37 protein-coding genes and 2 tRNA genes are annotated in these 40,436 nt (G+C 75.6%); 24 read left to right on the top strand and 15 right to left on the bottom strand.

Going from position 1 to position 40,436, the window contains the following annotated elements; translation table 11 throughout:
* Positions 1 to 105: 105 nt before the first annotated feature.
* The 3 genes from ACI79D_RS22725 to ACI79D_RS22715 form a co-directional block, all read right to left on the bottom strand.
* Positions 106 to 1,185 carry a hypothetical protein gene (locus ACI79D_RS22725; protein ID WP_456920786.1) on the bottom strand — a complete coding sequence of 360 codons (1,080 nt, stop codon included), beginning with the start codon at positions 1,183 to 1,185 and terminating at the stop codon, positions 106 to 108.
* Positions 1,186 to 1,247: 62 nt separating this feature from the next.
* Positions 1,248 to 2,966: a right-handed parallel beta-helix repeat-containing protein gene (locus ACI79D_RS22720; protein ID WP_456920785.1), complete on the bottom strand. Its 1,719-nt coding sequence runs from the start codon at positions 2,964 to 2,966 to the stop codon at positions 1,248 to 1,250.
* Positions 2,963 to 4,288 carry a glycosyltransferase gene (locus tag ACI79D_RS22715; RefSeq protein WP_456920784.1) on the bottom strand — a complete coding sequence of 442 codons (1,326 nt, stop codon included), beginning with the start codon at positions 4,286 to 4,288 and terminating at the stop codon, positions 2,963 to 2,965. Before ACI79D_RS22715 ends, ACI79D_RS22720 begins: the two co-directional genes overlap by 4 nt.
* A 480-nt stretch (positions 4,289 to 4,768) precedes the next feature.
* Here ACI79D_RS22715 and ACI79D_RS22710 point away from each other — a divergent pair, with 480 nt between their 5' ends.
* From ACI79D_RS22710 to ACI79D_RS22680, 7 genes are all read left to right on the top strand, one after another.
* Positions 4,769 to 6,088, top strand: a complete 1,320-nt coding sequence (locus tag ACI79D_RS22710; RefSeq protein WP_456920783.1) for a UDP-glucose dehydrogenase family protein — start codon at positions 4,769 to 4,771, stop codon at positions 6,086 to 6,088.
* Positions 6,089 to 6,184: 96 nt separating this feature from the next.
* Positions 6,185 to 6,337 (top strand): hypothetical protein, encoded by a 153-nt coding sequence (locus ACI79D_RS22705; protein WP_456920782.1) that lies wholly within the window; start codon positions 6,185 to 6,187, stop codon positions 6,335 to 6,337.
* A gap of 83 nt (positions 6,338 to 6,420) precedes the next feature.
* Positions 6,421 to 7,260, top strand: a complete 840-nt coding sequence (locus ACI79D_RS22700) for a hypothetical protein (RefSeq protein WP_456920788.1) — start codon at positions 6,421 to 6,423, stop codon at positions 7,258 to 7,260.
* Positions 7,261 to 7,639: 379 nt separating this feature from the next.
* Positions 7,640 to 9,136 carry a hypothetical protein gene (locus ACI79D_RS22695; protein WP_456920781.1) on the top strand — a complete coding sequence of 499 codons (1,497 nt, stop codon included), beginning with the start codon at positions 7,640 to 7,642 and terminating at the stop codon, positions 9,134 to 9,136.
* A 216-nt stretch (positions 9,137 to 9,352) separates the two neighbouring features.
* Positions 9,353 to 11,686, top strand: a complete 2,334-nt coding sequence (locus ACI79D_RS22690) for a bifunctional polysaccharide deacetylase/glycosyltransferase family 2 protein (protein WP_456920780.1) — start codon at positions 9,353 to 9,355, stop codon at positions 11,684 to 11,686.
* A complete protein-coding gene (locus tag ACI79D_RS22685) occupies positions 11,686 to 12,750 on the top strand; it encodes a glycosyl hydrolase family 18 protein (protein WP_456920779.1) in 1,065 nt (354 codons plus the stop codon). The genes ACI79D_RS22690 and ACI79D_RS22685 overlap by 1 nt, the downstream gene beginning before the upstream one ends.
* Positions 12,750 to 14,126, top strand: a complete 1,377-nt coding sequence (locus ACI79D_RS22680; protein ID WP_456920778.1) for an acyltransferase family protein — start codon at positions 12,750 to 12,752, stop codon at positions 14,124 to 14,126. The genes ACI79D_RS22685 and ACI79D_RS22680 overlap by 1 nt, the downstream gene beginning before the upstream one ends.
* Positions 14,127 to 14,181: 55 nt before the next feature.
* Here ACI79D_RS22680 and ACI79D_RS22675 read toward each other — a convergent pair whose 3' ends face one another.
* On the bottom strand, positions 14,182 to 15,222 hold the full coding sequence (locus ACI79D_RS22675; protein WP_456920787.1) for a PHP domain-containing protein: 1,041 nt from the start codon (positions 15,220 to 15,222) through the stop codon (positions 14,182 to 14,184).
* 8 nt (positions 15,223 to 15,230) lie between these two features.
* Positions 15,231 to 15,797, bottom strand: coding sequence for a DoxX family protein (locus tag ACI79D_RS22670; RefSeq protein WP_456920777.1), 567 nt, complete (start codon positions 15,795 to 15,797; stop codon positions 15,231 to 15,233).
* Between the two features lie 145 nt (positions 15,798 to 15,942).
* On the opposite strand from ACI79D_RS22670, the gene ACI79D_RS22665 reads away from it, so the two are divergent.
* Positions 15,943 to 16,569 (top strand): hypothetical protein, encoded by a 627-nt coding sequence (locus tag ACI79D_RS22665; RefSeq protein ID WP_456920776.1) that lies wholly within the window; start codon positions 15,943 to 15,945, stop codon positions 16,567 to 16,569.
* Here ACI79D_RS22665 and ACI79D_RS22660 read toward each other — a convergent pair.
* Both ACI79D_RS22660 and ACI79D_RS22655 read right to left on the bottom strand, forming a co-directional pair.
* A complete protein-coding gene (locus tag ACI79D_RS22660; RefSeq protein WP_456920775.1) occupies positions 16,548 to 17,984 on the bottom strand; it encodes a phosphatase PAP2 family protein in 1,437 nt (478 codons plus the stop codon). The genes ACI79D_RS22665 and ACI79D_RS22660 overlap by 22 nt on opposite strands.
* A gap of 61 nt (positions 17,985 to 18,045) precedes the next feature.
* Positions 18,046 to 18,576: a CGNR zinc finger domain-containing protein gene (locus ACI79D_RS22655; RefSeq protein ID WP_456920774.1), complete on the bottom strand. Its 531-nt coding sequence runs from the start codon at positions 18,574 to 18,576 to the stop codon at positions 18,046 to 18,048.
* A gap of 138 nt (positions 18,577 to 18,714) precedes the next feature.
* Between ACI79D_RS22655 and ACI79D_RS22650 the strand changes: the two genes are divergently transcribed.
* The 3 genes from ACI79D_RS22650 to ACI79D_RS22640 all read left to right on the top strand — a co-directional run bounded on the left by ACI79D_RS22650 (position 18,715) and on the right by ACI79D_RS22640 (position 20,194).
* Positions 18,715 to 19,917 (top strand): MFS transporter, encoded by a 1,203-nt coding sequence (locus tag ACI79D_RS22650; RefSeq protein ID WP_456920773.1) that lies wholly within the window; start codon positions 18,715 to 18,717, stop codon positions 19,915 to 19,917.
* 95 nt (positions 19,918 to 20,012) lie between these two features.
* Positions 20,013 to 20,101 (top strand) — tRNA-Ser (locus ACI79D_RS22645).
* A 20-nt stretch (positions 20,102 to 20,121) separates the two neighbouring features.
* Positions 20,122 to 20,194: transfer RNA gene (locus ACI79D_RS22640), tRNA-Arg, on the top strand.
* 60 nt (positions 20,195 to 20,254) lie between these two features.
* Here the strand turns inward: ACI79D_RS22640 and ACI79D_RS22635 are convergent.
* Positions 20,255 to 20,770, bottom strand: coding sequence for a hypothetical protein (locus ACI79D_RS22635; RefSeq protein WP_456920772.1), 516 nt, complete (start codon positions 20,768 to 20,770; stop codon positions 20,255 to 20,257).
* Between the two features lie 108 nt (positions 20,771 to 20,878).
* On the opposite strand from ACI79D_RS22635, the gene ACI79D_RS22630 reads away from it, so the two are divergent.
* On the top strand, positions 20,879 to 21,313 hold the full coding sequence (locus ACI79D_RS22630) for a MarR family winged helix-turn-helix transcriptional regulator (RefSeq protein WP_456920771.1): 435 nt from the start codon (positions 20,879 to 20,881) through the stop codon (positions 21,311 to 21,313).
* Between the two features lie 26 nt (positions 21,314 to 21,339).
* Here ACI79D_RS22630 and ACI79D_RS22625 read toward each other — a convergent pair whose 3' ends face one another.
* Both ACI79D_RS22625 and ACI79D_RS22620 read right to left on the bottom strand, forming a co-directional pair.
* Positions 21,340 to 22,839 (bottom strand): CHASE3 domain-containing protein, encoded by a 1,500-nt coding sequence (locus ACI79D_RS22625; protein ID WP_456920770.1) that lies wholly within the window; start codon positions 22,837 to 22,839, stop codon positions 21,340 to 21,342.
* Positions 22,840 to 23,145: 306 nt separating this feature from the next.
* Positions 23,146 to 24,453, bottom strand: coding sequence for an alpha-hydroxy-acid oxidizing protein (locus tag ACI79D_RS22620; protein WP_456920769.1), 1,308 nt, complete (start codon positions 24,451 to 24,453; stop codon positions 23,146 to 23,148).
* A gap of 273 nt (positions 24,454 to 24,726) precedes the next feature.
* Here ACI79D_RS22620 and ACI79D_RS22615 point away from each other — a divergent pair, with 273 nt between their 5' ends.
* The 9 genes from ACI79D_RS22615 (at position 24,727) to ACI79D_RS22575 (ending at position 33,756) form a co-directional block, all read left to right on the top strand.
* Positions 24,727 to 25,371 (top strand): hypothetical protein, encoded by a 645-nt coding sequence (locus ACI79D_RS22615; RefSeq protein ID WP_456920767.1) that lies wholly within the window; start codon positions 24,727 to 24,729, stop codon positions 25,369 to 25,371.
* A 25-nt stretch (positions 25,372 to 25,396) separates the two neighbouring features.
* Complete coding sequence (locus ACI79D_RS22610) at positions 25,397 to 25,912, top strand: MarR family winged helix-turn-helix transcriptional regulator (RefSeq protein WP_456920766.1); 516 nt, start codon at positions 25,397 to 25,399, stop codon at positions 25,910 to 25,912.
* Between the two features lie 101 nt (positions 25,913 to 26,013).
* Complete coding sequence (locus ACI79D_RS22605) at positions 26,014 to 27,513, top strand: HAD-IIIA family hydrolase (protein WP_456920765.1); 1,500 nt, start codon at positions 26,014 to 26,016, stop codon at positions 27,511 to 27,513.
* Entirely contained in the window at positions 27,510 to 28,511 is a 1,002-nt protein-coding gene (locus tag ACI79D_RS22600) for a glycosyltransferase family 9 protein (protein WP_456920764.1), read from the top strand. Before ACI79D_RS22605 ends, ACI79D_RS22600 begins: the two co-directional genes overlap by 4 nt.
* On the top strand, positions 28,508 to 29,488 hold the full coding sequence (locus ACI79D_RS22595; protein WP_456920763.1) for a glycosyltransferase: 981 nt from the start codon (positions 28,508 to 28,510) through the stop codon (positions 29,486 to 29,488). The genes ACI79D_RS22600 and ACI79D_RS22595 overlap by 4 nt, the downstream gene beginning before the upstream one ends.
* Positions 29,485 to 30,726 (top strand): glycosyltransferase, encoded by a 1,242-nt coding sequence (locus ACI79D_RS22590; protein WP_456920762.1) that lies wholly within the window; start codon positions 29,485 to 29,487, stop codon positions 30,724 to 30,726. Before ACI79D_RS22595 ends, ACI79D_RS22590 begins: the two co-directional genes overlap by 4 nt.
* Positions 30,723 to 31,388 carry a D-sedoheptulose-7-phosphate isomerase gene (locus ACI79D_RS22585; protein WP_456920761.1) on the top strand — a complete coding sequence of 222 codons (666 nt, stop codon included), beginning with the start codon at positions 30,723 to 30,725 and terminating at the stop codon, positions 31,386 to 31,388. The genes ACI79D_RS22590 and ACI79D_RS22585 overlap by 4 nt, the downstream gene beginning before the upstream one ends.
* A complete protein-coding gene (gene rfaE2, locus ACI79D_RS22580) occupies positions 31,385 to 32,755 on the top strand; it encodes a D-glycero-beta-D-manno-heptose 1-phosphate adenylyltransferase (protein WP_456920760.1) in 1,371 nt (456 codons plus the stop codon). Before ACI79D_RS22585 ends, rfaE2 begins: the two co-directional genes overlap by 4 nt.
* A gap of 50 nt (positions 32,756 to 32,805) precedes the next feature.
* Entirely contained in the window at positions 32,806 to 33,756 is a 951-nt protein-coding gene (locus ACI79D_RS22575) for a glycosyltransferase family 9 protein (protein ID WP_456920759.1), read from the top strand.
* 149 nt (positions 33,757 to 33,905) lie between these two features.
* Here ACI79D_RS22575 and ACI79D_RS22570 read toward each other — a convergent pair whose 3' ends face one another.
* The 5 genes from ACI79D_RS22570 to ACI79D_RS22550 all read right to left on the bottom strand — a co-directional run bounded on the left by ACI79D_RS22570 (position 33,906) and on the right by ACI79D_RS22550 (position 38,452).
* Positions 33,906 to 35,549 carry a VWA domain-containing protein gene (locus tag ACI79D_RS22570; protein ID WP_456920758.1) on the bottom strand — a complete coding sequence of 548 codons (1,644 nt, stop codon included), beginning with the start codon at positions 35,547 to 35,549 and terminating at the stop codon, positions 33,906 to 33,908.
* Positions 35,550 to 35,660: 111 nt separating this feature from the next.
* Entirely contained in the window at positions 35,661 to 36,638 is a 978-nt protein-coding gene (locus ACI79D_RS22565) for a UDP-glucuronic acid decarboxylase family protein (protein ID WP_456920756.1), read from the bottom strand.
* Between the two features lie 180 nt (positions 36,639 to 36,818).
* On the bottom strand, positions 36,819 to 37,052 hold the full coding sequence (locus ACI79D_RS22560) for a DUF2630 family protein (protein WP_456920755.1): 234 nt from the start codon (positions 37,050 to 37,052) through the stop codon (positions 36,819 to 36,821).
* Between the two features lie 39 nt (positions 37,053 to 37,091).
* Positions 37,092 to 38,015, bottom strand: coding sequence for a prephenate dehydrogenase/arogenate dehydrogenase family protein (locus tag ACI79D_RS22555; protein WP_456920753.1), 924 nt, complete (start codon positions 38,013 to 38,015; stop codon positions 37,092 to 37,094).
* On the bottom strand, positions 38,012 to 38,452 hold the full coding sequence (locus ACI79D_RS22550) for a PaaI family thioesterase (RefSeq protein ID WP_456920751.1): 441 nt from the start codon (positions 38,450 to 38,452) through the stop codon (positions 38,012 to 38,014). Before ACI79D_RS22550 ends, ACI79D_RS22555 begins: the two co-directional genes overlap by 4 nt.
* 43 nt (positions 38,453 to 38,495) lie before the next feature.
* On the opposite strand from ACI79D_RS22550, the gene ACI79D_RS22545 reads away from it, so the two are divergent.
* From ACI79D_RS22545 to ACI79D_RS22535, 3 genes are read left to right on the top strand one after another with little or no spacing between them, the layout of a single operon-like run.
* Entirely contained in the window at positions 38,496 to 39,158 is a 663-nt protein-coding gene (locus ACI79D_RS22545; protein ID WP_456920750.1) for an O-methyltransferase, read from the top strand.
* On the top strand, positions 39,155 to 39,649 hold the full coding sequence (locus ACI79D_RS22540; protein WP_456920749.1) for a tRNA adenosine deaminase-associated protein: 495 nt from the start codon (positions 39,155 to 39,157) through the stop codon (positions 39,647 to 39,649). Before ACI79D_RS22545 ends, ACI79D_RS22540 begins: the two co-directional genes overlap by 4 nt.
* Positions 39,646 to 40,305, top strand: coding sequence for an HAD-IA family hydrolase (locus tag ACI79D_RS22535; RefSeq protein WP_456920748.1), 660 nt, complete (start codon positions 39,646 to 39,648; stop codon positions 40,303 to 40,305). The genes ACI79D_RS22540 and ACI79D_RS22535 overlap by 4 nt, the downstream gene beginning before the upstream one ends.
* The last annotated feature ends 131 nt before the right edge of the window (positions 40,306 to 40,436 follow it).

Below are 40,436 nucleotides of genomic sequence, written 5' to 3'. Positions count from 1 at the left end.
GGGGGCGCCCCGGGGTGTGAGCCTCCCGCGCGGGGGGGGGGGGGGCGGGTGGACGCCGGGGCGGCGCGGGGGCCCCCGCGGGTGGCCGGGGGGGCCCCAGGCCGCTCAGCCGGCGCCGCAGGCCACGTTGCTCAGCCCGCCGCCGGCGTCCCCGGCGTCGTTGTCGCACGTCACCGTCGTGGCGTTCCGGATCGCCCGCGGCCCGGCCACGTTGATCGCGTAGCCGGGGACGCCGCCGGCGGTGTTGCCGGCGAACACCGTGTCGCGGCCCCAGCCGTCGACGACCTCGTGCACCTGGAAGCCGTCCTCGGACGCCGACGTCCCGACGTTGCCCTCGATCGTCCAGCCGTTGCCCTTTACGTCGACCCAGGAGTCGGCCTCCACCATCGCAGCGCCGTCGAAGGTGTTGTTCCGCAGGACCCCGCCGGTCGTGCCCTCCTTGATGTCGACCGCCTCGGCCGTCGTCCCGGCGATGTCGTTGCCCTCGACGACGTTGCGGTCGCTGCGGTCGGGCTCGCACCCGGTGAGCTGGCACCAGTTGCTCTCGGCGCTGCCCACGTAGACCCCCTCGCCGAACTTCGGCTTGCGCAGCCCGGTGTCGCGGATCGTGTTGCCGACGACCACGTTGTCGGTGCTGTTGGTCCGCAGGTGGATCGCCTCGTCGCCCATCGACGTCACCAGCAGGCCCTCGAGACGGATGCCGACGCCGGCGTCGACCATCACGCCCTTCTGCCCGCCGGTGACGGTCAGCCCGCTGACGTGCCAGTACGCGGCGCCGGACAGGTGCAGGGTGTAGTCGCTGTCGATCTCGCCGCCGTCCAGCACCGCACCCCGGCCGCCGCACAGCCCGATCGGGGCGTCCGCGCTCCCCTTCGCCGTCGCGACGAAGTGGCCCTCGTACCGCCCGTCGGCCAGCCGGATCGTCTGCCCGGGCTGGGCGGCGTCCAGCGCCTGCTGCAGGTCCCGCGTGGTGCTGACGTCCACGACGTTCCCCTCGTCGCACCCGGCCGTGACGGCGGGGGCAGGAGCCGGCGCCGCGGACGGCGACGGGGGGGGGCCGGCGGACGACGACGGCGCGGCCGACGAGCTCTCCGCCGCCGTCCCCCCGTCGGACGACGGCTCGCTGGTGCACGCCGCGAGCAGCGCGGTGCCGACCAGGACGGGCAGGACGGCGGCTCGTCTCATCCGCCCACGGTAGGCGAGACCGGCTGTCCGGGCGGTGGCCTCCACGGGCCAAGGGCTGGTGTTCACGCGGGCCTCCCCGAGGCGGTAGCACGACGTCCGACGTCCACGCGCAGCGCCGGTGATCGCTCGCGGCGCAGGTCGTCCCCGTAGGGAGCCGTCCCCGGGGCCACCCGGTGCCGGCGGGCCCGCAGGGTCAGGCCCAGCGGCAGGCCTAGGACGACCACCCAGAGCAGCAGCATCGGGTGGTTCGGGATGAACGTCGACCAGTAGGTCCAGTTGTCGCGGTCGGTCTCCCAGCCCTCGACGTCGTTCTCCGTGACATCGACGGTCACGCTCTCGGGCACCCGGAAGGTGTCCAGGCCGCTGGGTCCCCGGCCGCCGATCGTGTTGTCCTGCACCGAGGTGCCCGCGGACCGGCCGACGACCGAGATGCCGTGGGCGGTGGCTGCGGCGACGGTGTTGCCGCTGACCTCGGCTGCGGCGTCCCGCACCCGGATCGCCGTCCCGCCGCCGGTCACCTCGTTGCCCTCGACCGTGGCCGCGCCGCCCTCGACGGAGATGCCGAAGCGGTGGTCGCCACGGAGGGTGACCCCTTCGACGGTGGTCGGCGCGGCGGTGTCCACCAGGACGATGCCGTCGCGGTTGTCCACGAGGTTGGTGTCACGGATGACGACGTGGTCCCCGTCGACGACCCGTGCACCGGCCTTGCCGTTCTCCCAGAGCTCCCCACCCTCGATCGTCACGTGGCCGTACCCCTCCAGCGACGCCCCGCCTGCGGACATCCCCTCGGCCAGCGGGGTGCCGCTGAAGAAGATGCCGTAGGCCCCGTTCCGGGCCGCGGTCGCCGACGTGTAGGTCACCGACTTCGAGGCGTGGTCGGTGGAGAAGCCGTGCCGGCCGTTGCCCCGGGCGGCCGAGGCCCGGATCGTCGTCTCCGCCGTGCTGCGGTGCAGGGACAGGCCGTCGACGGTGTTGTCGACGAACGTGGTCCGGGTGAACTCGAGGTCCTCGCCCTGGGAGGCGAAGGCGCCGTAGTGGCTGTCCCGGAAGGTCGCGTCGACCACCGACCCGGTGGCCACCGTGCTGGAGTTCCCCGTCCAGGCGACCCCGCCCGTCCGGCCGGCCCAGAACCCGAGGTGGGCGAAGCCGGCGTCGCGGATGGTCATGTCGCCGCTGACCTCACGGACGTAGGCGCGGCCGTCCTCGACCTCCTCGTCGGGGGCCTCGCTCTCCGGGTCCCAGCTGGTCACCCTGAGCCGGCCGGCGTCGTTCCCGGCGAGGAGCAGGTCGGCCTTCCACGACACCAGCGTCGCGAACCCGGACTCCTCGCTGCGCAGCCGCAGGGTCGTGCCGGGCGCGTCGATCACCAGTCGAGCGTCGGGTGCGACGAAGACGTGCTTGGTGAGCAGCACGGTGTCGTTCGACTCGACCTCCGCGGCCCCCAGCTCCACCAGGTCGTCCAGGTCGTAGGCCAGACCGCCCGCGGTCAGCACCAGCGTCTCCTCGTCGTCCAGGGTCACCGTGTACGGGGCCGACCCAGGGCGCACGGAGGCGACGAGGGTGAGCAGCCGCTGGTCCTCCGCGGCCAGGATCGCGCTCTGCCGTTCCGCGCTCGTCCGGTCGAAGTTCGTCAGCGCGGCAGCCGGCCGGGGGAGCGGCACCTCGGCGGTCACCCGCTGCCCGCCCAGCGGCCCCGTGAGCAGGGGGACGGCGAGCACAGTGGTGGTCAGCAGGAAGGCGGCGACCAGGCGCGGGCCGGTCACCAGCCGCCGGCGGGTCACGCCGTCACCGCCGCGGGGCTCAGGCTGGCCTCGTCCTGCCCCTCGCCGCCGGTGAGGTCGGTGCGGCGGGTGAGCCAGCCCTGCTTGTTCATCGTGAACAGCGCGTAGGTCTTGATCGGCAGCGCCACCATGGCGATCACCAGGGCGACCAGCGGCAGGATCAGCAGGTCCGACGGCCGGCGCCGCAGGTGGCTGACGCTGCGGATGGCCCGCCCGACGAAGACCCAGGCCAGGCCCAGCGCCAGTGCCAGCCAGCCGCGGTCGGAGAAGCCCGAGGCGACGACGTAGTAGACGGCGGCGAACATCGTCACCGGTGTGAACAGGATCTGCAGCACGGTCACCTGGCTGACCAGGGGGACCTTCCACAGCCAGCCCTTCCACGCCGCGGTCAGGTAGCAGCGGTAGGAGTTGCGGCTCCAGCGCACCCGCTGCTTGCAGAAGGCCCGGAAGGTGCTGGGGAACATCGACAGCGCCCGGGCGCCGTCCTGGTACACGGTCCGGTAGCCGCTGGCCAGCACGAGCCAGGTCAGCCGGCCGTCGTCGCCGGCGATGCAGCGCCGGCCGAGGAAGAACTCGTGCTCGAGGTGCTCGAGGACCGGCAGGACGGCGCTGCGCCGGTAGGCCGCCGTCCGTCCCGAGACGCAGACCACCGCCCCGGCGCGGCCGGTGGCCGGCACGTAGTCGAGGTAGCGCAGGTCGATGATCCAGTCGGCGACCCGCCGCCAGATGCTCGACGTCGGCAGGTAGACGTTCTGCCGGGTGCTGACCGCGCCCACTCCGGGGTCGGCGAACGGCATCTGCACGAAGCTCAGCAGGCCCGGCCGCCACTGGGTGTCGGAGTCGCACAGGACCAGGACCTCACCCGTGGCCGCGCGGATGCCGACGCCGAGCGCCGAGCGCTTCCCCTGGTGCGCGAACGAGATGACGGTCAGGCGGGTGTCGTCGCGGGCGGTGAGCCTCCGGAAGGCCTCGGTGTCCTCGACGTCGAGCACGACGATGACCTCGGTGGGGTCCTGGGCCAGCCAGGTGTCCAGGCACCGTTCGAGCACGTCGGGGTCCTCGCGGAACGACGGCACGATCACCGAGGTCGTCGTCCGGAAGTCGTTGATGGTCGGCCGGTAGCGGGCGGACAGGACCTTGCGGATCAGCCAGATGGACCAGGACAGCGCACCCACGACACCGATCGGCAGGAACAGGTGCCAGTCGCGGGCGATCACGGACAACAGGTCGGACACGGTGGTTTCCCCCATGAAGGCGTTGGCGGCGAGCGCGCAGCGCAGCACCGCCGGGATCGACCGCCGTTCAGAGGCGGCCGAGGGCAATGGCTCACGGCGGTGTGGAGTGCCGGGTTTCTGCGTCGGAAAATGCGCACGCCTCGGGTTCTCGGGCGCCTGCACATCGGCAGGTACCGAGACTCGACTCGGCGGCCGGACGGCCGTTCACAGACCCCCGGGAAGAATCCGCACAGTGCGGACGGGGGGCGTCCGCACGAGGGTGCGGACTCGGGCCCGACCCCCGCATCGGGACGGTCCCCCAGTTCAGCCGGTCGCGAGGCCTCGCGGCCCGGCCGACGTGATCATGCACATCTCGTCACTCTCTGCGCACCTCGAACTGCGTGAACAATCCGTGTCGTGACGATACTCATCCGTCCGATGACTCACGGTAATGGTGGTGATGCGCATTACCGGCGCTCTCCCACTGGCGTCGCGCACTTCTGCCGCCCTACGGTGCGCACCTGGCCGCACATTCCTCGCGGCATTTCCGGCGCGTCGCGTCGACGACATTCTCAGGACGGGGACGGCATGCAGATCGCGGTGATCGGTTGCGGCTACCTGGGCGCGGTGCACGCGGCGTCGATGGCGGAGTTGGGTCACGAGGTGGTCGGCATCGACGTCGACGGGCGCAAGATCGCGGCGCTGCGTGAGGCGCGGGCGCCGTTCTACGAGCCGGGGTTCGAGGAGTTGCTGGCGAAGACGCTGGCGACCGGCCGGCTGCGGTTCAGCACCGACATCGCCGAGGCCGCGGGGTCCGCGGTGCACTTCGTCTGCGTGGGGACGCCGCAGAAGCGCGGGGAGTACGCCGCGGACCTGCGGTTCGTGCAGGACGCCACGGAGACGCTGCTGGGCGTCCTGCGGCCCGGCGACCTCGTGGTGGGCAAGTCGACGGTGCCCGTGGGCACGGCCGGACGGCTGGCCGAGCTGGTGGCGAGCAAGGTGCCCGGTGCGTTGCTGGCGTGGAATCCGGAGTTCCTGCGGGAGGGGTTCGCCGTGCAGGACACCCTGCACCCCGACCGGCTGGTCTACGGCCTGCCCGACGGCCCGGACGGCGCGGCCGCCGAGCGGATGCTCGACGAGGTCTACGCGCCGATCGTGGAGCGCGGCACGCCGAAGGTGACCACCGACTACGCGACCGCGGAGATGGTGAAGACCGCGGCCAACAGCTTCCTGGCCACCAAGATCAGCTTCATCAACGCGATGGCCGAGCTGTGCGAGGCCACCGGGGCGGATGTGAAGCTGCTGGCCGACGCGATCGGCTACGACGACCGGATCGGGCGGAAGTTCCTCAACGCCGGGCTGGGTTTCGGCGGGGGCTGTCTGCCCAAGGACATCCGGGCGTTCATGGCCCGCGCCGGAGAGCTGGGCGCCGATCAGGCGCTGACGTTCCTGCGCGAGGTGGACAACATCAACATGCGCCGCCGGATCCGGATGGTGGAGCTGGCCCGGGAGGTCTGCGACGGATCGCTGCTGGGCAAGCGGGTGGCGGTGCTGGGCGCGGCGTTCAAGCCCGATTCCGACGACATCCGCGACAGCCCGGCGCTGAACGTCGCCGCGCAGCTGCAGCTGCAGGGCGCGGTGGTGCGGGTCACCGATCCGGCGGCGGTGGAGAACTCGATGCGGCAGTGGCCGCAGCTGGACTACGCGGCCACCGCCGAGGAGGCCGCCGAGCGCGCCGACGCCGTCCTGGTGCTCACCGAGTGGCGTGAGTACCGGGAGCTCGACCCGGTCGCGTTCGGCAAGGTCGTGGCGCAGAAGCGGGTGCTGGATGGCCGCAACGCCCTCGACCGCGAGGCCTGGACCGCCGCCGGCTGGACCTACCGCGCACTGGGCCGCCGCGCCGGTTGAGATCACCTCAGGACCATCCGCACCACGCGGCTCAGGTTTCGCATCGCGGTACCGGTGGGCAGGAGCCCTGCCGATACCGACGGCGTGGAGGCACTCGTGGGCGTACTGGTCATCTGGGCACTGCTCGCCCTGGCGCTGGCCGTGGTCGTCGGCCGCGGCATCCGGATCGCCGACGAGCGTTCCTCGACCCTGACCACCGCCGACCTGCCGGCCGGTTTCACGCCCGGGGTCGGCACCGCGCGTCGCTGACGCCTCCTCCGTCCCACCTCACCCTCTGGTGTGACCGCACGGTCACGAACCCCCGGTGACCTGCCGATGACCCCGGCGTGTGGATGTGGATCATCGGTGGGCTGCTCGCCTGGGTCCTGTTCGGGCTCGTCACTGCCGTCGTCATGGGTCGGGGCATCCGGCTCGCCGACCACCGGGCCGGTGCCGACCCGCTGACCCCCGCGGAGGCCCCCGCCGCCCTGCGGTCGCGCACGCGCCGTCGCCGCATCCCCCTCCCGCCCGTCGGGGTCGCCCTGGCCGCCACGGCGGTCCTGCTGGAGACGGTCGGCTACGTCGGCCGGCTGGCCGGCGCCTCCGGGCCCACCGCGCGCGCCCTCTCGATGGACGCCCCGTTCTCCGCGCCGCGCCTGTTCGTCGCGGCGCTGTTCGCCGTCGCGGCCGTGGCCGCGGTCACCGGTGCCGCCCGCACGCCGGGACGGCGCACCTGGTGGCTGGCCGTGGGCCTGGTCGCCGCGTTCATCGCGGTCGTGAAGGCCGGCAGCACCCTGCACGCCCAGGGCATGGCCGCGCTCACCGACCTGATCGGCGAGCCGGGGGCCGTCGTGGTCAGCGTGCTGCTCGTCTCCGCCGTCCTGGCCGCGCTCGCCTTCGTCAGCCGGGCCGAGCGCCGCGACCGGCGCCGCGTCCTGGGCTGCCTCGCCGCGTACGGGGTCGCCGCGGTCGGCCTGTCGGCGGTGTCGGCGTCGGCGACCGGACACTGGGCGATCACCGCCACCTACCTCGAGGAGTCCGGGGAGGCGCTGGCCGGTGTGGCGGTGCTCATCGCGGTACTCGTCGGTGTCGCCCCGCGGCTGGTGCTGCCCGCCTCGTGGGTCCTGCGTCGCGCCTCGGACGCCGAGTCGTGGGAGGCCGCGAGGACGCGGCCGGACACTGCTCGCGGCTGACCGCTCACTGAGCGTCTCAGCTCTGAGCGCGAGTCACCCGATCGCATGATCGACTTGCGGGAGCACCAGGGCCCAAGTATGGAATTCGGCGGTTTCGATGCTCTCCCGGCTCGCTTGGTGACTCTCCGTGATACAGCGCCGAAAGTTGCTGTGAGTCACACCCCAACTGGTTGACCGTCACACCGAAGAGTCGAACAGTCGCCTACGGGTGACTGCGGGCCGGATGCCTGCTCACCAGCCACATCGCCGCGTGCGTGGATGTGGAGCGGGGGGTTTGTCCGTGCTGAACGCAGGAACCAGTGAGGAAGGGACCGGTCACACCGGGTCACCTTCCGTCACCGGTACCGGCGCTCCGGACCGCCCCACGTGGCTCCGCAGGGTGCTCCTCGCCGTCGTGTTCGTCGTCGGCACGTGGGGGCTCCTGGCCGCCGCGGCAGGCTCCGCGCAGGCCAGCCCCGGGCACGGCCCGGACAGCTGGCACGAGCACGGCTCCGAGGGCTGGCACGAGCCCGGCTCCGACGACTGGTGGGACTGCCCCGACCCGGACGACCCCTGGTGGGACGACGTCGACTGGGACGCGGTCGACTGGGACGACCCCTGGTGGCAGGAGTGCGCACCGGAGTGGCCGTCGACGGACGACGAGGCCTTGGCTGCCGAGGACGACCTGCCGGCGCTGGCCGAGGGCGCGGTCGCCCAGGAGGTCGTCCCGGCTGCGGCGACGACCCCGGCCGCGGACACCGGCACGTCGGTCGTCGTCGACGCTCTCGCCGGTGACGAGCCGGCGCCTGCCCCCGCTCCCGTGCCGACTCCCGCTCCGGCACCTGCGCCTGCCCCCGCTCCGACTCCTGCGCCCGCTCCGGCACCTGCGCCCGAGCCGGCGCCGGCCCCCGCACCGGCACCCGACCCCGCTCCGGTCCAGCGGCCCGAGCCCGCGCCGCAGCCGGACCCCCTCCCGATCCCCGTCGAGGACTTCCCCGGCCCGATCGTCCCGGGCAGCGGTTCCGTCGGCGGGAGCGTCGGCGGCGGCACGGACACCGGTGCCCCGGCCGGTGACGGCTCCCAGGCCCCCGGCCACGGCTCCCAGGCCCCCGGCCACGGCTCCGGCGGCTCGGACGGCGCGTCGTCCGGCAACGGGTCCACCGGCGGGACGTCGGGCGACGGCGCGGCCGGGCCCACTCCGCCGACGACCTCGGACGGCACGACCACCGGCGGTTCGACGACCGCCGACCCGGCCGCGCCCGTCACCGACCCCGCGGCCACCCCGGTCACCGAGCCGGCCGCCACCCCCGTCACCGACCCCGTGGCCACGCCCGTCACCGAGCCGGCTGCTGCGCCGGTCACCGACCGGGTCACCGTCCCGGCGCCGACGGTCGTCCCCGTGGTCCCCGTCGTGACCGTCGGGCCGGTCCCCGCACCGGCGACCGGCCCCGAGGTCGTGGCGGTCACGGCGAGCCCCCCACTGCTCCAGGCCGGCACCCTGCCGACCGGTGACCACGTCGACATCCGCGGCAGCGCCGCGGTGACCGGCGGCGGCCTCGGCTCCTCGCCCCGCGCTGCCCGCGCGCCCGCGGCGACCGCGCCCGTGGTCGCGAGCGACGCCGACGAGGTCCCCGTCGCGCCTCCGGCGGCCCCGGCGCCGGTCCCGGTGTCGCCGGCCCCGCCCGCACCGGTCGCCCCGAGCGCGCCGTCCGCCGGTGCACACGGGTCGTCCTCGGCCTCCGGCTCCAGCGGCCAGGACGACCACGGCCTGCCCGCGGCCGTCCTGCCCGGCGGATCGTGGACCGCGCTGCCCGCCGGCCACGCCGTCCTGCTTCTCTCCGGCGTCGCCGGCCCGGTGGTGGCCGTCGCCGAGGACCCGGGTTCCAGGCCCGACTGACCCCCAGCTGACCGGCTGACCCGGCCCGCCCCGCGTTCGGGCGTGTCGACCAGCTGCCGGTCCTCCGCGCGTGTCCGCCGCATCCGGGCACGCACCCCTGGGCGTCCCGCCGCATCCGGGCGCGCCCTCCTGGGGCGTCGTCGTGTCCGCCGCATCCGGACACGACGCCCCACCCCCCTCCTCGCCCGCACGCACACGCATCGAGAACCGAGGACCATGAGGCGATCCACCCGCTCCGGGCCCCCTGCCCGCAGCACGACCACGACACCCGTCTTCGCCAACCCCTCCGGGCGGCGCTGGCGGCGCCTGCGCGCCGTCCTGCTCACGCTGCTCGTGCTCGCCGTGGGCTTCGGCGTCGTCGCCGTGCCCAAGGTGCTGACGCCCCCGGCGCTGGCCGGCGCGCCCACGCCCGACGGCCCCACGCCCGAGGAGGTCGGGGAGGACCTCCCCGTCATCGGCGAGGGTCCGCTGGTGCGCGTCGTCGACCTGCTGCGCACCGCCGGCACCGTGTACGCGCAGGAGCCGTTCACCGGTCAGGTGGTCTCCGAGGTCAGCGACGAGGACCGCGCGACCGCGGGCGACGCGGAGTACGCGCTGCAGCGCTACGGCTACGGCCCGACCGTCCACCGGACGATCTCGCTGACCTTCGACGACGGCCCCGACCCGGTCTGGACGCCGCGGCTGCTGGACCTCCTCAGCAAGTACGGCGTCCCGGCGACGTTCTTCGTGACCGGCGAGCAGACCGCCAAGAACCCCGAGATCATGCAGCGGATCGTCCGCGAGGGGCACGCGCTCGGGAACCACACGCTGACCCACATCGACGTCAGCGACACCACGGCCTTCCGCGAGCAGCTCGAGGTCTCGATGGCCGACCGCATCATGCGGGCGCAGGCCGGCCAGGCCGCCACGTTCTTCCGCCTGCCCTACGAGAGCGACGACGAGGAGGTCCTGCGCGAGGACACCACCGGGATCCTCCGCGCGCAGCAGCTGGGCTACGTCATCGCCTCGCACGACTTCGACACCCTCGACTGGGCACACGCCGCGGGCTTCATCGACGGCCCGATCCCGCTGCCGGACCTCGGCGAGCAGGACAACATCACGATGCTCCTGCACGACGCCGGTGGTGACCGGTCGATGACCCTCGCCTACGTCGAGGAGCTCGTCGCCGCCGCCCGGGACGCCGGCTACACGTTCACGACGATGCCGCAGTCCCAGCCGCAGGTCGACGAGTCGGCGGCGGGCCTGGTGACCCCCACGCTCTGGGACCACCTGGCCCTGTGGACGGCGGACGTCCTGTACGTGCTGCCGCCCGAGCTGCTCTACGGCCTGTTCATCCTCGCGATGGTCACGATGCTGGGCTTCGGCCTGTTCAACGCGATCCTCGCGGTGGCCCGCGCCAAGCGGAAGATCCGGCCGGTCAACATGCAGCGCCCGCCGGTCACGGTGCTCATCGCCGCGTACAACGAGGAGAAGGTCATCGCCCGGACCCTCGAGTACCTGCTGCGCTCGACCCATCCGATCGGCGAGATCATCGTGGTCGACGACGGCAGCACCGACGGCACGGCGGTCGCGGTGCGCGCGGTGGCCGACCGGGACGAGCGGGTGCGGCTGCTGCGGCAGCCCAACTCCGGCAAGTGGGCGGCGCTCAACAACGGGTTCGCCGCCAGCCGGCACGAGCTGGTGGTCACCCTCGACGCCGACACGCTGTTCACCCCGGACACCGTCGCCCGGCTCGTGGAGCAGTTCCACTCGCCGCAGGTCGGCGCCGTGGCCGGCGTCATCAAGGTCGGGAACTACTCGACCAACGTGGTCACCCGCTGGCAGGCGCTGGAGTACGTCACCCAGATCGGGCTGGAGCGGGCCGCCGGCGCGCTGCTGAACGCGGTGATGATCGTGCCCGGCGCGTGCGCGGCGTGGCGGCGCACGGCGGTCCTCGAGGCCGGCGGCTACACCAACGCCACGATGGCCGAGGACTGCGAGCTGACCCTCGCGCTGCACCGGCACGGCTGGCGGGTCGAGCAGGCCGACCGGGCGGTGGCCTGGACCGAGGCCCCGGAGACCGTCGACGCCCTGCTCAAGCAGCGGGTGCGCTGGATGTACGGGACGATCCAGGCCGTCTGGCGGCACCGGGCGATGCTGTTCCGCCCGCGCTACGGCTGGCTCGGCCTGCTGGTCATGCCGATGACGGTGCTGACCATCCTCGTCCCGCTGGTCTTCACCCCGCTGATCCTGCTGGGCATCCTCCAGACGCTGTTCTCGCAGGGCCCGCTCGCGCTCGGCCTGTACTTCGTCGTCTTCGCCGTGGTGTACGGGGTGCTGGCGGCGATCGCCGTCCGGCTGCTCGACGAGCGCGCCGAGCACCTGCTGATGGTGCCGCTCTACCGGCTGATCTACGAGCCGATGCGGATCTACCTGCTCTACGCCTCGCTGGGGACGGCGATCCGCGGCGTGCGGCTGGGGTGGAACAAGCTGGCCCGGACCGCGCGCATGGACGAGGTCGCCACGAGCAGTGGCACCCCGGCGGCGCAGACCGCGGGGGTGGGGTCGTGATGACCCGCCACCGCAAGGACCCGCTGCTCTGGCTCGGGGTCGCCGCCGCGGTGGTCGCGCTCGTCGTCGGCGCCCTGGTCCTGCGGCCCCGGCTGTTCCCGGCCACGCAGCCGCTGGTCACCGCCGCGTGGTTCCCGGTGTGGGACCAGCGGGCCCCCGCGTCGCTGCAGGCCGCGCTCGACGACGGCGGGGTCACCGAGATCAGCCCCACGTGGGCGGCGGTGGCCGTCGACGGGACGCTGACCCTCACCCCGCCGCCGGCGGAGGTCATCGACGCGCTGACCGGGGACGACGTCGACCTGCTGCCGACCGTGCAGAACTTCGCCGACGGGCAGTGGCAGGGCCAGGCCATGGCCGACCTGCTCGCCGACCCGAAGCGGGCCGCCGACCACCGCGCGCAGCTGGTCGAGCTCGCGACGCGCAACAGCTGGGAGGGGATCGACCTGGACTACGAGGCGCTGCCGCCGACGGCGGGCCCGCAGTACACCGAGTTCCTCGAGGCGCTGCGCGACGACCTGCACGCCCAGGGCCTGCGGCTCACCGTCGCGGTGCCCGCACGGGTCGGCGACGACGACCCCAACGGGCTGGCCTACAGCTACCAGCTGATCGGCCGGATCGTCGACGAGGTGCGGGTGATGGCCTACGACCACTCGTACAGCACCAGCGAGGCCGGGCCGGTCGCGCCGGTCGACTGGGTCCGCGACGTGGTCGACCACGCCGTCGCCGAGGTTCCCCGGGAGAAGCTGATGCTCGGGCTGCCCGCCTACGGCTACGACTGGGTCGGCAGCGAGGGGCGCAACCTGGGCGCCGCCGACGCGGTCGCGCTGGCCCAGGAGGTCGGCGTCGAGCCCCGGTGGGACGACGAGAGCGCGGCGTGGACCTTCACGTACAGCGCCGACGGCCAGCAGCACACCGTCTGGTACGAGGACGCGCGCTCGCTGGACCGCAAGCAGGAGATCGCTGCCGAGGAGCGGTTGCGCGGCGTGGCGATCTGGAGCCTCGGCGGGGAGGACCCGCGGGTGTGGACGACCGTGCAGACCGCAACGAGCAAGGGGGTGCAGTGATGAGACAGCGGGACCGGTACATCGACTTCCTCAGGGCCTTCGCGCTGATCCGCGTGATGACCTACCACACGTTCGACTGGGCGTGGTTGCCCCTGGCGTTCCCGTCCATGGGGATCATGTTCGCGCTGGGCGGCGGGCTGGTCGCGGCCTCGCTGGACCGCGCCGGCTCCGCGCGCACCTTCTGGCGCAAGCGGATCCGGCGGCTGCTGCCCCCGTTCTGGGTGTTCGGCGCGGTGGCGCTGGCGGCCATGTTCGCCCTCGGCTGGACGACGACCGGCGAGGCCGGCCAGCCGTGGAACTGGTCCACCGCGTGGCTGTGGCTGGTGCCGCTGTCGGACCCGCCGTACTCCGCCGACGCCCTCGACTGGGTCGTGCCGCTCTGGTACATCCGCGTGTACCTGTGGTTCATCCTGCTCAGCCCCGCGATGCTGTGGCTGTTCCGGCGGTGGCCGATGCGGATGCTGGCCATCCCGCCGATCGTGCTCATCACCGTCACGCTCGGCCTGGTGTCGCTCGGCGGTCGCAGCTACGACCTGGCGGTCCTGCTGTCGACCTACGCCTGCTGCTGGATGCTCGGGTTCGCCCACCACGACGGCACGCTGCGGCGGCTGCCGCTCAAGCGGACGCTGCTGGCCGGGGTCGCGCTGCTGGGGATCGGCCTCTGGTACGCGTTCTCGCACCAGGAGGTCTACGGCACCTACAACGTCGACGACATCCCGCTGGCGAACATGCCGTACTGCCTGGGCGCGGTGATCATCCTGCTGCGGATCTACCCGAAGTTCACCTGGCTGGACCGACTGCCCACGCTCGGCGCGATCGTCTCGCTGTTCAACAGCCGGGCGATGACGATCTACCTGTGGGGCAACCTGGCCATCTGGCTGGCCCCGGTGGTGCTCGGCGCCAGCCCGCTCGCGCGGTTCGACACCGATGACGCGTGGGGGCAGGCGCTCGAGTTCACGACGGCCTGGACGCTGATCTTCGTCGCCGTCCTGGCCGTGGGCTGGGTCGAGGACGTCGCGGCCGCGCGGCGCCCCCGGTTCCTGCCCTGGGACCGCGTCCGCCCGGTCCGCGCGGCGCTGCCGGAGCCGGCCCGCGAGGTCGTCTTCGCGGACAACGTGGTCGCGGAGCAGCCGGCCGCCGAGGTGGTCTTCCGGGACAACGTCGCCCTGGAGCAGCCGGGGCTCGAGCAGCCGGCGCTCGACCGGCCGGCCGCCGAGCACCCGTCGCACGACCGGCCGGCGGCCGAGCCGGTGCGCCAGCCGGCGGAGCTCGTCTGGCAGGTCGGTGAGGTGCCCCTGCCGCGGCTGGTCCGCGACTACGGGCGCCGCGTCCACCTGCCGGAGCCGGCGCTGCCCGAGCAGCGGTCGGGCGGCTGACCGGGCGGCTCAGCCGTCACGGGGCGGCTGAGCCACCGGTGCAGTCGCCAGCCCGTCAGCCGGCCGTCCAGTCGAGGAGCTGGACGGCCGGCCGGCTGTTGACCACCCGCTCGACCGGGACGCCGCACTCCACCGCCCGCTCGCAGCCGTTGCCCTGCCAGTCGAGCTGACCGGGCGCGTGCGCGTCGGTGTCGATCGCGAACTCGCAGTCCAGCTCGACGGCGAGGGCCAGCAGCCGCATCGGCGGGTCCAGCCGCTCGGGCCGGGAGTTGATCTCCACGGCGGTGCCGTGCTCGACGCACGCGGAGAACACCGCCTCGGCGTCGAACTCGCTCTCCGGGCGCGGCCGCTGGCGCCGTCCCTCCCGCTGCTCGCGGGGGATCAGCAGCCGGCCGGTGCAGTGCCCGAGGACGTCGGTGTGCGGGTTGGCGACGGCGGTCAGCATCCGCTCGGTCATCGCCGCGCGGTCGGCCCGCAGGTCGGAGTGCACGCTCGCGACGACGACGTCCAGCCGGCCCAGCAGCTCGTCGGTCTGGTCCAGCGAGCCGTCGACGTTGATGTCGCACTCGATGCCGGTGAGGATCCGGAAGGGCGCCAGCTCCTCGTTGAGCGCGGCGACGACGTCGAGCTGCCGCTCCAGCCGCTCCGGGGACAGGCCGTTGGCCACCGTCAGCCGGGGGGAGTGGTCGGTCAGCGCCAGGTACTCGTGGCCCAGGCCGATCGCGGCCTCGGCCATCTCCCGGATCGGGCTGCCGCCGTCGGACCAGTCCGAGTGCACGTGCAGGTCTCCGCGCAGCGCGGCGCGGAACTCGGCGACGTCGTCGGCCAGCGGCAGCAGCTCGCCGTGGGCCTCCTCGAGCCGGGCCAGGTACTCGGGCACCTCGCCGGCGTGCGCCTGCACGATCGCCGCCCCGGTCTTGGGGCCGATGCCGCGCAGGTCGGTGAGGGTCCTGGTGCGGATCCGCCGGTCGAGCTCCTCGGGCCCGAGGGTGTCGACGACCGCGGCGGCGGTGCGGAACGCCGCGACGCGGTGCGTGGGCTCGCGGGCGCGCTCCAGGAGGAAGGCGATCCTCCGGAGCGCGGCCGCGGGCGTCAGCGGAGCGGTCAGCGCGAGGCCTTCTTCAGCTTCTGCTGAGCCTTCAGCTTCCGCTCGGTCCTCTTCTGTGCCTTGGCGGCGCGCTTCTGCGCCCGCGCCACGTTCTTCTCCGTCGTGTCTGCGGCCCGCTTCGCCGCCCGGCGGGCCCGGTAGCCCACCGACGGCTTGCCCTCGGTGTCGACGGCGGCGATCAGCAGGCCGCCGAGCAGGCCGAGGTTCTTCAGGAAGTGGATCGTCTGCCCCGCCTTCTGCTGCGGGTCGTTGTGCTCCCAGAAGCGGTGCCCGGCCAGCGTGGTCGGCACGATGCTGACCGCGAGCGCCAGTGCCGACAGCCGCGGCAGCCGGCCGATCGACAGCAGCGTTCCGGCGGCCACCTTCACCCCGGCGTCGATCTTGACCCACTGCTCGACGTCCCGCGGCACCTGCACCGGCAACTGCTGGTCGGCGACCTCGGTGACCTTGTCGACCACCGGGCGCGCGCCGGCGACCCGGGGTTGCGGGTTGCGCAGGGTGTCGATGCCGCCGTAGACGAACGTCGAGGCGAGCAGCGGCCGGGCGATCCGGCGGACCAACATGGCGGGGACCTCTTCTCGTCGGGGACCTCGGGAACTCCTGTGCCCCGGACCGCGCCGGGACACCCCTTGATCACGACCGTAGTGAGGTCGCAGCCACTCCGCAGGGTCGATGACCGCGGCGCCCTCGACCGGGATGATCGTGCACGTGACAGAGGCGCGCCCGGTCCCGCGGCGCAGGGTGCTCGCCCTCGCCGCCGCCGCGGTCGGGCTGTTCGCCGCCGGCTTCGTGGTGCGGCTGGAGTGCCGGACCGGGGGCTGCGGCGAGTGGTCCTGGCTGCTCGGCCTCGACGCGGTCGGCGGCCTGCCACGGCTGTTCACGACGGCGCTGTTCGCCGCCGTGGCGTGGGCGGCGCTGCGGGCCGCCCGCGCGGCCTCCGGCGCCCCGGCGCGGTGGTGGACGGCGGTCGGCGCGGTGGGCCTGGCGCTGGCGGCGGCCAAGCTGGTCAGCGCCCACGGCACGCTCAAGGCGGGGGTTCCGCCGCTGGTGCAGTTCCTCGCCGGCGTCGTGCTCGTCGGGCCGGTGCTGGCCGCGCTGTGGACGGCCGGCCGCCGGGCGGGAGTGGCCGCGACCGGCCCGGTGGTGCTGGCGCTGGCCGGCTGCGCGGCCGCCGCGCTGGGCCTCGACGTCCTCACCCACCTCGCCGCGCTCGTCCAGGACCCGGTCGGCCCGCTGACCCGGGCGGCGGGCACGCTGGTCGAGGAGCTGGGGGAGGCGCTGACCGCGATGGCGCTGCTGGTCGTCGTCCGCGCTCAGTCGTCGCGGCAGCAGTAGACGGTCAGCCCTGCCCGCTTGCCGAAGGCGAACGCGGTGGTCTCCTCGCCGGTCTCGCCGTCGAAGGCGACCTGCTGCGGGCCCGAGCGGGAGACCACCCGCACTGAGCGGGCCTGGAACTCCGCGTAGCCGGAGCTGCGGTCGCTGATGCCGAGCAGCGAACCGAGGACGGCGCGGGTCCGGCTGAAGCGGACGTCGGCGCGCAGGTACTGGACGTCGAGCAGCCCGTCCTCGAGCCGCGGCCGCCAGGCGGGGGCCAGCCCGCGCGGGGTGTAGCGGCAGTTGCCGACGAAGAGGATCCAGACCAGCACCGGCCGGCCGTCGAGCAGCAGGGACACCGGCGTCCCGGAGCGCAGGGTGCGGGCGACGGCGACCGTCATCGCCGCCCACTTGCCCAGCCGGCCGGCCAGCGCGTCGCGGCGGCGCACCATCTCCGGGTAGCTGCCGATGCTGGCCGTGTTGAGGAACGGCGTCCCGTTGACGTCGGCGACGTCCACCTCGACCGCCTGGCCGGCCTCGACCGCCGCGGCGGCGTGCTCCACCGTGTGGACGCCGACGTCGCGGGCGAAGTGGTTGAGCGTGCCGGCCGGCAGCACGGCCAGCGGCAGGTCGTGCTCGAGCGCCACCGCGGCCGCGGCCGCCACGCTGCCGTCGCCACCGGCCACGCCCAGCGCCCGCGCCCGCCCCGACCGCGCGGGCTCGTCCAGCAGGTCCGCCACAGAGGTGTCGGGGTCCAGCTCGCGGACCTCGGCGCGGGGGAGCAGCCGGCGGACCTCCTCGGCGGGGTCGTACCCCTCGGGGCCCGAGCCGGGGTTGACCACGACGACCAGCCCTTCACCACCGGGGAGGGCCGGGGCCGACCGCGCCGTCCGCACCCGGGCCGGCGTCGTCGGGCGGACCGCCCACCAGCGCCGGCTGCCCGCGGCGACCGCCGCGCCCACGGCCAGGCCCGCGACGACGTCCCCGGGGTAGTGCACGCCCACGTGCACGCGCGAGTAGCCGACCGCCAGGCCCACCGGCGCCAGCGCCGCCCCGGCGAGCGGGCTCTCCAGCGCGACCCCGGTGACGAACGCCCCCGCCGACGCGGCGTGCCCGCTGGGGAAGGAGTGGGTGGTCAGCGGATGGCGCAGCAGCTTCTCCAGCGCGTGCCCGGCCAGGTCGGGACGGCGCCGGCCGAACACCTGCTTGAGGACGGCGTTGACCACCGTGCTCGAGACCGCCAGCGAACCCAGCCCGCGGATCGCCGCCCGCCGCAGCGCACCGCGGCGCAGGCCGAGCAGCAGGCCGACGGCCATCCAGAGCCGGCCGTGGTCGGCGGTGGTGGTGAGGCGGCGCAGCCACCGGTCGGCGGGGGAGTCGGGCAGGCCGCCGACCAGGGAGTGCAGCCGGGCGTCCCAGTGCCGGGCGCTGCGCATGCCGCCGGACGCTAGCGGGTGCGGAGTGGCACGGCGCGGTTTCCGCGCCCCTCCCACTCCGCTACGCCTTGCGGCGGGCCCGGTAGGCGGCGACCGTCGAGCGGCTGGCGCAGGTGTTGGAGCAGTAGCGGCGGCTGGCGTTGCGCGAGGTGTCGACGTACACGTTGTCGCAGCCCTCCGCGGTGCAGACGCCGATCCGCTGCCAACCGTGCTGGACCACCACCTGCGACAGGCCCATGGCCACCGTCGTCGTCAGCTGCTCGAGCACCGGTGCCTCCGGCCGGGCGTAGTGCAGGTGCAGCTCGCCGTCGTGGTCGGTGGCGTAGGGCTGCGGGGAGGCGAGCGCCAGCAGGGCGTTGAGCCGCTCGATCACCTCGGCCTGCGACCCGGCCACGGCCACCGCGCGGACCAGGTCGGCGGTCGTCGCGGCCTGCGCGTCCTGTTCCGCGGTGAGCTCGGTCGCGGTGCCCGGCTCGAACCACTCGTCGTGGGCGCGGAGGAACGCCGCCGCCCACTGCGGGTCGGTGCGGTCGGTGTTGGCCAGGTCGATGGCGAGCTCGACGGCGCTCGACCCGAAGGTGTCGTAGTCCATGGAGCTCCCTACCGGCGCGGCGATCCGTAGGTGGCGTACCTCATTTGACTCCCTACGGTCGCGTCCCTAGTCTGTAGGTGGTCAACGACGTTTGACCCCCTACTCTTCCCGTTCCGTGCTCGTGAAGTGAGTTCTGCCGTGCGTGCGTACCTGTCCGTCTGGCGTCTGCCGTCCGCTCCGGTGCTGCTCGTGGCCGGGTTCGCCGGCCGCCTCCCGTCGGCCATGGTCCCGCTGGCGCTGCTGCTCATGGTGCAGCAGCAGACCGGTTCCTACGCCGTCGCCGGCCTCGCGTCGGCCGTCCACGGGATCGCGATGGCCGCCATGGCCCCGGTCCTCGGGCGGCTGGCCGACCGGCGCACCCCGCGCCCGGTCCTGCTCGCCCAGGCCGCGGCTTACCCGCTGCTGCTCGCCCTGCTCGTCGCGGTGGTCCTGGGCGGCGCGCCGACCCCGGTGGTGGTCGCCGCCGCGGCGGTCGCCGGAGCCGGGACGCCGCTGGTGTCGGGCACGGTCCGCGCGCTGTGGTCCCGCGTCGACCCGCGGGTGCGCGGCACGGCCTTCGCGCTGGACGCCACCGCCACCGAGCTGGTGTTCGTCGCCGGTCCCACCGTGGTGGCGGCCCTGGCGGTGCTGGTCGGCGCCGCATGGGCCGTGGGCGTGGCCGGGACGCTCGCCGTCGGCGGCGCGCTCGGGATCGCGACGTCGCGGGCGATGCGCGGCTGGGTGCCGGCGCCGGCCGCGGAGCGGACCTCCCCGCTTGCCACCGTCCTGGCGCCGGGGATGCCGCGGGTGCTGGTGAGCGGCTCGGCGCTGATGCTCGGCTTCGGTGCGCTCGAGGTCGCCGTCCCGGCGTTCGCCGACGCGGCGGGCGCGCCCGGGATGTCCGGCGTCCTGCTGGCGCTGTGGTCGCTGGGGTCGGTGGCCGGCGGCCTGTGGTTCGGCGCCCGCGTGGTCAGCGTCTCCCTGCCCCGGCAGTACCGCTGGCTGCTGCTCGGCGTCACCATCGGCCTGGCCCCGCTGACCGCGGCGTCCGACCCCTGGGTGCTCGGCGCGCTGCTCTTCCTGGGCGGGACGGCGATCGCGCCGACCCTGACCGTGCAGAACAGCCTGGTGGGGGCGCTGGCGCCGGCGCACGCCACGACGGAGGCGTTCACCTGGCTGTCGACCATCGCCACCGGCGCCTCGGCGGTCGGCGCCGCGCTCGGCGGCGGGCTCATCGAGAGCTCGGCCGGTGTCAGCGGCAGCCTGGTGCTCGCCGTCGTCGGCGCGGCGCTCGCGGTGACCGCGACGCTGGTGCCCGGTCGCCGGGTCCGCCGTCCCGCCGCCGAGCCGGTGGCCGCCTGAGGTCCCGGCGTCGGCGGCGGGGGACCCCGGCGGAACGGCGCCGGCGGGCGCTGGTAGTCTCTCTTCTCGGTGGTTCCGGGGGGACTCGGACCCCGGGAGGCTTCGCCTAGTCCGGTCTATGGCGCCGCACTGCTAATGCGGTTTGGGTTAATCCCCATCCCGGGTTCAAATCCCGGAGCCTCCGCGCACGACAACTGAACACACGCACCCGTAGCTCAACGGATAGAGCATCTGACTACGGATCAGAAGGTTAGGGGTTCGAATCCCTTCGGGTGCACGTCTGGTTGAGACAGCAGTGCGGCCCCGTTCCCCTCGTGGGAGCGGGGCCGCAGTGTTCTCAGCGCCGGCGGGTCGGACCCCAGGGCTTCCAGATCGCCAGCACCGAGGCGACGACCAGTGCGGTCCCGGACACGAACGCCGGGAAGAGCAGGTTGAGCGGGCCGCGGCCGAGCCCGTCGGCCAGCACCGGGCCGGCCGAGCGGACGGCGGTCGCCACCTGGGCCACCTGCGGCTGCAGCAGGACGGGCACCAGCGCCACCAGCACCAGGTTGAGCACCAGTTTGACCAGCACCCACCGGGTGCGGACGACGCCCCAGCGGCTGCTCAGCCCGAGCACGATGCCGCTGGCCAGGCTGCCCAGGCCCAGGGTGAGCAGCACGGGGACGGCGAAGGTCTCCAGCGCCGTGTAGCTCGACGCCACCAGGAACGGGTCGTCGGAGGTGAACGCGGTCACCGCGAGCACGCCCAGCACGACGTCGGCACCCAGCCAGCCCAGCGAGCAGACCAGGTGCACCAGGAGGACCAGTCGGCGGGTGTCGCGGCCCAGGCGCAGCCGGACGGGGGGTGCGGTCACGGTCATCGCGGCACTCCTCGGCGGAGGGGGTCGGCCGGCTCCGACCGTACGCCTGATCGTTCGGTACCGAAAGATCAGGAACCAAACGGACTGCGGTAGGGTGGCCGCGTGCCCCGGCCTCCCGGCGGCCCGCCGATCGGGCTGCTCCTCGCCCGCGTCGCGCGGGAGGTCGGCCGCGCGTTCGACGCCCGGCTGGCGGCCGCGGGCGGGTCGCGCACCGTCTGGCTGGTCCTGCTCGCCCTGCGCGGCGGCCCGGTCGCCACCCAGCGGGAGCTGGGCGACGCCCTCGGGCTGCGCGCGGCCACGCTCACGCAGCAGCTCGACGCGATGGAGGCGGCCGGGCTGGTGGCCCGCGTCGCCGACCCCGGCAACCGCCGGGTGCGCCGGGTGGAGCTGACCGAGGCCGGCCTGCGGCTGTTCGACCGGCTGCGGGACGCCGCCCGTGCGCACGACGAGCAGCTGCGCGCCGGGCTGGACGGCGAGGAGCTGGCCCGCGTCGCCGCGGCGCTGGAGCGGATGCGCCACAACGTCGCCGGCGACTGACGCTCTCGGGCGGGCCGCCGCCGTCGTCAGGGCGGGGTGGAGCCGGCGGTCAGCGGGTCGGCGGGGAGCGGCACCTCCCACCGGACGACGGTCCCGGGGCCGTCCGTGCGGACGTCCACCGTCGCCTTGCCCCCGAGCCGCTCGGCCCGGGTGCGCAGGTTCGCCAGGCCGTTGCCGCGCGGGGCGCCGTCCGGGATGCCGCGCCCGTCGTCGGCGACGGTCAGGGCGACCCAGCCGTCGTCCACGGCGACGGTGACCGCGACCGTGCTCGCCGCGGCGTGCCGGGCGACGTTGCTGAGCGCCTCCCGCAGGACGGCGGTGAGCCCGTCGACGACCTCGTCCGCGGTCACCGTGTCCACCGGGCCGTCGAACTCCACTGCGGGGCTGAACCCCAGGATGCGCACGCCGGCCTCGGTGACGTCGAGGACCGACCGGCGCAGCGCCTGGTCCCCGTCCGGCGTCCGTCCGAGGTCGAAGATCACCGTCCGCAGCTCGCGGATGACCTCGTCGGTCTCCTCGACCAGCGGCTCGAGGACCGGGGCCAGCTCGGGGTGCCGCCGGGCGGTCGAGCTCAGCCGCAGGCCGAGGGCGAACACGCGCTGGATGGTGAGGTCGTGCAGGTCGGTGGCCATCCGGTCGTGCTCCTCGCGCAGCGTGAGCTGGCGCAGCGCGGCCAGCCGCTCGCGGGAGTGCCGGAGCACGCTCTGCCGCATCGTCTCCACCGACGCGGCGATCGTCACCAGCTCTCGAGCCCCCTGCGCGGCGATCGGGCGTTCGCGGTCGCCGGCGGCCACGGCCTGGACGTCGGTCAGCAGGCGCTCCAGCGGGCGGGTCAGCCGGTGGCGGAGCAGCGGGACGGTGAGCAGGGCCACGACCACCGCGACGGCGAGGGTGCCGACGGCGACGCCGTTGGCCACCGCCTCGGCGGTGGCGATGTGGTCGAGCTGCAGCCGGGTGAGCTGCGAGGTCCGGGCCACGAGCGCGTCGAGCCGGTCCCGCAGCGTGTCGAACAGGGCCTTGTCGGTCACGCCGAGGTCGCGCTGGAGCCCCTCCGGGAGGGGGCCCTGTGACCGGGCCGCGATCCGCGGCTGGGCGACCTGCGTGTCCCAGGCCTGGGCCGCCGCGGTGACCTGCTGCAGCAGGTCGAGGCCGGGGGCGTCGTCCCGCAGCAGCTCGGCCAGCCGGGGCCGGAGGGACTCGGCGGCGGCGCGGCCGCGGTCGTAGGGCTCGAGGAGGGACGGGTCGCCGGTGAGCAGGAAGCCCCGCTCACCCGTCTCCTGGTCCACGAAGGCGACCGTGAGGTCCCTGGCGGCCTCGCGGGCGGGCACGACCGTGCTCTCGAGGCGGTCCACCGACATGAGCACCGACAGGCGGGTGAGGGCCGTCGCCGCACCCCCGGTCAGCAGCAGCGCCACCATGACCACGACGACCAGGTGGACCGTGCCGCGCAGCGTGGAGACCCGGGGCAGGAGCTGGCGCCTCCCCGGGCGGGTGCGGCCGTTCCTCTGCGGTGCTCCTGCGGGCACCGGTCCATGGTGGGGCCAGGCGGCCCCGGAGGTCAGCCCCCTGGCCGAGAGTCGAGGGCCCGAGGAGGTGAGAGGCGGGGGGCCGGTCCTGACGGTCTGGCCGCGTTGGTCGGTCCACCCAGCAGTGGGTGGCCACTCGTTCCCGGCGCCCCCGCCCGAACCCCACTGTGACTCCGGTCACACGAGAGGGTCAAGTCCGGCCCGGCGTGTCGTCGCGTCGGCGCGTCAGCCGACGCGATGGCACGGGTCGGCTTCCGGTCTCCGTCCGCTCCTCGCTCGTTCCTCGCTGCGATGCTCCCTCGGCCGTCAGCCGACGCGGCGGAGCACGTCGGGCGAGAGCTGGCCGACCGCCGTGTGCCCGGTCAGCCCCATCGTCAGGTCGAACTCGCCGACCACGTCGGACACGACCTGGCGCACGCCCTCCTCGCCGGCCAGCCCCAGCCCCCACGCGAACGGCCGGCCCAGCAGGACGGCGCGGGCGCCCAGTGCCACCGCGGTGAACACGTCCGCCCCGGTGCGCACCCCGCTGTCGAGGAGCACCGGCGCCCGGTCGCCGACGGCCGCCACCACGTCCGGCAGCGCGTCGAGCGCCGCCACCGACCGGTCCACCTGGCGCCCGCCGTGCGTGCTCACCACGAGGCCGTCCACACCCTCGTCGAGCGCGCGCCGCGCGTCGTCCGGGTGCAGCACGCCCTTGAGCAGGATCGGCAGCCGGGTGCGGCCGCGCAGCCAGGCCAGGTCGGCCCAGGTGATGGACGGGCGGGAGTAGATCGACAGGAACGTCTCGACGGCGGCCCGTGGCAGCGGCGAGCGCAGGTTGTCCAGCAGCGGCCCCGGCCACGCCCGCGCCATCCCGACCAGCGCCCGCACCGCGGCCACCGTCGGCCGCGGCTGCCGGTCCCGCCGCGCCGCGGCCACGGGCTGGGCGGGGGCGGGCGCCGCCGCGCGCTCCTCGACCAGCCGCCGGAACACCGGGTCGGAGGTGTACTGCGCGATGCCCTTGCCGAGGGCGAACGGCAGGTGCCCCAGGTCCAGGTCGCGCGGCCGCCAGCCCAGCATCGTGGTGTCGAGGGTGACCACCAGCGCCTCGCAGCCGCTGGCCTCGGCCCGCCCGACCAGGCTCTCGACCAGCTCGTCGGACGTCGACCAGTACAGCTGGAACCAGCGCGGCGCGGCCCCCATCGCCGCGGCGCACTCCTCCATGGGCACCGACGCCTGGTTGGAGAACACCATCGGCACGCCCAGCCCGGCCGCGGCGCGCGCCACCGCGAGGTCGGCGTCCGGGTGCACCAGCTCCAGGGCGCCGACCGGGCCCAGCAGCACCGGCGCGGGCAGCCGCCGTCCGAACAGCTCCACGGAGGTGTCGCGGACGCTCACGTCGCGCAGCACCCGCGGGACGACCGCCCACCGGTCGAAGGCCGCCCGGTTGGCTTGCTGGGTGGCCTCGGTCCCGGCGCCCCCGGCCACGTAGCCGTAGGCGCGGGCGCTCAGGTGCTCGCGCGCCCGCCGCTGCAGGGCCCGCGCGGCGGTGGGCACCCGCGGCCGCCGCCCGTACACCCCGGCGCGGTACACCTCGTCCTGCCGACGCCGGCCGGTCCCCGCCGCAGAGTCCACCCGGTCACCGTAGTGAGGCCCCCGTCACAGGCCCCGTCCCGGCCCGGACCGGCTTTTCCCCGACACGCCGCCACGACACGCGCAACCGGGCCGAAAGCCCACTCCGCCGGGGCATCCCGCCGGTCATCATGGGAGCCGCGCACGGCGCATCACGGATGTGCCGGCGTGCAGGAACACCAGGGGGAAGTACACGTGCCGGTCCTCACACGGGCATGTCCGCGGGCCGGACGCAGCGCCTCGCTCCTCCCGGCCGCCGTGCGGATGCTCGGGCTGATGGCCGTCCTCGCGTGTGCCGGCATCGCCGCGGCGTCCCCCGCGGCCGCCGTCGACGACCCCAGCCGGCCCGACGCCCGGGTCACGCACGGCCCCAGCTGCCGTCCCGGCGGGGTCGTCGTCGAGGTCACCGGGGGCACCGTCGCCTACGCCGTCACCCTCGCCACGACCCGGCAGCCGGCCGGCGAGGCCGTCGCGCAGGTGGCTCCCGGCGCGGTCGTCGTGCTGAGCACCGGCGACGTCGACTGGGGCGAGACCATCGACCCCCTGCTGCGGTACGCGGCCCTCGACGGCTCGGGCACCGCCTACGTCGACGAGCTCGAGGGTTACAGCTTCACCCGGCCGGCCGCCGAGGACTGCGCCGCCATCGCCCCGCCGCCCGCCGCCGGGATCCCGCCGATCGCGCTCCCCGACGGCGGTCCGCTCGACGCCGGCGAGGTCGAGCCGGCCGCCGTGGACGCGGCTCCGCAGGAGGCGGCGGCGCGGTCGTCGCTCCCGGGGGACGACGGCGTCGCGTGGCCGGTGCTGGCCGGGTCGGTCGCCGTGCTGGTCGCGGGGGCGGGGCTGGCCGCCCGCTCCGGGCGCCGCGGCACCCGGCCGCCGGCCTCGCCGCCGGGCGGTCCGCCGCCTCCCGGGAGCGCCTGAGCGCTCCGTCGGTGACCATGGAGGGGTGCCGCGCCCCGAGGACGCCCTCGCGCAGGACCTCTCTCCCGACGACGTCCCGCCCGATGTCGCCCACCTGCCCGGAGCGGCTCCGCGCCCGGCCGAGACCTGGTTGCGGATCGTGCAGGTGCACGACCGCATCACGCGGCGCGTCGACTCCGCCCTCCACCTCAAGCACGACCTGTCCCTCACCGGCTTCGAGGCGTTGCGGCGGATCGCCGACGCCCCCGACGAGCGGGCCACCATGGGTGAGGTCGCCGAGGCGATCGGGCTCTCCCGCGCCGGGGTGACCAGCACGGTCAGCCGGCTGGTGGCCGACGGCCTCGTCGTCCGCGAGCGCACGGCCGGGGACCGGCGCCTGCTGCACGCCCGCCTCACGCCGGCCGGGCGGGCGAAGGTCGAGGAGGCGACGCCCACCCACGACGGGCTCGTCGCCCACCTGCTCACTCTCCTGGGTGACGACGCGGCCGTCGTCACCGATGCACTCGCCCGGGTGTCCTCGGCGGCGCGATCGCGTCGCTGACCTGCGCTTTCGCGCTCCGGACGACGACGGGCGCAGCCTGCGCTGAAATCACTTCAAGCCCGTAGTGTTTCCCGCGTCCTCGAGGCGGGCAGGACGCGATCATGCAGGTGGGGATCGAGGAGTGCTCCGTGGTCGTGCCGACGGTCGGCCGGCCGTCGCTCGACGTGCTGCTCGACGCCCTCGCGCAGGCCCCGGGTCCCCGCCCCGCCGAGCTCGTCCTGGTCGACGACCGCCCGCCCGGTGCACCGCTGCGGCCGGAGCGACCGGGGCTGCCACCGGTCCGGGTGGTCCGCACCGGGGGCGGCGGTCCGGCCCGTGCCCGCAACCTCGGCTGGCGCACCGCCCGCACCGAGTGGATCGCCTTCCTCGACGACGACGTGGTGCCCGACCCCGACTGGTACGAGCGGCTCGCCGCCGATCTCACCGCCCTCGGCCCGGACGTCGCCGGCAGCCAGGGCCGGGTCCGCGTGCCCCTGCCCGAGGGGCGCCGCCCCACCGACTGGGAGCGCGGCACCGCCGGCCTGGCCACCAGCTCCTGGATCACCGCCGACCTGGCCTACCGACGCAGCGCCCTCTCCGCCGTCGGCGGCTTCGACGAGCGCTTCCCGCGGGCCTTCCGCGAGGACTCCGACCTGGCCCTGCGGATCATGGACACCGGCGCCCGGCTCACCCGCGGGCAGCGATGGATCACCCACCCGGTGCGGCCGGTCGACCGCTGGGTGAGCCTGCGGGTGCAGGCGGGCAACGCCGACGACGTCCTCATGCGCCGCTTGCACGGGCGGGACTGGCGCGAGCGCGCCGACGCCCCGCTCGGCCGTCGTCCGCAGCACCTGGCGGTCACCGCCGCGGGGGTGGCCGCGCTCGGCCTGGCCGCCGCCCGCCGCCCGCGGGCCGCCGCCGCGGCGGCGCTGGCCTGGGCCGCCGGGACCGCCGAGTTCGCCTGGGCCCGCATCGCCCCGGGGCCGCGGGACCGGGCCGAGGTGACCACGATGCTGGCCACCAGCGCGCTCATCCCCGCGCTGGCCACGGGGCACTTCCTGCGCGGGCTGGTGCAGCACCGCCGGGTGCGGCCGTGGAAGGGGCTGCCCGACCTGGTGCTGTTCGACCGCGACGGCACGCTGGTGCGCGACTACCCCTACAACGGCGACCCGGAGCTGGTACGGCCGGTGCCGGGCGCGAAGGCGGCGGTCGACGCGCTGCGCGCCCGCGGCGTCCGGGTCGGCGTGGTGAGCAACCAGTCCGGCGTCGCCCGCGGGCTGATCACCCGCGACCAGGTGGACGCCTGCATGGCCCGGCTGGACGAGCTGCTCGGCCCGTTCGACACGATCCAGGTCTGCCCGCACGGGCCGGACGACGGCTGCACGTGCCGCAAGCCGGCGCCGGGCATGGTCAAGGCCGCCTGCGCCGAGCTCGACGTCGAGCCGGCCCGCTGCGTGGTGATCGGCGACATCGGCGCCGACGTCGACGCCGCGGCCGCCGCCGGGGCCTCGGCGATCCTCGTTCCCACCCCGGTGACGCGGAAGGCCGAGGTCGCCGCCGCCCCGCACCGCGCCGACACCCTGACCGCGGCGGTCGACGACGTCCTGGCGGGGGAGTGGTGAACCGCACGGTGCTCGTCGCCCGGCTGGACTCGGCCGGCGACGTGCTGGTGCAGGGCCCGCTGGTACGCGCCGTGGCCGCCGGCGCCGACCGCGTCGTCTTCCTCGCCGGGCCGGCCGGCGCCGAGGCCGCGCGGCTGCTGCCCGGCGTCGACGAGGTGTGGACCTGGGCCTGTCCCTGGATCCTGGGCGACCCGCCGCCGGTCGACCCCGCCGACCTGGCCGCGCTCACCGACCGCGTGCGCGCCCTCGCGCCGGACGAGGCGGTGGTCTCCACGTCCTTCCACCAGTCGCCCCTGCCCCTGGCGCTGGTGCTCCGCACGGCCGGCGTGCCCCGGATCTCCGCGACGAGCGTCGACTACCCCGGCTCGCTGCTCGACGTCCGCCACCGGGTGGACCACGACCTGCCCGAGCCGGAACGGGCCCTGTCCCTCGCCCGCGCCGCCGGGTTCGAGCTGCCGCCCGGCGACGACGGCCGGCTGGAGGTGCGCCGGCCCCTGCCCCCGGTCGCGCACGAGCCCGGCTACGTCGTGCTGCACCCGGGGGCGAGCGTCCCCGCCCGCGCCTGGCCCGCGCAGCGCTGCGCGGAGGCGGTCTCGGCGCTGGCCGACGCCGGGCACCGGGTGCTGGTGACCGGGGGGCCGGGGGAGCGCGAGCTCACCGCCGCCGTCGCCGGCAGCCGCGGGGTCGACCTCGGCGGGGCGACGAGCCTGGCGGAGATGGCGGCGCTGCTCGACGGCGCCGCCGCGGTCGTCGTCGGCAACACCGGCCCGGCGCACCTGGCCGCCGCCGTCGGCACGCCGGTCGTCTCGCTGTTCTCCCCGGTCGTGCCCGCCGCGCGCTGGGCGCCCTACGGCGTGCCCACCGTGCTGCTCGGTGACCAGGAGGCCCCCTGCCGCGGCACCCGGGCCCGGGAGTGCCCGGTGCCCGGCCACCCCTGCCTGACGTCCGTGACCGCGGCCGACGTCGTCGCGGCTGTCGAGAAGGTGGTGAGCGCGTGAGGGTCCTGCTCTGGCACGTGCACGGCTCGTGGACGACGGCGTTCGTCCAGGGCCGGCACGACTACCTGCTGCCGGTGACGCCCGATCGCGGTCCCGACGGGCTGGGCCGCGCCCGCACCTGGGACTGGCCGGCCTCCGCCCGCGAGGTGACCCCCGAGCAGCTGCGCGACGAGGACGTCGACGTCGTCGTCCTGCAGCGGGTGCGCGACCTGGAGCTGGTGCGCGCGTGGCTGGGCCGCGAGCCGGGCCGGGACCTTCCCGCGGTGTTCCTCGAGCACAACGCGCCGGGGCTGGAGCCCGACGACGGACCGGTCCCGCACACCCGGCACCCGCTGGCCGACCGGTCGGACATCCCGATCGCCCACGTCACCCACTTCAACCGGCTCTTCTACGACAACGGCCGCGCGCCGACGACGGTGATCGAGCACGGCATCGTCGACCCCGGCGAGCACTGGACCGGGGAGCTGGCCCGCGCCGCCGTCGTCACCAACGAGCCGGTGCGCCGCGGCCGCACGGTCGGCGCGGACCTGCTGCCGGGGCTCGCCGCGGTCGCGCCGGTCGACGTCTTCGGCATGGGGCTGTCCGGCCTGCACGAGCGCTACGGCCTCGACCCCGGCCGGGTCGCGCTGCACGACGACCCGCCCCAGGCCGTCATGCACGCCGAGCTGGCCCGCCGCCGGGTGTACGTGCACCCGGTCCGCTGGACCTCCCTCGGGCTGTCGCTGCTGGAGGCGATGCACCTGGGCATGCCGGTGGTCGGCCTGGCCACGACCGAGGTGGTGGAGGCGGTGCCGGCCGAGGCGGGCGTGCTGTCCACGGACCCCGAGCGTCTCTGGGGTGCGGTGCGCACGTTCCTGCACGACGAGGACGCCGCCCGGCTGGCCGGCAAGGCCGCCCGCGCGGCGGCGCTGGAGCGCTACGGGCTCCAGCGCTTCCTGACCGACTGGGACCGGCTCTTGGAGGAGGTGACGCGGTGAAGATCGATCTCGTCAGTGAGCACGCCAGTCCACTGGCCGCGATCGGCGGCGTGGACGCCGGCGGGCAGAACGTGCACGTCGCCGCCCTCGCGGCCGGGCTCGCCGCGCGCGGGCACGAGGTCACCGTGCACACCCGCCGCGAGGACCCCGAGCAGCCCGACCGCGTGCCCACCGCCGACGGCTACGACGTCGCGCACGTGACCGCGGGGCCGGCGCGGGTGCTGTCCAAGGACGACCTGCTGCGGCACATGCCCGAGTTCGCGTCGGTGCTGCGCCGGACCTGGGCCGCGGCACCGCCGGACCTGGTGCACGCGCACTTCTGGATGAGCGGGCTGGCCGCGGTCGCGGCGGCGGGCCCGGGGCGGGCGGGGATCCCCATCGTGCAGACCTTCCACGCCCTCGGCTCGGTCAAGCGCCGCCACCAGGGCGCCGCCGACACCTCACCGCCGCAGCGGGTCGAGCTCGAGCGGGCGCTGTGCCGCAACGTCAGCCACGTCGTCGCCACCTGCACCGACGAGGTGTTCGAACTGCGCCGGCTGGGGCTCGACCGCGACCGCGCCTCGATCGTGCCGTGCGGGGTGGACACCGCCGTGTTCACGCCGAAGGGGCCGGTCGCCCCGCGCACGCCCGGCCGGCAGCGGCTGCTGGTGCTCGGCCGGCTGGTCGAGCGCAAGGGGCAGGACGACGCGGTCCGGGCGCTGGCCGCGGTACCGGACGCCGAGCTCGTCGTGGTGGGCGGGCCGCCGGCTGACGCGCTGGACGCCGACCCCGAGGTGCGCCGGCTGCGCGCGGTCGCAGAGACGGCGGGCGTCGCCGACCGGCTGGTGTTCACCGGCGCGGTGGCGCGGGCCGACGTCCCGGCGTGGATCCGCTCGGCCGACGTCGTCCTGGCCGTGCCCTGGTACGAGCCGTTCGGGATCACGCCGCTGGAGGCCATGGCCTGCGGCCGCCCCGTGGTGGCCACCGCCGTCGGCGGGCTGCAGGACTCCGTCGCCGACGGCGTCACCGGTGACCTGGTCCCGCCGCGGGACCCCGAGCGGCTCGGCGCGGTGCTCGCCGCACTGCTGGCCGACGACGCCCGGCGGGCCGCCTACGGCGCGGCCGGGGTGCGCCGGGCCCGCACCCGATACCGGTGGGCCCGCGTGGTCGCCGACACCGAGACCGTGTACCGGCAGGTCCTCGACGGCCCCGGCCGGACCGAGAAGACCCAGACGAGCGCCGTGGAGGTCGCCCGATGACTGTTGCTCCCCACTCCGCGAGCGAGGTCGTGTCCCCGGACACCTGCACCCACCTCACCGGCGCCGACCACGTGGCCTCGCTGAGCGCCGCGCTGGGGTCGCTGACCGGGCAGCTCGACGCCCTGGACCGCTGGGGGCGGCTGATCGCCGACGTGCTGTGCGGGGAGTCGCGCGGCCGGCTGCTGGCCGCCGGCAACGGGGGCAGCGCGGCGCAGGCGCAGCACCTCACCGCGGAGCTGGTGGGCCGCTACCGCGCCGACCGGCCGCCGTTCTCGGCGATCTGCCTGACCGCGGAGACCTCGTCTCTGACCGCCATCGTCAACGACTACCCGGGCGAGGAGCTGTTCGCCCGCCAGGTCGAGGCGCACGGCCGGGCCGGTGACGTGCTGGTCCTGCTGTCGACGTCGGGCCGGTCGCCGAACGCGGTCGCCGCGGCCCGCCGGGCGCGCGAGTGCGGCATCACCGTGCTGGCGATGACCGGCCCGGCGCCGAACCCGCTGGCGGCGGCCGCCGACGACGCGGTCTGCATCGACTCCCCGTGGACGGCGACCGTGCAGGAGTGCCACCTGGTCGCCCTGCACCTGGTCTGCGCGTCCTTCGACGCGGCGGTGCTGGCCGAGCCGGCGCGGGTGCCGGAGACCCGGCTCGGGGTCGTCCAGTGAACGGTCCGCTCGTCGTCGTCGGGGACGCGCTGCTCGACGTCGACCTGGTCGGCACGGCGTCCCGGCTCACCCCGGACGCGCCGGTGCCGGTCGTGGAGGACGTCGAGAGCCGCGAGCGCCCCGGCGGCGCGGCCCTGGCCGCGGTGATCGCGGCGGCGGCCACCTCCCGCGAGGTCGTGCTGGTGACCCCGATGGCCTCCGACGAGGGCGCCGACCGCCTGCGGGCGCTGCTGGCCGGCCGGGTGCGGCTGGTCGAGATCCCGGCGACGGGCGGGACGGCGGTGAAGCGGCGGGTCCGCGTCGGCGACCACTCGGTGGTGCGGATTGACAGCGGCTCCCCGGTCGCCGGCCTCGGCCCGCTGCCGGCCGAGGCCGTGCAGGTGCTCCGCGACGCCGCGGCCGTCCTGGTGGCCGACTACGGCCGCGGGACGACGGCGGCTGCCGACGTCAGGGCCGCCCTGGCCGAGGCCGGCGGCCCGGTCGTGTGGGACCCCCACCCGCGCGGCGCGGACCCGGTGCCGTCGGTCCGCCTGGTGACCCCGAACGGCGCCGAGGCCGCCCGCGTGGCGGCCACCGTGGGCGCGCCGGCCGACGGCGACGGGCTGGCCGCGGTCGGCGCCCGTGCCGAGGCGCTGATCCGGCACTGGGGGGTCGGCGCGGTCGCGGTGACCCTGGGCGCCCGCGGCGCGCTGCTGTCCTACGGCGAGGGCGCGCCGATGGTGGTGCCGGCGGTGCCGGTGACCGGCGGCGACCCGTGCGGCGCCGGGGACTCCTTCGCCGCGGCCGCGGCGCTCGCCCTGGCCGACGGCGCGGTGACCGGCGAGGCGGTGGCCGCCGCGGTGGCCGCAGCCGGGGCGTTCGTGGCGCGCGGCGGGGCCTCGGCGTGGGACACCGCGCCGGAGTCCGACGTGCCGCTCGCGCCGGGCGTCGACGGCGTGCTCGCCCGCGTGCGGGCGGCCGGCGGGACGGTGGTGGCCACCGGCGGCTGCTTCGACCTGCTGCACCCCGGCCACGTCGCCACGCTCCGCGCGGCCCGCGGTCTGGGCGACTGCCTGGTGGTGTGCATCAACTCCGACGAGTCGGTGCGCCGGCTGAAGGGGCCCTCCCGCCCGCTGGTGACCGCGGCCGACCGCGCGCGGGTGCTGGAGGCGCTGGAGTTCGTCGACGCCGTCGTGGTGTTCGACGAGGACACCCCGGCCGAGGTGATCGACCGGCTGCGCCCCGACGTGTGGGCCAAGGGCGGCGACTACGCCGGCGCCGACCTGCCCGAGGCGGCGGTGCTGCGGCGCTGGGGCGGTCAGGCCGTTGTGCTGCCCTACCTCGACGGACACTCCACGACCGCCCTGGTCGAGCGCTCCCGCGTCTAGCGGCAGAAATGGCCATTTCTGCCCTCAGAGACGGGCGGCCGGTCGCGGTCGTGCTGCGGCCGCTGGGGCTGGGCGATCTGCTCACCGGCGTCCCGGCGATCCGGGCGGTGCGGGCGGCCGTTCCCGGGCACCGCCTGGTGCTCGCGACGACGACCGCGCTCGCGCCGCTCGCCGGCCTGGTCGACGCGGTCGACGAGGTGCTGCCCGCCCGCGAGCTCGAGCCGCTGGACTGGGCGGGCCCCCCGCCGGAGCTCGCCGTCGACCTGCACGGCAAGGGCCCGGCGTCGCACGTCGTCGTCGCCGACCTGCACCCGGACCGGCTGCTCACCTTCGCCAGCCCCGGCTACCCGGGCCCGACCTGGTACCCCGACGAGCACGAGGTCCGCCGCTGGTGCCGGCTGGTGTCCGAGGGGCTGGGCGTGGCCGCCGACCCGGACGCGCTGGACCTCGCGGTCCCCGCCGTGCCGTCGCCGGCACCCGAGGGGGTCGCCCTGGTGCACCCCGGCGCCGCCTTCCCCGGACGGCGCTGGCCGCCCGACCGCTTCGCCGCGGTCGCCCGGCACCTGGCCGCGGCCGGCCTGGACGTGCGGGTCACCGGCGGCCCGGCCGAGGTCCCGCTGGCCGGCGCGGTCGCCTCGGCGGCCGGCCTGGGCGAGGACGCGGTGCTGGCCGGGCGGACGTCGACGCTGGAGCTGGCCGCGGTCGTCGCCGGCGCCCGCGTCGTGGTCAGCGGCGACACCGGGATGGCGCACCTGGCGACGGCCTACCGGCGCCCGTCGGTGCTGCTGTTCGGCCCGGTGTCCCCGACGCTGTGGGGACCGCCGCCGCGGGCCGCGGGCGGAGCAGCGCTGCACGTCGTCCTCTGGCACGGGGACGGCACCGGCGACCCGTGGGGCACCGAGCTCGACCCCGCGCTGCAGAAGGTGACGGTCGCCGAGGTGACCGACGCCCTCGACGACCTGCTCGCCCGGACCGGCGACGACCTGCCCGCCCGGACCTGAGACGACCGGGCCCGCCCGGTCCCGAGAGTTGTTCCGCGGGAGCTCGTGCTCTGCCCACTCCGGTGGGCAGAGCACGACCTTCCCGGAACGGTGCCACCCCCGCGGCGTCGGCCCGACCCGCAGTGCCGGAGGACCGCGCTGTCACGGGCTCAGCGCTGGCGCAGCGCGTCGAACAGGACCGTCTGCAGGTCGGCGGGGTCGACGGCGGAGTACGCCTCGCCGCCCGTGGCCTCGGCGATCTCCTGCAGCGCGTCGAGGTCGGCGTCCGGGCCGAGGGCGACGCCGATCACCTTGATCGGCCGGTCCTCGTCCGCCTCGTCGCGCAGCGTCTCCAGCAACGCGTCGAGCTCGACCCCGTCGTCGTCGTTGGTGCCGTCGGTGACCATCAGCACGCTGTTCACCGCGGTCGGGTCGAAGTCCGCCCGCGCCGCGCGGACGGCGGCCAGCGTCGTGTCGTACAGGCCGGTGCCGCCGGGGCTGAGCCGGTCGGGGACGGTGTCGAGCTGCTGGTCGAGCAGGTCGCGCTGGGTGTCGCCGTCGACCTCGGCGTCGAGGGCGCGCGTCGGCACGAGCTCCGACCAGTCCTGGTCGCCCTCCAGCTCGTTGGCGAAGACCCACAGGCCGAGCGCGAAGTTGCCCGGCACCAGCGCCAGGGTGCTCTGCGCGGCGTCCCGGGCCAGCGTGGCGCGGGTGCCGTCACCGGCCGGGGCCTCCATCGACGTGGACACGTCGAACACGGTGAGGATCCGCGACGGCGCGGCCAGCTCGGCCAGCTGCGCCAGCAGCGACTGCACCTGCGCGGGGTCGAGCAGCAGCGCCTCGGGTGCCTGCTCGCGCGTGCCGGTCGCCTCGCCGGCCTGCGGGGGAGCGGCACCGTCGGCGTCCCGGAACCCGGCCTCCCGGACGGCGGTGCGCGCCGCGTCGGAGGTCAGCGCCGACACCACGGCGGCCACCGTCGTCGCGTCGGCACCCGAGGCCGAGCCGACCCGCACGACCGGGTAGTCCAGCGACGGCGAGCCCTCGCTGGGGTAGACCGCGACCAGCGAGGGGTCCTCTGCGCTGGTGTTGGTGGCGTACACCTCCTGCTCGCTGACCGGCACCAGCGGCGCGTCGGCGTCGTCCGCCCCCGCGGCCTCCAGCGCGTCGGCCGGCGAGACCGACGGGCCGCGTTCGGCGGCCAGCACGGCCTGGACGACGGCGTTGTCGGCGTCCTCCCCGCCGCCCAGCGCGGCCCGGACGGCGCCCAGCGCGGCCAGCCCCTCGGCACTGGTGGCCAGGTCCGGCACGGCGAGGCCCTGGTCGCTGGCCAGCGCCTGGCCCCACCCGGGCGGCGAGTCGTCCCAGCCCAGCTCCGCGACGGCGGCCCGGCTGGTCGCCAGCACGACCGGGGAGGTGGCCATCGAGCCCGCCGTCTCCAGCGGGACCTCGCCCGCCCGGGCCGGCCACAGCGAAGAGTCGGGCACCCAGACGTGCGGCAGGTCGCCCGGCTCCAGCGCGCTGAGGTCCCCGAGGGTCTGCACCGGTTCCTGCGCGGTCACCTCGGCGCCCGCGCAGTCGCCGTCCGCCACGCCCTCGGCGTCGGCCAGCACGCGGTCGGCGACGGAGGCCAGCTCCGGGGCCACGGCCACCCGGACGACGGCGGTCGTGTCGCAGTCGGCGTCACCGGCGCTGACGACCCACCAGGTGACGCCGCCGGCGACCAGCACCACGAGCGCCACGGCCGCGGCGATGAGCAGTTGCGGGGTGACGGCGACGCCCCGTCGGCCGGCGGACGTGTCGGCGTGGCGGCCCATCGTGCAGTTCCCCCGTCGGTCGGTCAGGGTCTCGTCGACGGCGACCCCCGCGACCGCCCCTGCTCACAGATTAGATGCGTCCGGTGACGGAGGGGCGTCGGGCGACCGGCGTCACCCGGCGGCGGCCACCGCCGACGTCTGCTGCTCGGCGAACCAGGCCACCGTCCGTCGCAGCCCCTCCTCCGACGGCACCGTCGGCCGCCAGCCCAGCAGCTGCTCGGCGCGGGTGGTGTCGGGCCGGCGCACCTTGGGGTCGTCCACGGGCAGGTCGATGAACTCGATCGGCGAGGATGACCCGGTCAGCTCGCGGATCCACTCGGCCAGCCGGAGCATCGACAGCTCGTCGGGGTTGCCGATGTTCACCGGGCCCGCCTCGGCGGAGAACGCCATCGCGAGGATGCCGCGCACCGTGTCGTCGACGTAGCAGATCGACCGCGTCTGCGAGCCGTCCCCGGCGACGGTGAGCGGGCGGCCGGACAGCGCCTGCCCGACGAACGCGGGGATGGCGCGGCCGTCGTCCGGGCGCATCCGCGGGCCGTAGGTGTTGAAGATCCGGACGATGCCGGTGTCGGTGCCCTTCGACGTCCGGTACGCGGTGGTCATGGCCTCGCTGAACCGCTTGGCCTCGTCGTACACCCCGCGCGGGCCGACCGGGTTGACGTTGCCCCAGTAGTCCTCCTCCTGGGGGTGCTGCAGCGGGTCGCCGTAGACCTCGGAGGTGGAGGCGAGGACGTACCGGGCGCCCTTGTCGTGGGCCAGGCCGAGGGTGTGCAGGGTGCCGAGGCTGCCCACCTTGAGCGTCTCGATGGGCATCTTCAGGTAGTCCAGCGGGCTGGCCGGCGAGGCGAAGTGCAGCACCAAATCGACCGGGCCGGGGACGTGCACGTAGTCGGTAACGTCGCACCGGACCAGCCGGAAGCCCGGGTGCTCCATGAGGTGGACGACGTTCTCCGGGGAGCCGGTGAGGAAGTTGTCGAGGCAGACGACCTCGACGTCCCGCTCGAGCAACTGCTCGCACAGGTGGGAGCCGAGGAACCCGGCCCCGCCGGTGACCACTGCCCGCCGGATCGTCCGTGCCGCGTGCACCATGCCTGCTCCCCTCGCCTCGGGCGCGTGACCGAGCGCGCCGAGGCGCGGCATACCCCCAAGATCAGCGGTACACACTTCGACTTCTAAGTGTTCTCGCCGGGGCCCGGTCCAGAGCCCCGGCTCCGGCCCCCTGCAGGGGCCTGCCGCGAGCTCGCGAGCGGTGGGGAGCAGGGCGTCCTCTTACTGCAGGTAGCCCTCGACCTGCTGCTCGGGGCGGGGCTGGGCCTCGTCGGGGTCCTGCCCGTACTGGCGCTTGGCGTCCCGCTGGCGGAGCAGGTCCCACAGCTGGTCGCGGTCCTCCTCGATCTGGCGGAGCCGGGCGCGGTCCTCGTCGGTGTGCTCACCGCTGTCGCGCAGACGGTGCTCCTCCTCGACCAGCGCCTCGATGCGGCTGCGGATCTCGCTGTCGTCCATGTCGCCTCCCTGCCCGCCGCGCGGCGGGCGAAACGGGCGTCAGCCGACGTCCGGCGTCCAGCCCTCCAGGAACGCGGCCAGCCGCCCGGTCACCGCGCCGCCGGCGCGGCCGAGCGCCAGCAGCGCCGTCCGGTCCAGCGGCACGCGGACGCCGCGCCGTCCGGCCGGCGCCCCCGCGCGGACGGCGTGCCCGGCGGCGACCAGCTCGCGCCACGGGCGGGCCAGCTGGGCCTGCACCCGGGCCAGCGCGGCCGCGGTCGGGCCGGCGTTGCCCTCGACCATCGCCGTGACGAACGCCGGGTCGCTGGCGATCACCCGGGTGCCGTCGCGGAAGCTGCCGGCGGCCAGGGACAGGGCCAGCGGGCCGGCCTCCCCGGCCGCGGCGGCCAGCGCCGCGGCGAGCAGGTGCGGGACGTGGCTGATCGCGGCCACCGCGTCGTCGTGCTCCGCGGCGGTCACCGGGACCACCTCGGCGCCGACGGCGAGCGCGACCTCGGCCACCCGCAGCCACCGCGGCAGCTCGGTGCCCGGCTCCAGGCAGACCGCCCAGCGGGCGCCGGCGAACAGGCCCGGGTCGGTGGCGGCGTGCCCGGACCGCTCCGTGCCGCACATCGGGTGGCCGCCGACGTACCGGCTCCCGAGGGCCGCGCCCAGCTCGTCCAGCACCGGCACCTTCACCGAGCCCAGGTCGGTGACCGTCGCGTCGGGCGCGACGGCGAGCCCCTCGAGGGCCCGGGCCATGGCCGGCAGCGGGACGGCGAGGACGACCACCCCGGCCATCTCCCGGTCGATCCGCACCCCCCGGGCCGCGGCGGCCTCGCGGGCGGCGGGGTCGACGTCCCACCCGGTGACGGGGCGGCCCGCCGCGACGAGGGCCGCGGCGAGCGAGCCGCCGAGCTGGCCCAGGCCGACGACGCCGACCGGCGGTGCGGGCATCGTCGGCACGGGGAACGAGGAGGTCACGCGGTCCCCCAGGGGCGCTCGGTGCGGAACACCCGCGCCAGCGCGGTCGCGACCAGCCGGCCGTCCTGCGCGCGGGCGTCGATGCGGTAGACCGCGGTGCGGCTGCTGCGGTGCACCTCGATGCCCTCGGCCACCAGCCGGTCACCCGGCCGGCCGGGCGCGAGGAACTCGGTGTGCACGTCCTGCGCGACGGCGACCGTCCCGTGGCTGTTGCTCACCGCCGCGTGGACGACGTCGAGCAGCGCCATGGTCGCGCCGCCGTGCGCGGTGCCGACGGCGTTGAGCAGCTCGGGACCGACGGTCATCGCGGCGCGGGCGTAGCCGGGGCGCACCTGCTCGAGCGCGATCCCCAGGTGCCCGGCCAGCGGGTCGGCCGCCAGCCGGGCGAAGAGCGCGGGGTCGACGTCGGCACCGTCGTCGGGCGCGGGATCGGCCATGATCAGAGGCTATGACCCCCGCGCTCCTCCGCCGTCACGCGCCATGACCCCGCGGTCGTTCCTGCTCACCGCGGAGCTCAGCGACTACGTCCGCGCCTCCTCCGAGCCGCCGGACGACGTCGCCGCCGACCTGCTGGCCGAGACCGCCACCCTGGCCGACCGGGGCGAGGTGCCGCCGACCTTCCAGATCGCCGCCGAGCAGGGCACGTTCATGCAGCTGCTCACCGGCGCCCTCGGCGTCCGCCGGGCGATCGAGATCGGCACGTTCACCGGCTTCTCCGCGCTGTGCATCGCCCGCGGGCTGCCCGCCGACGGCTCGCTGCTCTGCCTGGACCGCAGCGAGGAGTGGACGGCGATCGCGCGGAGGTACTGGGCGCGGGCGGGGCTCGCCGACCGGATCGAGCTGCGGCTGGGCGACGCGCACGAGTCGCTGCGCGCGCTGCCGGCCGAGCCGACGTTCGACCTGGCCTTCGTCGACGCGGACAAGACCGGCTACGCCGCCTACGTCGACGAGCTGCACCCGCGGCTGACCGACAACGGGGTCGTGCTGCTGGACAACACCCTGGCGGGCGGCCGGGTGCTCGACCCGCAGACGGACAACGAGCGGGCGATCGCCGAGCTCAACGCCGCGCTGGCCGGCGACCCGCGCTGGGAGACCGTGCTGCTGCCCCTCTCCGACGGGCTGACCATGCTGCGCAAGCGATGAGCGACGAACCGAGGTCGAGCTGGGCGGTGCGGGTCAGCCGCCCGACCGGGCGCTGGCAGGTGGAGCTGCTGGCCTCCGACGCGGCCGACGAGCTGCCGGTGCTGGAGCGGGCCCTCGGCGAGCCGGGCGCCGACGAGTGGCCGGGGCCGTTCGTGGTCGTCGTCGACTCTCGGCTGTACTTCGTCGTCCTCCGGCACGGGCCGGGCGGCATGGTGCGGGCGCTGATCTCCGACGCGACCATGCAGGAGTGGGTGCTCGCCGCCGAGGTGGTGGAGCGCTACGGGATCGCCGTCGACGCCGACGGCGCCTTCGACGACGACGAGACCGGCTGGCCCGGCGGTGACCTGGACGTCTTCGCCGACGACGGGCTCCCCGCCGAGCAGCTGCGGCCGATCGTCACCGCCGACGACCTGTGGGCCGACGAGATGGTCGCCGCCATCGCCGCGCGGCTCGGCTTCGCCGACGAGCTCGCCGCGGCGGTGACGCCGTGAGCGGGAGGGTCTCCGCCGTCGTCTTCGACCTCGGCGGGGTGCTCACCGAGAGCCCGATGCCGGCGTTCGCCGCCTACGAGGCCGAGGCGGGGCTGCCGGAGGGGCTGATCCGGCGGCTGAACACCATCGACCCCGACACCAACGCCTGGGCGCGGTACGAGCGCAGCGAGCTCGACGCCGCCGGCTTCATCGACGCCTTCGAGGCCGAGGCACTGGCCGCCGGGCACCGCCTCGACGCGCGCCGGGTGCTGGCTGCGCTGGCCGGGGAGCTGCGCCCGGCGATGGTCGCCGCCGTGACCCGGCTGCGGGACGCGGGGCTGCCCCTGGCGCTGCTGTCCAACAACGTCGCGCCCATGGAGCGCACCGGACGGCTCGGGGAGCTGCTGGCGCTGTTCGACGCGGTGGTCGAGTCCTCGCTGGAGGGCGTGCGCAAGCCCGAGCCGGAGATCTACCGCCGCGCGCTGGCCCGGTTGTCCGAGGCCGTCGGCCGGGCGATCGAGCCGGCGGACTGCGCCTACCTCGACGACCTGGGCATCAACCTCAAGCCCGCCCGGGCGATGGGGATGCACACCGTCAAGGTCGTGGACCCGACCGCCGCGCTGGCCGAGCTGTCGGACCTCGTCGGACTCGACCTCCTGTCGGTGGCGGGCCCGTGACCCCGCCCCTGGCACACCCGTCTCCCCGCGCAGTCGTGCTCTGCCCACCCTGGCGGGCAGAGCACGAGCTCCCGGAGAGCACGGGGGCGGCCGTTCCTTCGTGCTCTGCCCACGGTGGTGGGCAGAGCACG

This window comes from Geodermatophilus sp. SYSU D00708 (genome assembly GCF_054050115.1).
The sequence above is the reverse complement of the archived record's forward strand: the minus strand, read 5'-3'. Positions and strand labels throughout refer to the sequence as shown.

What these genes read in the sequence shown, in the direction of transcription:
- ACI79D_RS22725 (WP_456920786.1), bottom strand. Translation starts at nt 1,185, where the DNA reads ATGAGACGAGCCGCCGTCCTGCCCGTCCTGGTCGGCACCGCGCTGCTC.
- ACI79D_RS22710 (WP_456920783.1), top strand. Translation starts at nt 4,769, where the DNA reads ATGCAGATCGCGGTGATCGGTTGCGGCTACCTGGGCGCGGTGCACGCG.
- ACI79D_RS22700 (WP_456920788.1), top strand. Translation starts at nt 6,421, where the DNA reads ATGTGGATCATCGGTGGGCTGCTCGCCTGGGTCCTGTTCGGGCTCGTC.
- ACI79D_RS22690 (WP_456920780.1), top strand. Translation starts at nt 9,353, where the DNA reads ATGAGGCGATCCACCCGCTCCGGGCCCCCTGCCCGCAGCACGACCACG.
- ACI79D_RS22685 (WP_456920779.1), top strand. Translation starts at nt 11,686, where the DNA reads ATGACCCGCCACCGCAAGGACCCGCTGCTCTGGCTCGGGGTCGCCGCC.
- ACI79D_RS22680 (WP_456920778.1), top strand. Translation starts at nt 12,750, where the DNA reads ATGAGACAGCGGGACCGGTACATCGACTTCCTCAGGGCCTTCGCGCTG.
- ACI79D_RS22670 (WP_456920777.1), bottom strand. Translation starts at nt 15,797, where the DNA reads ATGTTGGTCCGCCGGATCGCCCGGCCGCTGCTCGCCTCGACGTTCGTC.
- ACI79D_RS22660 (WP_456920775.1), bottom strand. Translation starts at nt 17,984, where the DNA reads ATGCGCAGCGCCCGGCACTGGGACGCCCGGCTGCACTCCCTGGTCGGC.
- ACI79D_RS22655 (WP_456920774.1), bottom strand. Translation starts at nt 18,576, where the DNA reads ATGGACTACGACACCTTCGGGTCGAGCGCCGTCGAGCTCGCCATCGAC.
- ACI79D_RS22615 (WP_456920767.1), top strand. Translation starts at nt 24,727, where the DNA reads ATGGCCGTCCTCGCGTGTGCCGGCATCGCCGCGGCGTCCCCCGCGGCC.
- ACI79D_RS22605 (WP_456920765.1), top strand. Translation starts at nt 26,014, where the DNA reads ATGCAGGTGGGGATCGAGGAGTGCTCCGTGGTCGTGCCGACGGTCGGC.
- ACI79D_RS22585 (WP_456920761.1), top strand. Translation starts at nt 30,723, where the DNA reads ATGACTGTTGCTCCCCACTCCGCGAGCGAGGTCGTGTCCCCGGACACC.
- ACI79D_RS22570 (WP_456920758.1), bottom strand. Translation starts at nt 35,549, where the DNA reads ATGGGCCGCCACGCCGACACGTCCGCCGGCCGACGGGGCGTCGCCGTC.
- ACI79D_RS22565 (WP_456920756.1), bottom strand. Translation starts at nt 36,638, where the DNA reads ATGGTGCACGCGGCACGGACGATCCGGCGGGCAGTGGTCACCGGCGGG.
- ACI79D_RS22560 (WP_456920755.1), bottom strand. Translation starts at nt 37,052, where the DNA reads ATGGACGACAGCGAGATCCGCAGCCGCATCGAGGCGCTGGTCGAGGAG.
- ACI79D_RS22550 (WP_456920751.1), bottom strand. Translation starts at nt 38,452, where the DNA reads ATGGCCGATCCCGCGCCCGACGACGGTGCCGACGTCGACCCCGCGCTC.
- ACI79D_RS22545 (WP_456920750.1), top strand. Translation starts at nt 38,496, where the DNA reads ATGACCCCGCGGTCGTTCCTGCTCACCGCGGAGCTCAGCGACTACGTC.
- ACI79D_RS22540 (WP_456920749.1), top strand. Translation starts at nt 39,155, where the DNA reads ATGAGCGACGAACCGAGGTCGAGCTGGGCGGTGCGGGTCAGCCGCCCG.